Raw genomic sequence first — 57671 nt, 5'->3', positions numbered from 1 at the left:
ACATCGAAACGCGCACCTGTCAGTCAGGTTGACGTAACAAGTTACAGTCTGTATCGCTCGACGGACTGGGGACGGTCTCCACCGACCAGCCCCAGAGGATTGGTTCACCAGTTGGGTAATTGTTTCTGGAGCTTGAGCGGAGTAATCAATCCGATTGAGGGCCAGATTGACATGCTGGGCGAGGCATCATTTGGATTGAACGCGGCATTTATCAAGATAATGGGTTGGCAGTCGTGTGCCTGTCATCCACAACCGACTGTCGCGCAAGAGTTGTTCAGGAATTCTGCGACAACGCCTCCCTGGGACATTGCTTACTCTTCTTCAGACCCCACGATCAGGGCTGCCGAGTTTCAGGCCGATATCGCTAAACTCTTCAATGAGTTCGTACCGCTGAATATTCAGATGGGCGTGTTCCTCAGAAACGTATCTGAGCGTGCGAGAGGCTTGGGCACTGCCCTCACACAAACCGAAAATATGACCACCATGGGGCTGCTGAATTTCAAGATCGAATCGGCTCTGGAGGGCGCTGATGAGATTTTGCAGATGTTGACGCACTTCGAAAACTGGCTGAAAAAATAAAAAAGGCCCATTCAATGGGCCTTTTTTACTCTGAGGTGTCGGTTACACGTAGAACGATTTCAGCGGCGGGAAGCCATTGAATTCGACGGCGCTGTAGCTGGTGGTGTACGCACCGGTCGACAGCCAGTACAGGCGATCACCGATGGCCAGGTTCAGCGGCAGACCGTACTTGTAGTTTTCGTACATGATGTCGGCGCTGTCGCAGGTTGGGCCGGCGATGACCACTTCTTCCATCTCGCCTTTCTTCTCGGTCCAGATCGGGAACTTGATCGCTTCATCCATGGTTTCGATAAGGCCGGAGAACTTGCCCACATCGGTATACACCCAGCGCTCGACGGCGGTGCGGGATTTACGCGCAACCAGTACCACTTCGCTGACCAGAATACCGGCGTTGGCAATCAGCGAACGGCCCGGTTCCAGAATGATTTCCGGCAGATCGTCACCGAAGTCTTCCTTGAGGAAGCGGATGATTTCTTCGGCGTAGGTTTCCAGGCTATTGGTGCGGGTGATGTAGTTGGCCGGGAAGCCGCCGCCCATGTTGATCAGCTTCAGATGAATGCCGTCTTCTTCTTTCAGGCGCTCGAAGATCACTTTGACCTTGGCGATGGCCGCGTCCCAGACGCTGATATCACGCTGCTGCGAGCCCACGTGGAACGAGATGCCGTAAGGCACCAGGCCCAGGTCACGGGCGAGGATCAGCAGGTCCATGGCCATGTCGGTCTGGCAGCCGAACTTGCGCGACAGTGGCCAGTCAGCGGTGGTCGAGCCTTCGGTGAGGATGCGCACATAGACTTTCGAACCCGGCGCGGCCTTGGCGATGTTGCGCAGGTCGGCTTCGGAGTCGGTGGCGTACAGGCGCACGCCCTTCTCGAAGAAGTAGCGGATGTCCTTGGATTTCTTGATGGTGTTGCCGTAGCTGATCTGGTCCGGGCTGACGCCACGGCTCAGCACTTTGTCCAGCTCATAGATGGAGGCGATGTCGAAGCTCGAGCCTTTCTCTTTGAGCAGGTCGATGATCTCGACGGCCGGGTTGGCCTTGACCGCGTAGTAGACCTTGGCGAATTCGAAACCGGCGCGCAGGTCATCGTAGGCCTGGCTGATCATCGCGGTGTCGATCACCACGAACGGGGTTTCCTGTTTGTCGGCGAACGCCTTCATTTTCTGAAAGGTTTCGCGCGCGAAATAGTCTTCGACCTGGATCGACATGCTGGAAGCTCCTACTGGCAAACGTTAGTAATCAATGGGTGCAAATGAACGCCCTCCGTATCCCCACTTTGGTTCGCCTACTTCCCAAGGCATGTCGCCGAAAGCAAAAAGGCCACGGGCGTAACTGCCCTTGGCCTTGCTGTCTCGTCGTCAGTACTTGAGCCGGATGGATCGTTTCCAGCATGGACGTTCGGCGCGAACTTTAGGGCGTGAGGGGCCTGAGATCAACTAAAAATGTCGCGTTTTTGCACGCTTCTGACGTACGTCGCGGATATCACTCTTTGTAGCCGACCGAGATGACGGACAGATGTTCCCCGAGAATTTTCATGTGTTAAAAATACCTGCACGTTCGCCGCTTTTGTCGGCTAAGTCGTGGGTAAGTGCGATAGGCGCAACATCGGCGACGTTGGCGGCGAGAGGGCGGGTTGAGAGGGATTTTGATCGGTGTGACGGAAGGTTTTGCAGTACCAGAACCCACCTCGGTGTTGATATTTTTTTCCAGCCTTTGCAAACACAGAAAAACCTGTGGCGAGGGAGCTTGCTCCCGCTGGACTGCGAAGCAGTCCCCGCTTTATTTAAAAGAGGGGCCGCTGCGCGACCCAGCGGGAGCAAGCTCCCTCGCCACAGGTTAGATGTGCGACCTTTTAATCGATCAGGCGACCACGGCCTCAGCCGGCGAGACGATATTGGTCTTCATCCCGCGGGAACGCCCCGAGCTCAGGTAAGCCGCAATCGACTCCTGCGTCACCTCTCCCAGGAACACCCGCTCGGCATCCATCACCGGCAGCCACGAACGGTTGAACTCGTACATGCGCGACAGCAGGATGCGCAGATGCTCGTCGTACGCCGCGGTGGCGTTGAACTCGCGCAGATACTGCGCGCAGGTGCCGGTCTGGCGGTGCAGGTCGCGACGACGGACGTAACCCAGCGCCTTGTTCTCGGCACAGGTGACCACCACGTAGCGGCGGTCATGCTCGTCCATCAATTCCAGCGCATCGGCCACCGGGGTTTCCGGACTGACCGATGGCGCGTTGTCGGCTGCGTCTTCAGCCTTCACCAGCAGCAGACGCTTGAGGGTGCTGTCCTGGCCAACGAAGTTGCTGACAAAGTCGTCCGCCGGGTGCGCCAGCAGGGTGTCCGGGTGATCGATCTGCAGCAGTTTGCCGGCGCGGAAAATCGCGATCTTGTCGCCGAGTTTGATCGCTTCGTCGATGTCGTGGCTGACCATGATCACGGTCTTGTTCAGTGCCCGCTGCATCTCGAAAAACTCGTTCTGGATCATCTCGCGGTTGATCGGGTCGACCGCACCGAACGGCTCGTCCATCAGCAACAGCGGCGCATCAGCGGCCAATGCGCGGATCACACCGATGCGCTGTTGCTGGCCACCGGACAGTTCACGCGGATAGCGGTGCAGATACTGTTTGGGTTCCAGTTTGATCATGCTCATCAGTTCGCGGGCGCGGTCGTGGCATTTCTGTTTGTCCCAGCCGAGCAGTTTCGGCACCACGACGATGTTCTCTTCGATGGTCATGTTGGGGAACAGGCCGATCTGCTGGATCACGTAGCCGATGTTGCGGCGCAGGGTCACTTCGTCGAGGTCGGTGGTGTCTTCACCGTTGATCAGGATCTTGCCCGAGGTCGGCTTGATCAGGCGGTTGATCATTTTTAGCGTGGTGCTTTTGCCGCAACCCGATGGCCCGAGGAACACACAGATTTCGCCTTCATTGACGGTCAGGCTCACCGAGTCCACGGCTTTGACATCTTTGCCGTTGCTCTGGAAGGTCTTGCTGAGGTTTTGAAGTTCGATCATTTGAGGAGTCCTTTTGGAGTCAGCGTACGTTGCAGCCACTGCAGGAGAAGGTCGGCGAAGATCGCCAGAAGACTGACCAGCAGCGCGCCGACGATCAGCATCGACATGTCGCTGCGGCTGATGGAGGCGAGGATCAGCACACCGAGGCCACCGGCGCCGATGGTCGCGGCGATGGTCATCACACCGATGTTCATCACCACCGCGGTGCGCACCCCGGCGAGGATCACTGGCACCGCAATCGGCAGCTCGACCATGCGCAGGCGCTGGCCGAAGGTCATGCCGATACCGCGTGCGGCTTCACGGATGCCCGGCTCGACGCCCGTCAGGGCGAGGTAGGTGTTGCGCATGATCGGCAGCAGTGAATAAAGGAACACCGCGGTGATCGCCGGCATCGGCCCAAGGCCCTGGCCGAACTTGGAGTAGAACGGCAGCAGCAGACCGAACAGCGCAATCGACGGCACGGTCAGCAGCACTGTGGCGCTGGCCTGCAAGGGACCGGCGAGGCTGGGGAAGCGCGTCATCAGAATGCCCAGCGGCACCCCGATGAGGATCGCCAGACTGACGGCGATGCCGACCAAGGTGATGTGCTGCCAGGTCAGGTGCATCACCTGCTGCCAGTCGAGGTGGGAAAAGGCGTTCAGAAATTCCATGACTTTTCCTCCTTAATTGAGTGGGTGCTGGCGCAGAAAGTCGGCGGCCACTTTCGATGGGCTTTCGTGATCGACGTCGACCCGCGCGTTGAGCTGGCGCATGGTTTCGTCATCGAACAGTTCTGCCAGCGGCTTGAGTTGCTCGGCCAGTTGCGGGTGCGCATCGAGGTAGGCCTGACGCACCACTGGCGCGGCGGTGTAGTCGGGGAAGTAGTGCTTGTCGTCTTCCAGCAACTTCAGGCCGAAGGCATTCAGGCGGCCGTCGGTGGTGTAGACCAGACCGGCAAACACCTGGCCGTTGCGCAGCGCGGTGTAGACCAGTCCCGCGTCCATCTGGCGGATGTTGTTGCGGGTGAGGTTCATGTCGTAGAGCTTGACCATGCCGTCGAGACCGTCGGAGCGGTTGGCGAACTCGGTGTCCAGCGCCACCAGATGATTAGTCTTGGCTTCATCGCGCAGTACCTTGTTCAGGTCACTGATGGTGTTGATCTGCGGATATTGCTCGGCGACTTTTTTCGGCAAGGCGAGGGCGTAGGTGTTGCTGAATTTCGACGGGGTCAGCCAGACCAGGCCTTTTTTCGCGTCGAGTTCTTTGACCCGGGCGTAGGACTGTTCGCTGTCGAGTTTTTCGGTGACATGGTTGTAGGCCACCAGCGACACGCCGGTGTATTCCCAGAGCATGTCCAGTTGCCCGCTTTCGTGAGCGCTGCGGGCGAGGTTGCTGCCCAGACCGCCGGTGATCTGCGCGTCGTAACCTTTGCTGCGCAGGTATTGCGCGGTGATTTCCGCGAGCAGGGTCTGCTCGGTGAACACCCGGGCGCCGAGGCGAATCACCGGTTTTTCGGCGGCTTGGGCCAATCCTGCAAGCAGCAGGAGGCAGCTCAAGATCAAGCTAAATCGTTTCATAAATATTCCTTCGCAAGAGCCTTAAGACGGGCGCAAACCGCGTTCCAGCCAGAGACGGCTGGCGAGGGTGACCACGCCATCGAGCAGCAGGGCCAGCAGCGCGGTGCACGCGGCGCCGAGCAGCAGTTGCGGCTGATTGTTCAGGGCGATGCCGGGAAAGATCAGGCTGCCGAGGCTGTTGGCGCCGATCAGGAATGCCAGCGGCGCGGTGCCGACGTTGATCGCCAGTGCCACGCGCACGCCACCGATGATGATCGGCACGGCGTTGGGCAATTCAACTTTCCACAGCACCTGGCGCGGGGTCATGCCGATGCCGACGGCGGCTTCTTTCAGCGAACCCTGGACGTTTTTCAGGCCTTCGTAGGTGTTGCGCACAATCGGCAACAGAGAGGCGAGGAACAAAGCGAAGATTGCCGGGCCACTGCCGATGCCGAGAATCCCCAAGGCAATCGCCAGTACGGCCAGCGGTGGCACGGTGTTGCCGATATTGAAGATCTGCATGAAACGTTCAGCGCGGCCGACCATGGTCGGGCGACTGAGGAAGATACCGGCGGGGATGCCCACGACAAGGGCGGCCAGCATTGAAGCGAGGACGAGAATCAGATGAGCTTGCAGGTAAAACAACAAATCGTCGCGGTAATGTTCGATCGTGTTGATGCCGATCCAGTGGACCAGCAGGGCCAGGAGCGCGATAACCACCGCACCTCCCATCAGCCCTTTGCCATAGCGGATAGCCACAGGCGGACTCCTTTTCTTGTAGTCGGCGAACGCCGTCCCGAGTGGCATGCCATGCCTGGCTGCCGGGAAATAAACGTTCGCGAGAAGCAGCTCCCTCAGCACCGGCAACAAGCGGTCTGAAAGCGAGCCATGAGCGCAGCCTCGTCAGGCTAACTTGCTGATTTTTCAGCCCCTGACGAAATGTCGTAACAGGGGATGGACGTCTCCGTGCTTTAAAAGGTTCCCATCCGGGGCAGCATTTGGCCACCCTTAATGTGCTCAACGGTTCGGTTATTGCATCGAGTTGGGCTATAATCGCGGCCCTTTTTTGAATCACCGCCAGGCGATTTCCCATGACCAACCAGGCCGCCGAAGTCGCGAAACGCCGCACTTTCGCCATTATTTCCCACCCCGATGCCGGTAAAACCACGATCACCGAAAAGCTCCTGTTGATGGGCAAGGCGATTGCAGTGGCCGGCACGGTGAAATCCCGTAAATCCGATCGCCATGCGACATCCGACTGGATGGAGATGGAGAAGCAACGGGGTATTTCCATTACCACGTCGGTCATGCAGTTCCCGTATCGCGAACACATGATCAACCTGCTCGACACCCCGGGCCACGAAGACTTCTCCGAAGACACCTACCGCACCCTGACGGCGGTCGACTCGGCGCTGATGGTGCTCGACGGTGGTAAAGGCGTTGAGCCACGGACCATCGCGCTGATGGACGTCTGCCGTCTGCGTGACACGCCGATCGTCAGCTTCATCAACAAACTCGACCGCGACATCCGCGACCCGATCGAACTGCTCGACGAGATTGAAGCCGTTCTGAAGATCAAGGCTGCGCCGATCACCTGGCCGATCGGTTGCTACCGCGACTTCAAGGGCGTTTATCACCTGGCCGACGACTACATCATTGTCTACACCGCCGGTCACGGTCACGAACGCACCGAAACCAAGATCATCGAGAAACTCGACTCCGACGAGGCGCGCGCGCACTTGGGCGACGAGTACGATCGCTTCCTCGAACAACTGGAATTGGTGCAGGGCGCTTGCCACGAGTTCAACCAGCAGGAGTTCCTCGACGGTCAACTGACCCCGGTGTTCTTCGGTACTGCATTGGGCAACTTCGGGGTCGACCACGTGCTCGACGCCGTCGTTGACTGGGCCCCGCGTCCGCTGGCCCGTGTCGCCAACGAACGTACCGTGGAGCCGGTGGAAGAGAAGTTCTCGGGCTTCATCTTCAAGATCCAGGCGAACATGGACCCGAAGCACCGCGACCGTATCGCCTTCATGCGTATCTGCTCCGGCAAGTACGAGAAAGGCATGAAGATGCGCCACGTGCGTACCGGCAAGGACGTGCGCATCGGCGACGCCCTGACGTTCTTCTCCTCCGAGCGTGAACAGCTGGAAGAGGCGTACGCCGGCGACATCATCGGTCTGCATAACCACGGCACCATCCAGATCGGCGACACCTTCAGCGAAGGCGAAGTCCTCGGTTTCACCGGCATCCCGCACTTCGCCCCGGAACTGTTCCGTCGTGTGCGTTTGCGTGATCCGTTGAAGTCCAAGCAGTTGCGTCAGGGCCTTCAACAGCTGGCTGAAGAGGGCGCGACTCAGGTGTTCTTCCCGGAGCGCAGCAACGACATCATTCTTGGCGCCGTCGGTGTGCTGCAGTTTGATGTGGTAGCGAGCCGCTTGAAGGAGGAATACAAGGTTGAGTGCTCTTATGAGCCGATCACCGTTTACTCCGCGCGCTGGATTGAATGCAGTGACAAGAAGAAGCTTGAGGAGTTTTCCAACAAGGCTGTGGAGAACCTGGCATTGGATGGCGGTGGGCACCTGACCTATCTGGCGCCGACGCGGGTTAACCTGGCGTTGATGGAAGAGCGGTGGCCGGATGTGAAATTCCGTGCGACGCGTGAGCATCATTAAGCGTTGAGCTGAGTTGTCTGGAGCCCCTGAGGTGTAGGCCTTGGGGGCTTTTTTTGGGCTTTGGTCTTGGCGGCCTTTGGGCCGACCAGGCTTCGGGTGGTTTGGGTGTATATCCGTTTTTTCGGTGATGGCGGATTAGGGTTCCGCCCTTACGGCGGGTCACTTTTTCCAGACGCCGAAAAAGTAACCAAAAAGGCTTGCTCCTGCGTTCGGCCCGCTCGCTGGGGCTCGGGGTTCCTTCGCTCCGGGATCGATCCGGGGGCAGCGCCTACGGTTTGCTTCGCTGCACCTCCTCTCGCTGTGTTTGGCTGCGCCAAACGGTCGCTACGCTCCCACCCCCGGATCAATCCCTCCGCTCAGCCTTCCGATGTCGCCCGTGGATCAAGATCAAGATCAAGAGCTTTCGGCGAGCTGACACTCGGCCATTTGAGTGGTGAAGAGCATGCGCTGGGCTTTTGCTTTCCTGTAGGAGCCAGCCTGCTGGCGATGGCGGCCTGACAGCCGACCAATCTCCAACAGACCACACCCATCCCAATGTGGGAGCTGGCTTGCCAGCGATGGCGGCCTCCGAGCCGACCAATCTCCAACAGACCACACCCAATCCCACTGTAGGAGCCAGCCTGCTGGCGATGGCGGCCTGACAGCCGACCAATCTCCAAAAGACCACACCCAATCTCACTGTGGGAGCGGGCTTGCTCGCGAAGGCGGTTTCACAGCCGACCATTCTCCAACTGCCTGCAGCCAATCCCACTGTAGGAGCCAGCCTGCTGGCGATGGCGGCCTGACAGCCGACCAATCTCCAACAGACCATACCCAATCCTACTGTGGGAGCGGGCTTGCTCGCGAAGGCGGTTTCACAGCCGACCATTCTCCAACTGCCTGCACCCAATCCCACTGTAGGAGCCAGCCTGCTGGCGATGGCGGCCTGACAGCCGACCAATCTCCAACAGACCACACCCAATCCCACTGTGGGAGCGGACTTGCTCGCGAAGGCGGTTTCACAACCGACCATTTTCTAATCGAACTGAGCGCCCGAAGGTTGCGATCTTTTGGACTTAAAAAGCGAAGTCAAAAGATCGCAGCCTACGGCAGCTCCTGCAGGGACTGTAGGGCGACTCCGTATTTTGAGATCTCGATGTTTTTGAGCGCGACAAGCGGCGTGCTGACCGTTGGTGTTTCTGTCGACGGTGATCTGGACATTGGGTGAAGCTTTTTTCATGCCGCCGATGAATGTGCTGGTCATGCGGCACGCGCAGGGTGGCAAAAGCGGTCAGTATTTTGGTCTGTTTTTCATGGGCTGGAGCGCCAGTGCATTGCTGTCGCCGGTACTCAGTGGGCAGTTGTATGGTCGCTTCGGCGGCCACAGCGTATGGCTTTCGAGTGCGACGCTGGCGCTTCTGACCCTGCCGTTGATCTGCCTTGCAACACGCTCATTGACCCAGGCCAAGGCGCTGGTCGCCACCAGGCATGCCGCCTCGCTTAGCTGATTCGGTTATAGAAGTTATTCAGAAGTGATCTGCCAAACCGGGGCATTTCCGAGGTCTCGTTAGCGTCCTATCTGGTGAACCGGACTGATCGGAACTAGATTTCATTCAGCGCCGGATTGGCACCCCAGGCTTCAACCACGAAAGGATGGAAATGGCTATGAGCATTTTTCAACGCGTTGTGCTGTTGCTTAAGGTTTTGGTGATGTTGACGCTTGGCACCACGGCAGCGTGGGCGAGTTCCGCCACGCCACAACAAGGTTTTAATGCAGCCCACGGACAAGCCGGTGTGGTCATGCTGGCCAAGTCGGAATCCGAACCGGGTGATCAGGACCAGGGCGGCAGCAAGGACGATGACGACTCGACCACTGACGAGCCGGACACTGACGATGATGACGGCGACAGCCAGTCGTAAATCGCCGGCAAAAGAAAACCCCTTCTTCCCCGACTGATGCGCAATCGGAGGAGAAGGGGTTTGGGTAACACGTTACCTCCGGATAAACACGATCCCTGTAGGAGCTGCGGCACGCTGCGATCTTTTGATCTTGATGCTGAAAATCAACAGATCGCAGCCTCGTTTCACTCGACAGCTCCTACAGGTTTTGTGTCGGTCTTCGGTTTTGCTTACGCGGCGCCGTCGAGGAACTGCTCGGCGTAGTGGCATGCCACCTGCCGATTGTCGAGCTGGCGCAAGGCCGGCTCTTCGCTGCTGCAACGTTCGGTCGCGTAAGGGCAGCGCTTGTGGAACGCGCAGCCCGGTGGCGGGTTCAGCGGGTTGGGCAGTTCGCCGACGATCTTGATTTTCGGCTTGTCCGGATCCGGGTGGATCGTTGGCGTCGCCGACAACAAGGCTTGGGTGTACGGGTGCAGAGGACGGGTGTAGATGTCCTCTTTCGGGCCCATTTCCACCGGCCGGCCGAGGTACATCACCAGCACCGAATCAGCGACGTGACGCACCACTGCCAGGTTGTGCGAGATGAACACGTAGGCGGTGTTGAATTCCTGCTGCAGATCCATGAACAGGTTCAGCACCTGCGCCTGAATCGACACGTCCAGCGCCGAGGTCGGTTCATCCGCCACCAGCACTTTCGGTTGCAGCATCATCGCCCGCGCCAGGGCGATCCGCTGGCGCTGACCGCCGGAGAACATGTGCGGATAGCGCTGGTAGTGCTCGGGACGCAAGCCGACCTGCTTCATCATCGCCTGGACTTTCTCGCGACGTTCGGTGGCCGACAGGTTGGTGTTGATCAGCAGCGGCTCGGCCAGTTGATCACCGATTTTCTGCCGTGGGTTCAACGACGCGTACGGGCTCTGGAACACCATCTGCACGTCTTTGCGCAGTTGCTTGCGCTGGGCCTTGTCGGCACCGGCGACTTCCTGACCGGCGATTTTCAGCGAGCCGGACGACGGCTCTTCAATCAGGGTCAGGGCACGGGCCAGGGTGGATTTGCCGCAGCCCGATTCGCCCACCACGGCGAGGGTCTTGCCGGCTTCCAGTTCGAACGACACACCGTTGAGGGCGCGCACGGTCGCATGGCCCTTGAACAGGCCACGGGAGACTTCGTAGTGACGGGTCAAGTCGCGGGCGGTAAGTACGACGGCCATTACGCCACCTCCTGGTTCAGCGGGAAGAAGCAGCGCGCGAGGCTGTTGCTTTTCGGATCAAGGGCTGGACGCTGCGCGCGGCAGCTGTCCTGCACGTACGGGCAGCGCGGCGACAGCAGGCAACCTTGCGGACGGTCGTAACGCCCCGGAACGATACCCGGCAGAGTCGACAGGCGTGAGGCGCCCAGACTGTGCTCGGGAATCGCCTTGAGCAGCGCTTCGCTGTACGGGTGCGCCGGGATGTCGAACAGTTGCGGCACCTGACCGACTTCCACCGCTTGGCCGGCGTACATCACGCACACGCGCTGGGCGGTTTCAGCCACGACCGCGAGGTCGTGGGTGATCAGCACCAGACCCATGTTCTGTTCTTTCTGCAACGCCAGCAGCAGATCCATGATCTGTGCCTGAATCGTTACGTCCAGCGCCGTGGTCGGTTCGTCGGCGATCAGCAGTTTTGGCTCGCCGGCAATCGCCATGGCAATCGCGACACGCTGGCTCATACCGCCGGACAGTTGGTGCGGGTAGGCGTCCATACGGCTGGCGGCGCCCGGGATTTCAACTTTTTCCAGCAGTTCGATGGCACGTTTGCGCGCTTGCTTGCCGGACATTTTCAGGTGCAGGCGCAGCACTTCTTCGATCTGGAAACCGACGGTGTAGCTCGGGTTGAGCGCGGTCATCGGGTCCTGGAACACCATCGCCAGGTCTTTGCCGACGATCTGCCGACGCTGGCGGTTGCTCAGCTTGAGCATGTTCTTGCCGTCGAAGCTCAGGGAGTCGGCAGTGACGATCCCCGGGTGCTCGATCAGGCCCATCAGCGCCATCATGGTCACGGACTTGCCCGAACCGGACTCGCCAACGATCGCCAGGACTTCGCCCTTGTCGACTTTCAGGTCGAGGCCGTCGACTACTGGAACGGCGTTCTTGTCGCCGAAGCGAACGTTGAGATTCTTGATTTCTAGCAGTGACATGGGAATCTCCTCAGGCGGCGTTCTTGAGTTTCGGGTCCAGCGCATCGCGCAGACCGTCGCCCATCAAGTTGATTGCCAGCACGCTGAGCAAAATGGTCAAACCAGGCAGACTGACGACCCACCAGGCGCGTTCGATGTAGTCGCGGGCCGAGGCCAGCATGGTGCCCCACTCAGGGGTTGGCGGTTGTACGCCAAGGCCGAGGAAGCCCAGCGCCGCAGCATCGAGAATCGCCGAAGAGAAACTCAGGGTCGCCTGCACGATCAGTGGCGCCATGCAGTTGGGCAGCACGGTGATGAACATCAGGCGTGGCAGACCGGCACCGGCCAGGCGCGCGGCGGTCACGTAGTCGCGGTTCAGTTCGCCCATCACCGCAGCACGGGTCAGACGCACGTAGGACGGCAAGGACACCACAGCGATAGCGATCACGGTGTTGATCAGGCCTGGGCCGAGGATGGCGACAATCGCCACAGCCAGCAGCAGCGACGGCAGGGCCAGCATGATGTCCATCAGACGCATGATGGTCGGGCCGATCATTTTCGGGAAGAAGCCGGCGAACAGACCCAGCAGGATCCCCGGGATCAGCGACATCACCACCGACGACAGACCGATCAGCAGCGACAGGCGCGAACCCTGGATCAGGCGCGACAGCAGGTCACGCCCCAGTTCATCGGTGCCGAGCAGGAACTGCATCTGCCCGCCTTCGAGCCACGCCGGTGGCGTCAGCAGGAAGTCACGGTATTGCTCGCTCGGGTTATGCGGGGCAACCCACGGCGCGAAGATTGCGCAGAAAATCACCAGCAGCATGAACAGCAGACCGGCAACTGCGCCCTTGTTCTTGGAGAAGGCTTGCCAGAATTCTTTGTACGGCGACGGGTACAGCAGACTTTGATCCGCGCTTGGGGCGGCATTGGCTACTGAGGATGTTGGAGTGCTCATGGGTATGGACCTCAGCGCTGATGACGGATGCGTGGGTTGGCAAAGCCGTAGAGGATGTCCACCACGAAGTTGACCAGAATCACCAGGCAGGCGATTAACAGGATGCCGTTTTGCACAACCGGGTAGTCCCGGGCGCCGATGGCTTCGATCAGCCATTTACCGATGCCGGGCCAGGAGAAGATGGTTTCGGTCAGGACTGCACCGGCCAGCAGGGTGCCGACTTGCAGACCGACCACGGTCAGAACCGGAATCAGCGCGTTGCGCAGGCCGTGCACGAACACCACGCGCGCCGGCGACAGGCCTTTGGCCCGGGCGGTACGGATGTAGTCTTCACGCAGCACTTCGAGCATCGACGAACGGGTCATCCGCGCGATCACCGCCAGCGGAATGGTGCCGAGCACGATGGCCGGCAGGATCAGGTGATGCAGCGCATCGAGGAACGCGCCCATGTCATCGGCCAGCAGCGTGTCGATCAGCATGAAACCGGTGCGCGGCTCGATGTCGTAGAGCAGGTCGATCCGTCCGGAGACCGGGGTCCAGCCCAGGCTCACCGAGAAGAACATGATCAGGATCAGGCCCCACCAGAAGATCGGCATCGAATACCCCGCCAGGGAGATGCCCATCACCCCGTGGTCGAACAGGGATCCTCGCTTGAGGGCCGCAATCACCCCGGCCAGCAGGCCCAGGATGCCGGCGAACAGCAGGGCGGCCATGGACAGTTCCAGGGTCGCCGGGAAGAGAGAGGTGAACTCGGTCCATACGCTTTCACGCGTACGCAGGGATTCGCCGAGATCGCCGTGGGCCAGTTTGCCGATGTAGTCCAGATACTGGGCATACAGCGGTTTGTTCAGACCTAGGCGTTCCATTGCCTGAGCGTGCATTTCGGGGTCGACCCGACGTTCGCCCATCATCACTTCCACGGGGTCGCCAGGGATCATGCGAATCAACGCGAAAGTCAGCAGGGTGATGCCGAAAAACGTGGGGATCAACAACCCCAGTCGGCGGGCAATAAAACTAAACATCTTGTGTGGTACCTCATCAGCCGGTTAGGCGTGCCCGGCGACCCTGGGGTCAGGGAGGCCGGGAGTTTCTTATCTACTTCACCTGGGTGGTGGCGAAGTTATTAGTGGTGAGAGGGCTGATGTGATAACCCTCTACGTTGTTGCGCATTGCGGTAAACATACGGGTGTGGGCCATGCTGATCCACGGTTGGTCCTGATTAAACAGCACTTGGGCCTGTTCGTAGAGCTTGGCGCGTTCGGCCGGATCTACTTTAGCCCGTGCTTCGTCCAGCAGTGCCTGGAATTTCTCGTTGCACCAGCGCGCGTAGTTTTCGCCGTTCTTGGCCGCTTCGCAACTGAGCATAGGCGTCAGGAAGTTATCCGGGTCGCCGTTGTCGCCCGCCCATCCGGCCGACACCATGTCGTGCTCGCCGGCCTTGGCGCGTTTGAGCATCTCGCCCCATTCCATCACGCGGATGTCGATCTTGATCCCGACTTTCGCCAGGTCAGCCTGCATCATCTGCGCGCCGAGCATCGGATTCGGGTTGGTCGGGCCACCACCGTTACGGGTAAACAGGGTAAACACGGTGCCTTCCGGAACCCCGGCCTCCTTGAGCAGGGCGCGCGCCTTGTCGAGGTCACGTGGCGGGTTCTTCAGGTCGTGGTTGTAGCCCAGCAGCGTCGGCGGGTACGGGTTGACCGCGACCGAGGCGTTGCCTTTGCCGAACAGCGCGTTGACGTAGGCTTCCTTGTCGAAGGCGATATCAATCGCTTTGCGCACTCGCACGTCGCTGATGTATTTGTGCTGGGTGTTCATGGCGATGTACGAGACGGTCATCGCGTCCATCTCGTCGACCTTCAAGTTGCTGTCTTTCTTGATGCTCGGGATGTCATCCGGCTTCGGATACAGCGCGATCTGGCACTCGTTGGCCTTGAGTTTCTGCAGACGCACGTTGTTGTCGGTGGCGATCGCCAGAATCAGCGCGTCGGCCGGGGCCTTGCCACGGAAGTAGTCCGGGTTGGCCTTGAAGCGTACCTGGGCGTCCTTGGCGTAACGCTGGAAGATGAACGGGCCGGTGCCCACAGGCTTGTTGTTGAGGTCGCCGGTCTTGCCGGACTTGAGCAACTGGTCGGCGTATTCGGCCGGGTAGATCGAGGAGAACGCCATGGCGATGTCGGCCAGGAACGGCGCTTCGCGGCGGGTCAGGGTGAACTTGACCGTGTTGTCGTCGACTTTCTCTACGCTTTTGAGCAGTTCCTTGAAGCCCATGCTTTCAAAGTACGGGAAGCCCACGCTCGACAGTTTGTGCCACGGGTGATTCGGGTCCAGCTGGCGCTGGAAGCTCCAGACCACGTCGTCGGCGTTCATGTCGCGGGTCGGCTTGAAATATTCGGTGGTGTGAAACTTGACGCCTTTGCGCAGGTGGAACGTGTAGGTCAGGCCGTCGTCACTGATGTCCCAGGACTCGGCGAGCGCCGGGATCACTTCGGTGGTGCCGGGCTTGAAGTCGGCCAGACGGTTGAAGATCGTTTCGGCCACCGCATCGGCAGTGACTGCAGTTGTGTACTGGACCATATCGAAGCCTTCCGGGCTGGCTTCGGTGCAGACCACCAAGGGTTTGGCCGAGACGCCGATGGCGGCGCTCAACAACGCGGCAGCGACGGCCGCACGTAGGGGAAGCATTTTCATCGATAACCCTCTGCAATCGGTTGAAGACAAAAAACCGAACGGCCGACTCGTCATGAGTCAGCCGTCGGTCAGCGGTTTTTACAGGATGTTGAATGGAATCGTAGTCACGAGACGGAACTCGTTGATGTTGCCGTCAGCCTGGTGCTCGCTCGCGCGGTGAGTGGTGTAAGTCGCGCGAATCGCGGTGGCCTTCAGAGGACCACTCTGTACGGCGTAAGAGGCGCCGATGCCGTATTCGTAGTGGCTTTCGCCGTCCATCAGGCTCAGGTCGCCGCGCTTGTCACCTGGAACGGTGTAGGCAGTGCCGGTGTAGTGAGTCCCGTCGATGCCCCAGCCGCGAGCCTGGTAGATGTTGAACTTCAGGCCTGGCACGCCGTATTCGGCCATGTTGATGCCGTAGGCGATCTGGAAGGATTTCTCGTTCGGGCCGTTGAAGTCCGACAGCAGGGAGTTGGCCAGGTAGATGCCGTTGGTTTCGTGCAGGTAGTCGAAGTACTCGTCACCGTTCACTTGCTGGTACGAGAAGGTCAGGCTATGCGCCTGGTGGGTCAGGCCGAACGACAGCGAGTAGGTGTCGTTGTCGATGTTGCCCATCAACTTTTTGCCTTCGTCGACGGTTTTGTAGTAGTTCAGGCCGGTGGTCAGGCTAAGTACCTGGCTATCACCCAGTTCGTGGGTGGCGCCGAAGTAGTACTGGTTCCAGAAGTCTTCGACATTGGCTACGTAAAGGCTGGTTTTCAGGCTTTTGAGCGGCTGATAGTTGACGCCGGCGGTGTAGACCTTGTCGGTTTCCGCGCCGTTGGCACCGTATTCGCTGCGGAACTTCGACAGGCTTTGCTCGGTACGAGGCGAGACGCGGTCGAAACCGGCCAGGTCGAACGACAGGTTGTTGAATTCTTCGCTGTGCAGGCTGATACCTTCGAAGCTCGAAGGCAGCGGACGGTTGCCGATGACGTCGACGATCGGGGTGCTGAAATTCTGGCGGCCTGCGGTCAGCGTAGTGTTGGAAACACGGAACTTGACGTTGGCCAGACCCAGTTTGCTCCACTGGTCGACAGCGTCACCGTCGGAGTGCGCCAGGGTACGGTTGGAACCGCCGGCGATGTCCTTGCGGTCACGGTCGAGAGCGATGGCGTTGTAGGCCGCGACTTCGGTGCTGACGCCAACGGTGCCTTGGGTGAAGCCCGAGGTGTAGTTGACGATTGTGCCTTGAACCCAGTTGATACGACGTGCGGTCGGTGTTTTGACCACGGGCGAAGTGTTCTTGTCACTGTTTTTCACGTAGCTGAAGGTGTCATCGCGACGCTTCAGTTCGTTGGCATACCAGTTACGCGTGGTGCCGCCCAGACTTTGTCCATCGACAAAGCCTTTGGCCTCGCTTTGGGCGCTGCTGCCGGCCAGAGTGGTCGGTACGAATTCCTGACTAACAGGTTCCGCATACGCCGTAGCGGTGATGCTGCTGATGGCCAAAGCCAGTATCGCAGTGCTGCTCAGTTTCATGGGTGAAGCTCCTTTACTTTCTTTTTATGCCGGCTTTTTTGGGTTGGCCGGTTATTGGTTTAGAACTCATTCACACATCGCAAACGTTTGCAAAAGGCCTGATTGGCGAATTTCGGCAAAGCGCTTGCGTGAGGGGGATAGACAGCCCCCTCAGCGTTGCGGCTAATCGGTTGGGTTAATCGATACTGACGCCCGAGAACACATTGCGACCGAAGGGGCTGACCTTGAAGCCTTCAACCCTGGCGCTTAACGGCTGGTTGACCGTCGAGTGGGCGACAGGCGTGATCGGCACTTGCTGCTTGAGCAACTGCTGCGCCTGTTTGTAGAGCACGGTGCGCTGGTCGCGGTCGGTGACGACCTTGGCCTCTTTGATCAGCTTGTCGTAAGCCGGGTCGCACCACATGGAGTAGTTGTTGCCGCCAATCGCGTCGCAGCTGTACAGGGTGCCCAGCCAGTTGTCCGGATCACCGTTGTCGCCGGTCCAGCCGATCAGGCTGATATCGTGCTCGCCATTCTTGGTGCGCTTGATGTACTCGCCCCATTCGTAGCTGACGATCTTCACTTTCAGACCGATCTTGGCCCAGTCAGCCTGGAGCATTTCGGCCATCAATTTGGCATTCGGGTTGTACGGACGCTGTACCGGCATCGCCCACAGGGTGATCTCGGTGCCTTCCTTGACGCCGGCAGCCTTGAGCAGCTCGCGGGCTTTTTCCGGGTTGTAGGCGGCGTCTTTGATGCTGTCGTCGTAGGACCACTGGGTCGGCGGCATGGCGTTGACCGCCAGCTGTCCGGCGCCTTGATAAACGGCGTTGAGAATCCCTTGTTTATTCACCGCCATGTCCAGCGCCTGACGCACTTCGAGCTGGTCGAACGGCTTGTGACGGACGTTGTAGGCGATGTAGCCGAGGTTGAAACCGGGCTTGGAAATCAGCTGCAGTTTCGGATCGTTCTTCAGCGCTTCAACATCAGCCGGGCGCGGATGCAGGGTGATCTGGCATTCGCCGGCCTTGAGTTTCTGCACGCGTACCGAGGCGTCGGTGTTGATCGCGAAAATAAGGTTCTTCAGCTTGACCCGGCTCGGGTCCCAGTAATGCTCGTTGCCGGTGTAACGGATGTTCGAGTCTTTCTGATAGCTCTTGAACACGAACGGCCCGGTGCCGACCGGCTTCTGGTTGATGTCGCTCGGCTTGCCTTCGGCCAGCAGCTTGTCGGCGTATTCGGCGGACAGGATGGCAGCGAAGCTCATGGCGATGTTCTGGATGAACGCGGCGTCGACGCTGTTGAGCGTGAACTCCACGGTCAGCGGCCCGGTCTTTTCGACCTTGGCGATGTTCTTGTTCAGGCTCATCCCGTTGAAGTACGGGAATTCGGTCGGATAAGCCTTACGGAATGGCTGCGCGGGATCGAGCATGCGGTTAAACGTGAACAGCACGTCGTCGGCGTTGAAATCGCGCGTCGGTTTGAAGTACGGCGTTGTATGAAACTTCACACCTTCACGCAGGTGAAAGGTGTACTTGAGACCATCCTCGGAAATATCCCACTTGGTTGCCAGACCCGGTACGACGTTGGTCGCGCCTTTTTCGAACTCGACCAGACGGTTGTACAGCGGCTCGGCGGCGTCGTTATCGGTTGCCGTCGTGTATTGCGCGGTATCGAAACCCGCCGGGCTGCCCTCGGAGCAGAACACCAGACTGTCGCTGGCGGCGTAACTGACCGAGGTGGCGGCCAACAGGCCGGCGCCCAGCAATGCGGAAAAAACCAAGGTATGGCGCATGACGCTCCCTCTTTTTTTAGTGTTGTTCAATGCACCGCGATCCCGTCCAGGGAAGTTGAGGTTGCATTGAGCTCAATCCAGTACGTACAGCAAGCCGGTGGCCCACGCAGAAACTGGTCAGAGCCCGACGGTAGGGGCCGTGGGTCTGGCAGTAAATGCGTAATTGCCTGAAAACTCGTAGGAAAAGTCGACGCGTCCTCTGCCGCTGCAGTCATCCGCAGCGGAATTGGCTGTAGGCAAATTCCTGACTTCCCGGCAGCGAAAGCAACGGCGACGTCATGAACGCCGCCGTTGCAATGGCTTAATTGCTGACGCTGACGCCGTAGAAGGAATTCAAGCCGAATGGGCTGATCTTGAAGTCCTGCACGTTGGCGCGCATGGGTTGGAACACCGTCGAGTGAGCGATAGGTGTGTATGGAACAGCATCTTTAAGGACGTGTTGCGCCTGTTTGTACAGTTCGGTGCGCTTGGCCTGGTCGGTGGTGCGTTTGGCATCCTTGACGAGACCGTCGTACTTCTTGTCGCACCACTTGGAGAAGTTGTTGCCGTTGAGCGAGTCGCAGCCGAACAGTACGTTCAGCCAGTTGTCCGGATCACCATTGTCACCGCTCCAGCCAATCAGCATGGCCTGGTTCTCGCCACCTTTGGAACGCTTGATGTACTCGCCCCACTCGTAGCTGGTGATCTTCACGTTCAGGCCGATCTTCTTCCAGTCGGACTGGAGCATTTCAGCCATCAGCTTGGCGTTCGGGTTGTACGGACGCTGAACCGGCATCGCCCACAGAACGATCTCGGTACCTTCCTTGACGCCAGCTTCCTTGAGCAGTTGCTTGGCTTTTTCAGGATCGTACTTGGCGTCCTTGATGGTGGTGTCGTAGGACCACTGGGTCGGCGGCATGGCGTTCACGGCCAGTTGGCCGGCGCCCTGGTAAACCGAATCGATGATCTGCGGTTTGTTCACCGCCATGTCCAGCGCCTGACGTACGCGCAGGTCAGCCAGCGGGTTAGGCTCGTTGCTGCCCTTGACCTTGTCCATCACGTTGTAGGCGATGTAGCCCAGGTTGAAACCGGCCTGGTCAGGCATCTTCAGGGTCTTGTCGGCCTTGAGCGCCGCGAGATCCGCCGGACGCGGGAACAGGGTGACCTGGCACTCGTTCTTTTTCAGCTTCTGGATACGTACCGACGGGTCGGTGGTGATGGCGAAGATCAGGTTGTCGATCTTCACGTCTTCAGGCTTCCAGTAGTCCTTGTTCCCGGTGTAGCGGATGTTGGAGTCTTTCTGGTAGCTCTTGAACACGAACGGGCCGGTGCCGATCGGCTTCTGGTTGATGTCGGCAGCCTTGCCTTCCTTGAGCAGCTGGGCAGCGTACTCGGCGGACTGGATCGAGGCGAAGCTCATGGCCATGTTCTGGATGAACGCGGCGTCGACTTCTTTCAGGGTGAACTTGACGGTGTGGTCGTCGACTTTATCGATCTTGGTGATGTTGGTATCCATCCCCATGTCGGTGAAGTACGGGAATTCGGTCGGGTACGCCTTACGGAACGGATCATCCTTGTTAATCATGCGATTGAAGGTGAACAGCACGTCGTCGGCGTTGAACTCACGAGTCGGCTTGAAATACGGGGTGGTGTGGAACTTGACGCCTTCACGCAGGTGGAAGGTGTAGGTCAGGCCGTCCGGGGAAATGTCCCAGCTGGTGGCCAGGCCAGGAACAACAGCGGTACCGCCGCGCTCGAACTGGCTCAGACGGTTGAACATGGTTTCTGCTGAGGCGTCGAAGTCGGTTCCGGTGGTGTACTGGCCCGGGTCGAAACCGGCCGGGCTCCCTTCGGAGCAGAACACCAGGTTAGTCGCAGCGGATGCGAATGGTGCGGAGGCTAACAAGCCTGCGCCGACTAAAAACGGAATGACCGCGTGTTTAAGCATGTTGGCCTCATGATTTGTTGTCATTTTTTAATATTGAGGTACGACCTCGTGAGTCGTGCCTGCGGATACTTATGCAGGGGCCATACCCAATGCAAGATCCAGAGCGACTGCCGGCCTCAAAGCGTGGCACGAACGTACCTTAATGTCGCATTTGTATAAGAGTTGACGCATTTGACCGTTTGCGGGCGTTTTTTACGGTGCAAACGAAGCCCCAAAACGGTGCGCTGGTCACGTTGTGTGCGCCGCTCTGGGGCTCGGTGTTACTTATTTATACCCACGCCGTAGAAGGGCGTCAGGCCGAACGGGCTGATCTTGAAGTCGGTCACTTCTTTGCGCAGCGGCTGGAACACGGTCGAGTTGGCAATCGGGGTGATCGGCACCTGCTGTTTAAGGATCAGTTGCGCCTGTTGATACAGTTTTACCCGTTGCGCCTTGTCGGTGGTCACCTTGGCCTGCTGCACCAGTTTGTCGTAGGCCGGGTCGCACCACTTGGCGTAGTTACTGCCCTTGACCGCCGCGCAGCTGTAGAGCACGCCGAGCCAGTTGTCCGGGTCACCGTTGTCACCTGTCCAACCATAGATCATGGCGTCGTGTTCGCCATTTTTCGCGCGCTTGATGTACTCGCCCCATTCATAGCTGACGATGTTGGCCTTGATCCCGATCTTCTCCCAATCCTGCTGGATCATCTGCGCCGACATCCGCGCATTCGGGTTGGAGGCGCGCTGCACGGTCATCGCCCACAGGTTGATGGTGGTACCTGGCGCCACTCCCGCTTCCTTGAGTAATGCCTTGGCTTTCACCGGGTCGTACGGCGCGTCCTTGATGTTCGGGTCATACGACCACTGCGCCGGCGGCAAGGCGTTCTGCGCCAGTTGGCCGGCACTCTGGTAGACGGCTTTGATGATCGCCGGTTTGTCGATGGCCATGTCCAGCGCCTGCCGCACCTTGAGCTGATCCAGTGGCGGGTGAGTGGTGTTGTAGGCGAGGAAGCCGAGGTTGAAACCGGCCTGCTTCAATACGCGCAGGTTCGGGTCTTGTTCCATCACTTCGATGTCCGCCGGGCGCGGGTAGCCGCTGACCTGGCATTCGCCGGTCTTGAGTTTTTGCAGGCGTACGGCGGCGTCGGGGGTGATCGAGAAGATCAGGTTGTCGATCTTCACGTCTTCGGGTTTCCAGTAGGCCTTGTTCGCGGCGTAGCGGATTTGTGAGTCTTTCTGGTAGCGCTTGAACACGAACGGGCCGGTGCCCACCGGTTTCTGGTTGAGGTCGGCGGCTTTGCCTTCCTTTAATAGCTGGGCAGCGTATTCGGCCGATTGCACCGAGGCGAAGCTCATGGCGAGGTTTTGCACGAACGCGGCGTCGACGTTGTTGAGGTTGAAGCGCACGGTCTGCTCGTCGAGTTTTTCCACCGATTTGATCGTGGTGTTCAGGCCCATGTCGGTGAAGTACGGGGATTCGGCGGGGTAGGCCTTGCGGAAGGCGTTGTCCGGGTCGAGCAGGCGCTGGAAGGTGAACAGCACGTCGTCGGCGTTGAAATCGCGGGTGGGTTTGAAGTAGTCGGTGGTGTGGAATTTTACGTTTTGGCGCAGGTGGAAGGTGTACTGGAGGCCGTCCGAGCTTACGTCCCAGTTGGTTGCCAGGCCGGGTTCGACTTCGGTGCCGCCGCGTTTGAATTGGGTGAGGCGGTTGAAGATGGTTTCGGCGGAGGCGTCGAAGTCGGTGCCGCTGGTGTATTGGCTGGGGTCGAAGCCTGCGGGGCTGGCTTCGGAGCAGTAGACCAGGGTGGTGGCTGCGTTGGCTATGGGGGCTATGGCTGTCAGTGCGAGGGTGATTAGTAGTGGTTTTAGGGTGAATCTTTCCATGGAGTCCCCGGGATTTGGAGGTGGTTGTTTTTTCAGGTTAGCGGGGATTTGGGTGTGTTCGGAAATATCGTTTTTTCTGTTGAGATGTCTATCTCGGTATATGTGGCGGCTTTCGTCGAGTACATATCCGTTGCTGCGGTAACGGCTGCTTAGGGTTCCGCCCTGACGGCGGGTCACTTTGGCAAAAGCCCCAAAGTAACCAAAGGGCTTTACCCTGACGTTCGGCCCTCGCCTAGGCTCGGGTTCCTTCGCTCCGGGATTCATCCTGGGGCAGCGCCTACGGTTTGCTTCGCTGCACCTCCTCTCGCTGTGTTTGGCTGCGCCAAACGGTCGCTGCGCTCCCACCCCCGGATAAACCCCTCCACTCAGCCTGCCGACGGGCCCTCAGATCAAAAGCGGTACTCGAGCTAACGCTCATCGTGTGAGTGGTGAAAAGCGGGTGCGGCGACTGGCTAAGTGATGACGGCCTGACAGCCGACCAATCTCTAACTGCCTGCACGCCATCCACTGTGGGAGCGGGCTTGCTCGCGAAGAGGCCCGTCCAGTCACCCAATAACCTTGGCCTGTTTAAAGTCGTTTCAAATAACCAGAACCTTCCCACAAGGTTTTCAGGTTGTCCCTCGGACGCCAGCTCTCTAGCCTTGAGCTGTCGCTGAAGATTCAGCGATCGGGCGTGAGAACCCGGCAGTTCATAGTCATTCAGTGCCCATACCCGCATAATTGCCGCCAGCCAATACGCTGTATGCAATTACGTTATGGCGGCTCTGTGCGGGCAGACTTTTGTCTGGCCGGGTGCCTATGACCGGTTTCTCACCCCGCACACAGCTGCCACCTCTTCGTCGTGTGAGAAACGGCTTGAGGTGGTCCAACGTCATAGGTGAAATGCATGTCCAAGCCTGTCCCCGATCCACCCCCAGAAACAACGCCACTCTCCGAAGCCCTCCACGCCGAAGACCTCGCGAAAAACCGCGAAGCCATCAAACGTGCCCTCGATTTCTACCTCAGCCCCGAAGCCACAAAACCGCGTCTGCCCAGTTCGATGTTCCTCGTCCACCCGGGCATCGACACGGAAAGCCTGCTGGCGCATGCCTGTGAATCCCTGGCCTCGGCCAATACCATGGCCAGTGATTTCGCCGATCAGCTCAGTCGCCCGCAGCGCAATACGGCGCTGGCGATTCAGCAGATCATCATGCTGGCTGAACTGGCGGTGAACCGGGCGCTGGATCGGGTGGATCCGCAAGGCTGACGACCGCGTTATCGTTCTTCGCGAGCAAGCCCGCTCCCACAGGGGGAATGCATTTCAAACTGTGGGAGCGGGCTTGCTCGCGAAGGCGGCAGATCAAACAACACAAATTTCAGGCACAAAAAAACCGGCGATCATTCACTGATCGCCGGTTTCTCATTCATCGCACATCAACTCACTGCATCAGCACTTCAATCGAGCCATCGGCGGTCAGGCTGACCTGGCTGGTGCCGGCTTCAACTTCTGGTGTCACCGGTGCCGAATCCGCCATGCCGGCGGCTTTCATCATCATCGGGGCGCGCATGTACGGTTGCGGGAAGCCATTGCTGTTGAGGTTCAGGTTGACGATTTTGTAGCCCTTGCCGCCCAGTGCATCGGTGGCCAGTTGCGCGCGGGCCTTGAAGGCGCTGACGGCTTCTTTCAGCAACTTGTCTTCGCTGGCCTTGCGGGTCGGCTCGGCGATGGCGAAGTCCATGCCGCCCATTTTCAAGTCGGTCAGCAGTTCGCCGGTGAGTTTGGACAGGGCGGCGAAGTCGGCGCTTTCCAGGCGCAGTTCGGCGCGCTCACGCCAGCCAGTGATTTTCTGGCCCTTGGTGTCGTAGATCGGGTAGCTGTTGCGGCTGCCCTGGCGCAGGGTGATGTCCTTGACTTGCTTGGCCTGGGCCAGTGCCTTGTTCATGGTGGTGCTGACGTCGGCGGCGAGTTTGGCCGGGTCGGTGTTTTGCGCTTCGGTGTAGAGCGTCACGATCATCAGGTCGCGGGCCACTTCCAGGCTGACTTCGGCGCGCAGGGAAATCTGGTTGTAGTGCAGCTCATCGGCGGCCAGCGCCGGAAGGCTGGCGACGCTGCCGACGGTCAGGGCGAGAAGGGCGGCGCTGCGGCGAAATGTGTGCATGAAAGCTCCTTGATGAGGGCGCAGGTGCTGGATCGGGGGGCCTGCGTGAAACCATCAGACTCTAGCTTTTATGCTCCGGTTCGCCCAGTTACAACTTCTATACAGATGGCCGGGATCACCGCAGATCCTGAGTCGAGTGCGCTCTTGTGGCGAGGGAGCTTGCTCCCGCTGGACTGCGAAGCAGTCCCAAACCCGGCAACCGTGATCTGCCAGAAATACCGGAGATACCGGATTTACGACTGCTTCGCAGCCGAGCGGGAGCAAGCTCCCTCGCCACAGGTGATCTCGGGCAGCCATGCGGGGTAGACCAATTTTTCGGCAACGCCATGTGGTCATTTGCCGCACTTTCGCCTCTCAAAGCCGTGGCTTGGTTATACTCCGTGCGATTCGCCTGGAGCGCTCATCAGGAGAGCTCATGCTCGCCCCCGTACAACTGACTTCCGCCACTCGCCAGAACCTCTGGCGGCTGACTTTTATCCGCACCCTGGTGCTCGCCGCGCAGGCCGGCTCCGTAGGCCTGGCCTACTGGCTGCAACTGCTGCCGTTGCCGTGGGTGCAACTGGCGATGACCCTTGGCTGCTCGATTCTGCTGTGTGTGTTCACCGCCGTGCGCCTGCGTACTTCATGGCCGGTGACTGAACTCGAATACGCCCTGCAACTGGCCTGCGATCTGGTGATCCACAGTGCGTTGCTGTATTTCTCCGGCGGTTCGACCAACCCGTTCGTTTCCTATTATCTGGTGCCGCTGACCATCGCGGCGGTGACGCTGCCGTGGCGTTATTCGGTGATTCTGTCGGGTATCGCGCTGGCGCTGTACACCGTGATGCTCACGCGTTTCTACCCGCTGGAAACCCTGCCGGTGGCCCGCGAGAACCTGCAGATCTACGGCATGTGGCTGAGCTTCGCGCTGGCCGCTGCGGTGATCACCTTCTTCGCTGCGCGCATGGCTGAAGAGCTGCGTCGTCAGGAAGAGTTGCGGGCGATTCGCCGCGAAGAAGGCCTGCGCGATCAGCAGTTGCTGGCCGTCGCCACCCAAGCGGCCGGCGCCGCACATGAGCTCGGCACGCCGCTGGCGACCATGAGCGTGTTGCTCAAGGAGATGCAGCAGGATCATCCCGACGCGATGTTGCAGGACGATCTGAAAGTGCTGCAGGATCAGGTCAAACTGTGCAAAGAGACCCTGCAACAATTGGTGCGCGCCGCCGAAGCCAACCGCCGTATGGCCGTGGAGATGCAGGACGTCACCCAATGGCTCGACGAAGCGCTGAACCGCTGGCACCTGATGCGTCCGGAAGCCAGTTACCGTTTCCAGCGTCTCGGCCAGGGCAGCGTGCCGCGCATGGCGCCGCCGCCGGATCTGACCCAGGCGCTGCTCAACCTGCTGAACAATGCCGCCGACGCCTGCCCGGAAAATCTCCAGGTAACGCTGGACTGGGACGCGGAAACCGTGACCATCAGTATTCGTGACCACGGCGCCGGTGTGCCGCTGGCCATCGCCGAGCAGATCGGCAAACCGTTTTTTACCACCAAGGGCAAAGGTTTCGGCCTGGGCCTGTTTTTGAGCAAGGCCAGCGTGACACGCGCCGGCGGCTCAGTGAAACTCTATAGTCATGAGGAAGGCGGCACGCTCACCGAGCTGCGCCTGCCCCACGGCGCCCGAGGAGACCAACATGAGTGACGAAATCCAAGTCGAAGGCGAAGAACTGCCGCATTTGCTGCTGGTCGACGACGACGCGACCTTCACCCGAGTGATGGCCCGTGCCATGGCCCGCCGTGGCTTTCGCGTCAGCACCGCCGGTTCCGCCGAGGAAGGCCTGACCATCGCCCAGGCCGACCTGCCGGACTACGCCGCGCTCGACCTGAAAATGGACGGCGACTCCGGCCTGGTGCTGCTGCCCAAGCTGCTGGAGCTGGACCCGGAAATGCGCGTGGTGATCCTCACCGGTTATTCGAGCATTGCCACCGCGGTCGAAGCGATCAAGCGCGGCGCCTGCAACTACCTGTGCAAACCGGCCGACGCCGACGACGTACTGGCCGCGCTGCTCTCCGAGCACGCCGACCTCGACAGCCTGGTGCCGGAAAACCCGATGTCGGTTGACCGTCTGCAGTGGGAGCACATCCAGCGTGTGCTGACCGAGCACGAAGGAAACATCTCCGCCACTGCCCGCGCCCTGGGCATGCACCGCCGCACCCTGCAGCGCAAACTGCAGAAGCGTCCGGTTCGTCGCTGAACCTGCGCTGAACGGCCATCGCCAGCTTTCGCGATAACGCGCACCGATCAACTATGATCGGTGCGTGTCTGTTCTTTTCTTTATCGAGCCTTTTCCATGAATCAGAACGCTGAATATTCCGCGGTCAACGATGCTGTGCGCGGGCAGTTTTTTCGCAAGGTGTGGGCGATCATCACGCCTTACTGGCGCAGTGAAGAGAAGGGCAAGGCCTGGACGCTGCTGATTGCGGTGATCGCGCTCTCGTTGCTGAGCGTGGGCATCTCGGTGTGGTTCAACACTTGGTACAAGGACTTCTACAACGCCCTGCAAAAGAAGGATGAAGCGGCGTTCTGGCGCTTGATTCTGTACTTTTGCGGCATTGCGGCCGTGGCGATTATCGGCGCCGTGTACAGGCTCTATCTGACCCAGATGCTGACGATTCGCTGGCGGGCCTGGCTTACCGAAAAACATTTCTCCCGTTGGCTCGCCGACAAGAATTACTACCAGCTGGAGCAGGGCGGTTACACCGACAACCCGGACCAGCGGATTTCCGAAGACCTCAACAACTTCACCTCCAATACCCTTGAACTGGGGATCGGCCTGCTGCGCAATATCGTCAGCCTGGTGTCGTTCTCGATCATTCTGTGGGGCGTTTCGGGCAGCATCGAAGTCTATGGCATCACCATTCCCGGCTACATGTTCTGGTGCGTGCTGGTCTACGCCGTGGTGGGCAGTTGGCTGACGCACTTGATCGGTCGTCGCTTGATCGGCCTGAACAACCAACAACAACGCTTTGAAGCCGACCTGCGTTTTTCCATGGTGCGGATTCGCGAGAATGCCGAGAGCATCGCGTTGTATAACGGCGAGCCGAACGAAAATCGTCGCTTGAGCGGCCGTTTTGGCAATGTCTGGCATAACTTCTGGGACATCATGAAAGTGTCCAAGCGCCTGACGTTCTTCACTGCCGGTTACAGCCAGGCGGCGATCATCTTCCCGTTTATCGTTGCGTCGCCGCGTTACCTCGCCGGCAAGATCGAACTTGGCGAGTTGATGCAGATCAGCTCGGCATTCGGCAACGTTCAGGAGAGCTTCAGCTGGTTCATCAGCGCTTACCAGAGCCTCGCGTCCTGGCGCGCCACCTGTGATCGTCTGCTGAGTTTCCGGCAGGCCATGACCGATAACGAAGAGCGCATCCCGGCCATCGACGTGCAGAATCAGGGCCGTGAGTTGAAAGTGCACAACCTCGGTCTGGATCTGGCAGACGGTCGCCACCTGCTGACCAATGCCGACATGACGGTGGAGCCGGGTGACCGGGTGATGCTCAGCGGCCGCTCTGGCAGCGGCAAGTCGACCCTGCTGCGGGCGATGGGGCACTTGTGGCCGGCGGGGCACGGCAACATCCGCCTGCCGGCGGCGCGTTATCTGTTCCTGCCGCAGAAGCCGTATCTGCCGATCGGCACCCTGCGCGAGGCGTTGAGTTATCCACAACCGGGCGACACCTACGCGCCGGAGCGCTACGTCGAGGTGCTGGAAATCTGCCGTCTGCCGCATCTGGTCGGCCGACTGGACGAAGCCAATCACTGGCAGCGCATGCTCTCGCCGGGTGAACAGCAACGTCTGGCCTTCGCCCGCGCCATGCTTTACGCACCGCAATGGCTGTATATGGACGAAGCGACGTCGGCGATGGATGAAGAGGATGAAGCGACGCTGTATCAGGCGCTGATCGATCAATTGCCGGGGCTGAGCATCGTCAGTGTCGGCCACCGCAGCAGCCTCAAACGCTTCCATCCACGCCATGTGCGCATCGACAGCGGGCATCTGGTGGAGCAGGCCGTGACCGCCTGATCACCACCATTACCCAGTGGGAGCGGGCTTGCTCGCGAAGGCGTCCATTCAGTCGACAAATCGGTTGCCTGACACACCGCCTTCGCGAGCAAGCCCGCTCCCACAGGGGGTTACGCGTGGTAAGTGATCGTACAACCCGCCTGCGCTATGATGCCCACCAAGCCGAATTTCGAGACAAGACGTAGACCATGGAAAACCCGATCGACACCCCACGCCTCCCGCGCAAGCGCCGCAGCCTCGCCCAGGAGCTGGTGACGGTGCTGACCGAGCAGATCCGCGACGGTCTGCTCAAGCGCGGCGACAAGCTGCCCACCGAGTCGGCGATCATGCAGGAACATGGCGTCAGCCGCACCGTGGTGCGTGAGGCGATTTCCCGCTTGCAGGCCGCTGGCCAGGTGGAAACCCGCCATGGCATCGGCACGTTTGTGCTGGACACCCCGAGCCCCAGCGGTTTTCGCATCGACCCGGCGACGGTTGTCACCTTGCGTGATGTGCTGGCGATTCTCGAATTGCGCATCAGCCTGGAAGTGGAGTCCGCCGGCCTCGCCGCGCAACGCCGCAGCCCGGAGCAACTGGCGACCATGCGAGCGGCCCTCGATGCGCTGAACGACAGCGTGGCCCACGCCAGCGACGCGGTGGCCTCGGACTTCGCCTTCCATCTGGAAATCGCCCTGTCCACCGGCAACCGCTATTTCACCGACATCATGACCCACCTGGGCACCAGCATCATTCCGCGTACGCGGCTGAATTCTGCGCGCCTTGCGCATGACGATCAGCAGCACTACATGAACCGCCTGAGCCGGGAACACGAGGAAATCTACGAAGCGATTGCCCGTCAGGATGCAGATGCGGCGCGGGCGGCGATGCGTCTGCACTTGACCAACAGCCGCGAGAGACTGCGCCAGGCCCATGAAGAGGCGCAGGCGCAGGGGTGAAAGGTTACAGCTCCAGTTTAATGCTCAGAGGCGGTGATTGCTCAGGCGCCTGATTGAGACGTTTAGTGATGTAGTGGAGATCGGCAGTCGCTTCGGGAGTCAGTTTCTTTTCAAAAACATCTTTGGGGATTGAGAAAGTGATTGGCTTTCCTAACTCGGGCGCAGTCAGTACGTGATGGTCTTGCCACGTGTTACCGGAGGTGGTCACTACATAAAAAGTAATTCGGTCACCGACAGATGCATGAGGGGATGGCGGCACTTCTCCGTGGGCGGCTCCCGTCAGTTTGCCAACATAAAGTTTTCCGTCTTCTGCTTCCCTGAGACTTGGCGCAGCCAAAGCTTTAGCTTGTGCAGTCATGATCAAACTCCGTTTCAATATCCATCAAACCGTTTGAAGGCAAGCTGATTACGGCGTTACCTGGCGGAGCCGGTTCGTTAACTCCTTGAACATTGAAGCCGGAAGCGGATTACGCCGGCACCTGTAAGAAATACCAGTTTCGACGAACGGTAAGCCGCTGATTCATGCAACGACACAGCGCTTTCGCGAGCAAGCCCGCGCCCACTCTGGAATGCATTTCAACTGTGGGAGCGGGCTTGCTCGCGAAGGGGTCCGTGAATTCAGCGCGGCAATATCGAACGATCCACCCTCACCGCCAGTTTCGCTTTACCCGGCTTGGCAGCAAACGCCACTTCGCCTGATTGATCCACAACCCCCCGCGCAATCGGCTTGCCATCGGCCAGCAACTCCAGCGGCGCCCCTTGCAGCGATTGCCCCGACGCCAGTTCCAGTTTCAATTTGATCGTCATGCCCATTCTCCTTAATTGACGTTGCCGCTCGGGTGATAGTCCTTGAGCAGCAGGTAGGTGCTCCAGCCCCACCAGTTGTCGACGGTGGCGGTGTCGTTGAGGTTGTTCACATCTTTGCGGCGCAAGACTTTGCCGCCCTCGACGCGGAACAGCGGCGCGAAGTTATTGGAAATATTCAGCACCGCCGTCAGGTCGGGCACGCGTTGCAGTGCGGCGAATGTGGACGGGGCGGGCAGCGTGCCGCTCAAGTAAGCGGCAAACACCTCATCCGCCGAGGCCTGCACCGCCAGATTGACCTGGGTGCGGTTGTCCGCGTCGCTGGTTTCGAAGTAGCGCTTGTCGCCGTAGGCGCGCCATTGATCGCCATGGGCGTTGCGCACCTTGAGGCCGAATTTGCTGTCCTCGTCGTGCATGAAACGGGTGATCAGTGAACCCAGATCGCTCGGGGTCACCACTGCGGCAAGCTCCTTGCGCGGTACTCGCAAGTGGCCGGATGAGAACAGGTCGGTGAGGAAGTGGTCGGCAAACGCGTTCATCGCGTAGGCGCGCTCCAGTTGCTGTTTATCCTGACTGGCGCGGGCGGCGATGGCGGTTTGCAGGGCGGCGGTGTGACCGGCGATATAAGCCAGTCTTGCCCATTCGCCGAAGTGGTCGGCGTTGTTCGCCGCCAGTTTCAGATAACGCCCGAGCGGGATCAGCGCGGAGACGAAACTGCCGCCACCGGTAATCTTGTTCCACTCTTCGGACAACGTATCTCCCAGTGCATCGTAAGCTTCGTGAGCCGGTTTACCGTCCTGGATCGCTTTTTTAACCGCGTCGATCTCTTTTTGCATGACCGCGAGAATCTGCGTGGCCTCGGCGCGCGAGGCCGGCAGTACTGCGAGGGAGTCGAAGGCGGCATTGAACCGGTTCAGGCGATCGGCCGGGGTCGCACCTTCGTTGATCGGTCGATCAACCACGCCGTAGAAATCACCGCCCAGCGCCAGCACCTGACCATAGGTGAGCGCGAGGCCGTTGGGCAGGTGCAACGGCACGTTTTGCGCGCGGATCGGTTCAGCGTTTTCAGCAAGGCGCAGCAGGGTGTTGTCGCCGATGGCCGTGTGTTCGCCACCTTCGAAGCGCAGTTTGGGCTTGCCTTTGAGGGGGTTGCCGGGCAGGGCGCTTAGCGGTTCGACATCGCTGTGGGCGTCGGCGATGTGCAACACCAGATGCGGATTGTCGGCGCTGAAGTGGATGCCGTTTTCCGTGAAAAGATCATCGAAACGAGCGATCAGCGGTTTGGGTCTTTCCTGAGGTTTTGGGTGCGGTCCGGACATTTCTTGCTCCTTGATATGCCGTCTGTGGATTTATTTTTAGCTGTATGTATATACAGCTTAATCGAGCCTAGACCAGATTTTTCCTACGTCAAGAAGGGATTTTGTCCGACAAAAAGCGTGGGGCAACGATGAAATGCAGTTGACGGTTATCTTTTAAGTTGTACGATGACCTACAACTTCAGCGCTGGCTGAATCATAAAACTCACAAAAAATGTTGCTACCCAGGGTGTTCGAAAAATGAATCCACAAGAACTGAAGTCCATCCTCTCCGCCGGTCTGTTGTCGTTCCCGGTCACCGATTTCAACGCCCAGGGCGATTTCAACCGCGCCGGCTATATTAAGCGTCTGGAATGGCTGGCCCCGTATGGCGCTTCGGCACTGTTCGCCGCCGGTGGCACCGGTGAGTTCTTCTCCCTGGCAGCCAGCGAATACTCGGAAATCATCAAGACCGCGGTCGACACCTGCGCCACCAGCGTGCCAATTCTGGCCGGTGTCGGCGGTTCGACCCGTCAAGCCATCGAGTACGCTCAGGAAGCCGAGCGTCTGGGCGCCAAAGGCCTGTTGCTGCTGCCGCACTACCTGACCGAAGCCAGCCAGGACGGCGTTGCCGCCCACGTTGAAGCGGTGTGCAAATCGGTGAACATCGGCGTGGTGGTCTACAACCGCAACGTCTGCCGCCTGACCGCGCCACTGCTGGAACGTCTGGCCGAGCGCTGCCCGAACCTGATCGGCTACAAGGACGGTCTGGGTGATATCGAGTTGATGGTGTCGATCCGTCGCCGCCTCGGTGATCGCTTCAGCTACCTCGGCGGCCTGCCGACCGCTGAAGTCTATGCCGCTGCCTACAAGGCACTGGGCGTCCCGGTCTACTCCTCGGCGGTGTTCAACTTCATCCCGAAAACCGCGATGGATTTCTACCACGCGATTGCCCGCGACGATCACGCCACCGTCGGCAAGATCATCGACGACTTCTTCCTGCCGTACCTCGACATCCGCAACCGCAAAGCCGGTTACGCCGTGAGCATCGTCAAGGCCGGGGCCAAGATTGCCGGCTATGACGCAGGCCCGGTGCGGGCGCCGCTGACCGACCTGACCGGCGAAGAATTCGAAATGCTCGCCGCGCTGATCGACAAGCAAGGCGCGCAATAAACACCGACCCACAAGGCCGCTGAGCAATCAGCGGCTTTTGCGTAGAGAGGAGAATTTTCTGTGGCTGATTCCAAGCGTTACGACAACTACATCAACGGTGAATGGGTCGCCGGTGCCGATTACTCGGCGAACATCAATCCGTCCGAGTTGAGCGACACCATCGGCGACTACGCCAAGGCTGACCTGACTCAGGTTCACGCCGCCATCGATGCCGCCCGTGCCGCGTTCCCGGCGTGGTCGACGTCCGGTATTCAGGCCCGTCACGATGCGCTGGATAAAGTCGGCACGGAAATCCTCGCCCGTCGCGAAGAACTCGGCACCCTGCTGGCCCGGGAGGAGGGCAAGACCCTGCCCGAAGCCATCGGCGAAGTGACCCGCGCCGGCAACATCTTCAAATTTTTCGCCGGTGAATGCCTGCGGCTGTCCGGCGACTACGTGCCGTCGGTGCGCCCGGGCGTCAACGTTGAAGTCACCCGCGAAGCCCTCGGAGTGGTCGGTCTGATCACCCCGTGGAACTTCCCGATTGCCATCCCGGCATGGAAGATCGCCCCGGCCCTGGCCTACGGCAACTGCGTGGTCTTGAAACCGGCGGATCTGGTGCCGGGCTGCGCCTGGGCGCTGGCGGAAATCATCTCCCGCGCAGGTTTCCCCGCCGGCGTGTTCAACCTGGTGATGGGCAGCGGCCGGGTAGTCGGCGAAGCGCTGGTCAACAGCCCGAAAGTCGATGGCATCAGCTTCACCGGCTCGGTCGGTGTGGGTCGGCAGATCGCCGTTAATTGCGTGTCGCGCCAGGCCAAAGTGCAGCTGGAAATGGGTGGCAAGAACCCGCAGATCATTCTCGACGACGCCGACCTCAAACAAGCGGTCGAGCTGTCGGTGCAGAGCGCGTTTTACTCCACCGGCCAGCGTTGCACGGCGTCGAGCCGCCTGATCGTCACCGCCGGGATTCACGACAAGTTCGTCGAAGCCATGGCCGAGCGCATGCAGTCGATCAAGGTTGGCCATGCGCTGAAATCCGGCACCGACATCGGCCCGGTGGTTTCCCAGGCGCAACTGGAACAGGACCTGAAGTACATCGACATCGGTCAGAGCGAAGGTGCACGTCTGGTCAGCGGCGGTGGTCTGGTGACCTGCGACACCGAAGGCTACTTCCTCGCGCCAACGCTGTTTGCCGACAGCGAAGCGTCGATGCGCATCAGCCGTGAAGAGATTTTCGGCCCGGTGGCCAACGTCGTTCGCGTGGCCGATTACGAGGCGGCGCTGGCGATGGCCAACGACACTGAGTTCGGCTTGTCCGCCGGTATCGCCACCACCTCGCTGAAGTACGCCAACCACTTCAAGCGCCATTCGCAGGCCGGGATGGTCATGGTCAACCTGCCGACCGCCGGTGTCGATTACCACGTTCCGTTCGGCGGCCGTAAGGGTTCATCCTATGGCTCACGTGAGCAAGGCCGCTATGCACAAGAGTTCTACACGGTCGTGAAGACCAGCTACATCGGTTCCTGAATGAACATGCGGTGTCGACCCTGGCACCGCACCCCTGTAGGAGCTGCCGAAGGCTGCGATCTTTTGATCCTGATCTTCAAAGCAAGATCAAAAGATCGCAGCCTGCGGCAGCTCCTACAGGGAATACATGCAGCACAACAGATTCACCCGCGCATAAAAATAATCAGTGGGAGTACATCTACATGCAACCGTCCAAGCCGACTCACGTCCGCTATTTGATCCTGCTCATGTTGTTCCTGGTGACCACGATCAACTACGCCGACCGCGCGACCATCGCCATCGCCGGTTCCAGCCTGCAAAAAGACCTCGGCATCGACGCGGTCACCCTCGGTTATATCTTTTCCGCCTTCGGTTGGGCCTACGTGGCCGGGCAGATCCCCGGTGGCTGGCTGCTCGATCGCTTCGGCTCGAAAAAAGTCTATGCCCTGAGCATTTTCTGCTGGTCGCTGTTCACCGTGCTGCAGGGCTTTGTCGGTGAGTTCGGCATGTCCACGGCGATTGTTGCGCTGTTCATGCTGCGCTTTCTGGTGGGCCTGGCCGAAGCGCCGTCGTTCCCCGGCAACGCTCGAATTGTCGCAGCGTGGTTCCCGACTGCTGAACGTGGCACCGCTTCGGCGATTTTCAACTCGGCGCAATACTTCGCCACGGTGCTGTTCGCGCCGCTGATGGGCTGGATTGTCTATACCTTTGGCTGGGAACACGTGTTCATCGTCATGGGCGGTTTCGGCATTGTCTTCTCGCTGATCTGGCTCAAGGTTATCCACAGCCCGCGCCAGCACCCGATGGCCAACGACGCCGAAGTGCAGTTCATCGCCGACAACGGCGGCATGGTCGACATGGATCAGAAGCAAGGCAAAAAGTCGGACGGGCCGAAGTGGGATTACATCCGCCAGTTGCTGACCAACCGCATGATGCTCGGCGTTTACCTGGGCCAGTACTGCATCAATGGCATCACTTATTTCTTCCTGACCTGGTTCCCGGTGTACCTGGTGCAGGAGCGCGGCATGACCATTCTCAAGGCGGGTTTCATCGCCTCGTTGCCGGCGATCTGCGGCTTCATCGGCGGCGTACTCGGCGGGGTGATTTCCGATTACCTGCTGCGCAAAGGGCACTCGCTGACCTTCGCCCGCAAGGCACCGATCATCGGCGGTCTGCTGGTGTCGAGCAGCATCGTCGCCTGCAATTACGTGGACATCGAATGGATGGTGGTCGGCTTCATGGCCCTGGCGTTCTTCGGCAAAGGCGTGGGTGCGCTGGGCTGGGCAGTGGTTTCCGACACTTCGCCGAAACAGATCGCCGGTCTCAGTGGTGGCTTGTTCAACATGTTCGGCAACATCGCATCGATCACCACACCGATCGTGATTGGCTACATCATCAGCTCCACCGGTTCGTTCAAGTGGGCACTGGTGTTCGTCGGCGCCAACGCACTGGTCGCGGTGTTCAGCTACCTGGTGATCGTCGGTCCGATCAAACGTGTGGTGCTCAAAGAGCCGCCAACCAACGGTGGTTCTGAAATCACCGGCAAATTGTCTCAAGCGCATTCCTGAGGAGCGGCGTCATGCAGTTGATTGAACATTCCGACTCGCCGCGCTACATCCGCCTGCACGAGCGGGACAACGTAGTGATTGTGGTCAACGACCAGGGCGTACCGGCCGGCACCGAATTCCCGGACGGTCTGGTGACCGTGGATTTTGTGCCGCAGAGCCACAAGGTCACCCTCGAAGACATTCCCGAGGGCGGTCAGGTGATTCGCTACGGTCAGACCATCGGCTACGCGTTGCAGCCGATTCCACGCGGCAGTTGGGTCAAGGAAGATCAACTGCGCATGCCGACCGCGCCGCCGCTGGACAGCCTGCCGCTGTCCACCGAAGTACCGGCCGCGCAGGCCCCGCTGGAAGGTTTCACCTTTGAGGGTTACCGCAACGCCGACGGCACCGTCGGTACGCGCAACATCCTCGGGATCACCACCACGGTGCAGTGCGTGACCGGGGTGCTCGATCACGCGGTGAAACGTATCAAGGACGAGTTGCTGCCGAAGTACCCGCACGTCGATGACGTGGTGGCGCTGACCCACAGTTACGATTGTGGCGTGGCGATCACCGCCACCGATGCGTACATCCCGATCCGCACCGTGCGCAATCTGGCGCGCAACCCGAACCTGGGTGGCGAAGCGTTGGTGATCAGCCTCGGCTGCGAGAAATTGCAGGCCGGACAGGTGATGCACGAGGACGATGCCTCGGTGGATCTCAGCGAGCCGTGGCTCTATCGCTTGCAGGATTCCAGCCACGGTTTTACCGAGATGATCGAGCAGATCATGGCGCTGGCTGAAGTCCGTTTGAAGAAGCTCGACCAGCGCCGCCGCGAAACCGTGCCGGCGTCGGAGCTGATCCTCGGCATGCAGTGCGGCGGCAGCGATGCGTTCTCCGGAATCACCGCCAACCCGGCGCTGGGTTATGCCTCGGACTTGCTGCTGCGCGCAGGAGCTACGGTGATGTTTTCCGAAGTCACCGAAGTGCGCGATGCAATCTATCTGCTGACCTCCCGTGCCGAGACCAAGACCGTGGCGCAGGAACTGGTGCGCGAGATGGACTGGTACGACCGCTATCTGGCCAAGGGCGAAGCGGATCGCAGCGCCAACACCACGCCGGGTAACAAGAAGGGCGGGTTGTCGAACATTGTCGAGAAGTCCCTGGGTTCGATCGTCAAATCCGGCAGCAGCGCGATCAACGGCGTGCTCGGCCCGGGCGAGCGTTTCAAGCGCAAGGGCCTGATCTTCTGCGCAACACCGGCGAGTGATTTTGTCTGCGGCACCTTGCAGTTGGCAGCGGGGATGAACCTGCATGTGTTCACCACCGGGCGTGGCACGCCGTATGGCCTGGCGATGGCGCCGGTGGTCAAGGTCTCGACCCGGACCGAACTGGCGCAGCGCTGGCCGGATCTGATCGACATCGATGCCGGACGGATCGCCACCGGGCGCGCGACCATCGAGGAGTTGGGGTGGGAGTTGTTTCACTACTATCTGGATGTAGCGAGCGGCAAGCAGCAGACCTGGGCGGAGAAGCACAAGCTGCATAACGACATCACCTTGTTCAATCCGGCGCCGATTACTTGACCCTGTGGCGAGGGAGCTTGCTCCCGTTGGACTGCGTAGCAGTCCCCTCTATTTGGGGCCGCTTCGCGACCCAGCGGGAGCAAGCTCCCTCGCCACAGGTGTGACCGCTCCCACATTGGATCTGTGGCGTTTCTGTGGGAGCGGGCTTGCTCGCGAAGGCAATCTGACAGACGCCGGAGGACTCGCTGGCTTATCATTAGCCCCCTGACGACGCTCACCCAAAGGCTCCCCCCGGCATGCTGGCAATCTTCCTCGACACCCTGAATATCACCGCGCCGGTGTTCGCCATGCTGTTCCTCGGGGTGCTGCTCAAGCGTATCGAGTGGATCAACGACAACTTTATCCACACGGCCTCGGCGCTGGTGTTCAACGTGAGCATGCCGGCGCTGCTGTTTCTGGGGATTCTGCATGCGGATCTGCACGCCGCGCTGCAACCGGCGCTGCTGATCTATTTTGCGCTCGCCACGCTGGCGAGTTTTGCCCTGGCCTGGGGTTGGGCGATCATCAAGTGCCCGCGTGAAGATCGCGGCATCTACACCCAGGGTGCGTTTCGCGGCAACAACGGGGTGATTGGTCTGGCGCTGGCGGCGAGCATGTACGGCGACTACGGGATTTCCCTCGGGGCGATTCTCGCGGCGCTGGTGATCCTGTTCTACAACACCCTATCGACCATCGTGCTCGCGGTGTACAGCCCGGTGATCAAGTCCGATCCGTGGAGCATCTGCAAAAGCGTGTTCAGCAATCCGTTGATCATCAGCGTGATCGCGGCGGCGCCGTTTGCCTGGTTCAAGCTCAGCCTGCCGGGCTGGCTGGAAACTTCCGGGCAGTATCTGGCACAAACCACCTTGCCGTTGGCGCTGATCTGCATTGGCGGCACGTTGTCACTGGCGGCGCTGCGCAAGAGCGGCAGCATGGCGCTGAGTTCGAGCCTGGTGAAGATGATCGGCCTGCCGCTGCTGGCGACGCTCGGCGCATGGCTGTGGGGTTTTCGGGGGGCGGAACTGGGGATTCTGTTTCTGTACTTCGGCAGCCCGACGGCGGCAGCCAGTTTCGTCATGGCCCGCGCGGCGCAGGGCAATCATGAGCTGGCGGCGGCGATCATTGTCATGACCACGCTGATGGCGGCGGTGACCACCAATATCGGGATTTTTCTGTTGCAGTGGGGTGGGTGGATCTAGCCTGAGACTCGGGTTGCTCCTGCGGGCCTCTTCGCGAGCAAGCCCGCTCCCACAGGTTTTTGTGTTGTTAATCAGATTTCAACAACACCAAAGAACCCTGTGGGAGCGGGCTTGCTCGCGAAGGCGTCAGTCCTTTCACTCAGGTTTCTGGTAACTGTCGATCACTTCCTGCGCCGCGCGAAACGCATCAATCGCCGCCGGCACCCCGGCGTACACCGCGCAATGCAGCAACGCTTCACGAATCTCCTCGACCGTGCAGCCATTGTTCAGCGCACCCCGCACGTGGCCTTTCAATTCCTGCGGACACTTCAACGCGGTCAGCGCGGCGAGGGTGATCAGGCTGCGGGTTTTCAGTGGCAGACCTTCGCGATTCCACACGCCGCCCCAGGCGTGCTCATTGACGAAATCCTGCAACGGCTGAGTGAATTCGGTGGCGTTGCCCAGCGCGCGATCAACGAACGCATCGCCCATTACCTGACGGCGGATTTCAACCCCGGTTTTCTGCGAATCGGTCATGGCACATCCCTCTTGTGGTGTTGGCGGCGCCAGGCGCGTACGGACGTGAACAACAGGAACGCCAGCAGCGTCGGCAGCACGTAAAACAGCATCAGCTTTTCCAGTTTGCCGGCCAGCGGCATGCCGGTGGTGAACGACACCACGTGCAGCCCGTAAGCCAGGTACAAACCGAGCAGCAACAAACCTTCGGCGCGGGTCACGCGATAGCCGGAATAGAACACCGGCAGGCACAGCGCGGCGACGCCGAGCATCACCGGCAAGTCGAAATCCAGCGCGTTGGGCGAGACCGACAACGGCGTCGGCGCGATCAACGCAGTGATACCGAGCACTCCCAGCAGATTGAACAGGTTGGCGCCGATCACGTTGCCCACGGCGATATCGCGTTGCCCGCGCAGTGCCGCGATCAGTGAGGTGGCGAGTTCCGGCAGCGAGGTGCCGACCGCGACCACGGTCAGACCGATCACCCGCTCGGAGAAGCCCAGATCGGTCGCCACCGCCACCGCGGCGCGGAGCAGCAAATGCCCGGCGAACACCAGCAGCGCCAGCCCGACAGCGATCATCAGCAGACTGCTGAACCACGGCGCCTTCGGGGTTTGCGGCACTTCCGAATGCGGGCGCGCCGAGTGCCGCGACTGGCGCAGCAGCAAGCCCAGATACAACGCCAGCACGGCGAGCAGCAGGACGCCGTCGAAGCGGCTGATCTGTTCATTCCAGGCGAGGACGAACACCAGCAGACTGGCGCCGATCATCAGCGGAATATCCAGACGCACCAGTTGTCGCGAAACCCGTAACGGAATGATCAGTGCCGACAGGCCGAGGGTCACGAGGATGTTGAAGATGCTGCTGCCGATCACGCTGCCGACGGCGATGTCGGGGTTGTGCGCGAGGGTCGCTTGCAGGCTGACTGCCATCTGCGGGGCACTGCTGCCGAGGGCGACGATGGTCAGGCCGATGATCAGTGGTCGCACATGCAAGCGTGCGGCGAGACGCACGGCGGCGCGCACCATCAGTTCGGCGCCGAGGATCAGCAGTAGCAGGCCACTGAGCAGTTCGATCACGTTGATCAGCGGTAAATCGGCTAGCGCGAAAATGGCGGGTGCTCCATCAGTCGTCGAGGGCCTGCACGCGAACCCGTGCCGTACCGCTGCCGAGCATACCGAGTTGTTCGGCGGCTTCGCGTGAAACATCAATCAGACGGCCACGGGTATGCGGTCCGCGGTCGTTGATGCGCACCACGCAGGATTTGTCATTTTTCAGGTTGGTGACCTTCACCCGCGTACCGAATGGCAGTTGGCGATGGGCGGCGGTCAGGGAATGCTGGTTGAACGCTTCGCCGCTGGCGGTGCGTTTACCGTGGTGTTGGGCGCCGTAGTAGGAGGCGACCCCGGTCTGGTCGTAACCGTGCGGGTCGATGATGTCGTTGCTGGAGCAACCGGCGAGCAAGGAGAGCAGGGCGCACGCGCCGAGCAGGCGTTTCATTCGAAAGCTCCCAAAATAATTGTGGCGAGGGAGCTTGCTCCCGCTCGGCCGCGAAGCGGTCGCAAAACCGGCAACCACATTCTTTCTGGAAGAGTGCGGTTGCCGACTTGGGTCTGCTGCGCAGACCAGCGGGAGCAAGCTCCCTCGCCACAGGGGATCAGAGCCAGTAACAAATGCTGGCTCCATTTGTGGTCAGCCTTCGAGCTTGCTTTTCAGCAGTTCGTTCACTTGCTGCGGGTTGGCCTTGCCTTTCGAAGCCTTCATGGCCTGACCGACGAAGAAGCCGAACATCTTGCCGCGTTTGGCTTCGTCTGCCGCGCGGTATTGCTCGACCTGCTCGGCATTGGCCGCGAGCATTTCGTCCAGCACCGCCGAGATGGCGCCGGTGTCGGTCACTTGCTTGAGACCGCGCTTGTCGATGATCTCGTCCGCCGTGCCTTCGCCGTTGGCCATCGCTTCGAACACCACTTTGGCGATCTTGCCGGAGATGGTGTTGTCCTTGATGCGCTGCAGCATGCCGCCCAACAATTCAGCGGAAACCGGCGAATCCTCGATGTCCAGGCCTTGCTTGTTGAGCAGGCTGCCCAACTCGACCATCACCCAGTTCGCCGCCAGTTTGGCGTCGCCGCCGATGGCGGCGACTTTCTCGAAGTAGTCCGCTTGCTCACGGCTGGTGGCCAGCACGTTGGCGTCGTAGGCCGACAGACCGAACTGGCTCTGGAAGCGCTCGCGTTTTTGCGGTGGCAGTTCCGGCAGGGTGGCACGCACCTCGCCGAGGAACGACTCTTCGATGACCACTGGCAGCAGGTCCGGGTCGGGGAAGTAACGGTAGTCGTTGGCTTCCTCTTTGGAGCGCATCGGACGGGTCTCGTCCTTGTTCGGATCGTACAGACGGGTCTGCTGGATCACTTTGCCGCCGTCTTCGATCAGCTCGATCTGACGCTGGATCTCGGAGTTGATCGCCTTCTCGATGAAGCGGAACGAGTTGACGTTCTTGATCTCGCAGCGGGTGCCGAACTCGACCTGGCCTTTCGGACGTACCGACACGTTGCAGTCGCAACGCAGCGAACCTTCGGCCATGTTGCCGTCGCAGATGCCCAGGTAACGCACCAGCGCGTGGATCGCCTTGACGTAAGCCACGGCTTCCTTGGCACTGCGCATGTCAGGCTCGGAAACGATTTCCAGCAGCGGCGTGCCGGCACGGTTCAGGTCGATGCCGGTGGCGCCGTTGAATTCTTCGTGCAGGCTCTTGCCGGCGTCTTCTTCCAGGTGCGCGCGGGTGATGCCGACACGTTTGACGGTGCCGTCTTCCAGCGCGATGTCCAGGTGGCCCTTGCCGACGATCGGCAATTCCATCTGGCTGATCTGGTAGCCCTTCGGCAGATCCGGGTAGAAGTAGTTTTTGCGGGCGAACACGTTGTGCTGACCGATCTCGGCGTCAATCGCCAGACCGAACATCACCGCCATGCGCACCGCTTCCTGGTTCAGCACCGGCAATACGCCGGGCATGCCCAGGTCGATCAGGCTGGCCTGGGTGTTCGGCTCGGAGCCGAACTGGGTGGAACTACCGGAAAAGATTTTCGACCGGGTAGTGAGCTGAGTGTGAATCTCCAGCCCGATCACGACTTCCCATTGCATGTGTGTCTCCTCAGAAGCCGGTTGGGGTGCGGGTGTGCCAGTCAGTGTTCAACTGATACTGGTGCGCAACATTGAGCAAACGGCCTTCCTGGAAATACGGCGCGAGCAACTGCACGCCAACCGGCAGACCGTCGACAAAACCGGCCGGCATCGACAGGCCCGGCAGGCCCGCGAGGTTGGCGGTGATGGTGTAGACGTCTTCCAGATAGGCAGCGACCGGGTCGCTGTTCTTGGCGCCGAGTTTCCAGGCCGGGTTCGGCGTGGTTGGGCCGAGGATGATGTCGACTTCATTAAAGGCAGCCATGAAGTCGTTCTTCACCAGGCGACGGATCTTCTGCGCTTTCAGGTAGTAGGCGTCGTAGTAACCGGCGGACAGCGCGTAGGCACCGACCATGATCCGGCGCTGCACTTCCGGCCCGAAGCCTTCGCCACGCGAGCGCTTGTACAGGTCGATCAGGTTTTCCGGGTTCTCGCAGCGATGGCCGAAACGCACGCCGTCGAAACGCGACAGGTTCGAGGAGGCCTCGGCTGGCGCGATAACGTAGTACGCAGGAATCGCGTGCTGCATGTTCGGCAGGCTGATTTCCTTGATCACGGCACCGAGCTTCTGCAGCTCTTTGATGCTGTTCTGGATCAGGTCGGCGATGCGCGGGTCGAGACCGGCGCTGAAGTATTCCTTCGGCACGCCGATGCGCAGGCCCTGCAGCGAAGTGTTGAGGCTGGCGGAGTAATCCGGAACCGGCTCATCGATGCTGGTGGAGTCGTTCTGATCGAACCCGGCCATACCTTGCAACAAAATCGCGCAGTCTTCGGCAGTGCGCGCCAACGGGCCGCCCTGATCGAGGCTGGAGGCGTAAGCGATCATGCCCCAGCGCGAAACACGACCGTAGGTCGGTTTCAGGCCGGTGAGGTTGGTGAATGCAGCTGGCTGACGAATCGAACCACCGGTGTCGGTGGCGGTGGCCGCCGGCAACAGACGAGCGGCAACTGCCGCTGCCGAACCACCGGACGAACCGCCCGGCACGTGTTCCAGGTTCCACGGGTTTTTCACCGCGCCGTACCAGCTCGACTCGTTGGCCGAACCCATGGCGAATTCGTCCATGTTGGTCTTGCCCAGGGTCACGGCACCGGCAGCGGCCAGTTTCGCGACTACGGTGGCGTCGTACGGGGCCTTGAAGTTGTCGAGCATCTTCGAGCCGCAGCTGGTGCGGATGCCCTGGGTGCAGAACAGGTCCTTGTGGGCGATCGGCGCGCCGAGCAGGGCGCCGCTCTCACCGTTGGCCCGGCGCGCGTCGGCGGCTTTCGCCTGCTCGAGTGCCAGCTCCTCGGTGAGGCTGATGAAACTGTTGAGCTGCGGATCGAGCTGGGTAATACGCGCCAGCAGGACTTTGGTCAGCTCTTCGGAGGAAAACTTTTTATCGGCGAGACCGCGGGCGATCTCGGCCAGAGTCATTTGATGCATTGCAGGCTCTTTCCCTTTAGTCGATGACTTTCGGAACCAGATACAGGCCGTTTTCGACCGCTGGTGCGATGGACTGATAGGCCTCGCGGTGATTGGTCTCGGTCACGACGTCGGCGCGCAGGCGCTGACTGGCTTCCAGCGGGTGGGCCAAAGGCTCGATACCGTCGGTATCAACGGCCTGCATTTCGTCGACCAGCCCGAGAATGCTGTTGAGGGCGGAAGTAATGTGCGGAAGATCGGCATCATTCAGGCCAAGGCAGGCCAGATGTGCGATTTTTTCCACGTCGGAGCGTTCTAGCGCCATCGGGATTCTCCAGTGGAAAACAGAACGGACGGCGTCCGTGTGTTAGATTGTCGGAACACTACCGCACTTCTACGGTCATAAGGCCGCGATTGTGGGGCTTGGTGCACAGAAAAGCGGCCAATTTAACATATTGGCGCCTTGCCCAAAATCCCTGTCGTTGTTAGAGTTTGCCGCACTTTTTTACCCACGCGTTGCCTAGGGTCCCTTTCCCATGTTCAAGAAACTGCGTGGCATGTTTTCCAGCGATCTTTCCATTGACCTGGGCACTGCCAACACCCTTATTTACGTGCGCGAGCGCGGTATCGTCCTGAATGAGCCATCGGTTGTGGCCATTCGGACACACGGTAACCAGAAAAGTGTCGTAGCTGTCGGCACCGAAGCCAAGCGCATGCTCGGTCGTACGCCGGGCAACATTGCTGCCATTCGTCCGATGAAGGACGGCGTGATCGCCGACTTCAGCGTCTGCGAAAAGATGCTGCAATACTTTATCAACAAGGTTCACGAAAACAGCTTTCTGCAGCCCAGCCCTCGGGTGCTGATCTGCGTTCCATGCAAATCCACCCAGGTCGAGCGTCGTGCCATCCGTGAATCGGCCCTTGGTGCCGGTGCCCGTGAAGTGTTCCTGATCGAAGAGCCAATGGCTGCTGCGATCGGTGCCGGCCTGCCGGTTGAAGAAGCACGCGGTTCGATGGTCGTCGATATCGGTGGTGGTACCACTGAAATCGCGCTGATCTCCCTGAACGGTGTGGTCTATGCCGAATCCGTCCGCGTCGGCGGCGACCGCTTCGACGAAGCGATCATCACCTACGTGCGCCGCAACTACGGCAGCCTGATCGGTGAATCGACTGCCGAGCGCATCAAGCAGGAAATCGGTACGGCCTACCCGGGCGGCGAAGTGCGCGAAGTCGACGTTCGCGGTCGCAACCTGGCCGAAGGCGTTCCACGCGCATTCACCCTGAACTCCAACGAAGTGCTGGAAGCTCTGCAAGAGTCGCTGGCTACTATCGTTCAGGCGGTGAAAAGCGCGCTGGAGCAATCGCCGCCGGAACTGGCTTCCGACATCGCCGAGCGTGGCCTGGTGCTGACCGGTGGTGGCGCGCTGCTGCGTGACCTCGACAAGCTGCTGGCTCAGGAAACCGGTCTGCCGGTGATCGTTGCCGAAGATCCGCTGACCTGTGTTGCTCGCGGCGGTGGCCGTGCATTGGAAATGATGGACAAGCACACCATGGACCTGCTCTCCAGCGAATAATTCGCCGGTTTGCAATACGTGGGTGAGCGCACAGGCAGCACTTTGCAGTGCTGCCTGTTGGCGTTTATCTTCTGTCAGTCTTCATCCAGGCCGGTTTGATGCCGTATGAATAAACAGAACATTTGCCTGGGAGGAGCGGCTTATTAAACCGCTTTTCGCCAAAGGCCCTTCGTTGGGTGTGCGCCTGTTGGTGTTGGCCGTGCTGTCGGTCGCGCTGATGGTGGTCGATGCCCGCTTCGACCTGCTCAAACCCGCGCGCAAACAAGCGTCGCTGGTGTTGATGGACGCCTACTGGATCACCGACCTGCCCGGACGGCTGTGGGAAGGGGTCGCCAGTCAGTTCGGCAGTCGCACAGAGCTTGTCGCCGAAAACGAAAAACTCAAGACCGAAAACCTGCTGTTGCAGGGCCGCATGCAAAAGCTTGCCGCCCTCACCGAGCAGAACGTGCGGCTGCGCGAGTTGCTCAATTCCTCTGCACTGGTCAACGAAAAGGTCGAAGTGGCCGAGTTGATCGGCATGGACCCCAATCCCTTCACCCATCGCATCATCATCAATAAAGGTGAGCGCGACGGCGTGGTGCTCGGTCAGCCGGTGCTCGATGCACGCGGTCTGATGGGCCAGGTGGTCGAGTTGATGCCGTACACCTCCCGTGTGCTGCTGCTGACCGACACCACTCACAGCATTCCTGTACAGGTGAACCGTAACGGTCTGCGGGCGATTGCCAGCGGCACCGGCAATCCGGAACGCCTGGAACTGCGGCACGTTGCCGACACCGCCGACATCAAGGAAGGCGACCTGCTGGTCAGCTCCGGCCTCGGCCAGCGCTTCCCGGCCGGTTATCCGGTGGCGACGGTCAAGGAAGTCATCCACGATTCAGGCCAGCCTTTCGCGATTGTCCGCGCGGTGCCGACCGCTGCGTTGAACCGCAGCCGTTATCTGCTGCTGGTGTTCAGTGACAACCGCACCGCCGAAGAGCGCGCCAACGATGCGGCGCAGGCCCAGGAAAATCTTGATGCGCAGGGCGGTGGCCCGGTGCTTCCGGCCACAGTGCCGAAAATCGTCAACAGCCCGGCTGCCGCTGCAGCAACAACCGCCCCCGCAGCACCTGCCGCCGCGGCCAGCACTACGCCGGCCAAACCGGTAGCGAGCAAACCGCCTGCGACCAAGCCTGCGGCAGCGAGTAAACCGCCGGCGTCCCAGCCTGCTGCGCGTCCGGCGGCGAAACCGCCGGTCACCGCGCCGGCCAATACCGGGAGACAAGAATAATGGTTGGGGCTACTGCTTCCCGTAACGGCTGGATGGTCTGGCTGACATTTCTCATCGGTCTGCTGCTCAGCGTGTCGCCGATGCCGCAATTCATGGAAATCCTGCGTCCGCTCTGGCTGGCGCTGCTGCTGGCATTCTGGGCGTTGGCCTTGCCGCAAACCGTGGGCATGGTCACGGCGTTTTGCCTGGGGTTGGCCGAAGACGTGCTGTACGGCACGCTGCTTGGCCAGAACGCCTTGATCCTGACCCTGATCACCTTCCTGGTGCTGTCCTTGCAGCAACGCCTGCGGATGTTCCCGATGTGGCAGCAATGTCTGGTGATCCTGGTGATCTTCGGCCTCGCTCAGTTGGTTCAATTGTGGCTGAGTGCCCTGACCGGCAACCGCCAGCCAACTCTGGCGCTGGTGCTGCCAGCCTTGACCAGCGCCTTGCTCTGGCCTTGGGTCAGCTTTGCTTTGCGTGGATTGCGCCGCCGCTACAAAATCAACTGATTCGGTCAGGCATGTGCCCGCACCTCGACAAGGGAGATGTCTTGATGAAGCCGCTTTACCTCGCCTCTGGTTCGCCGCGTCGGCGTGAGTTGCTCACGCAGATCGGCGTGCCGTTCGCCGCCATCAGTGCGGACATCGATGAAACCCCGCTTCCCGAAGAATTGCCCTCGGCCTATGTCGAACGCCTCGCGCGTGGCAAGGCCGAGGCCGGTCGACGCACGCGGGTGTCCGACGCGGCGTTTTGCGTTCTGGGCGCGGACACCGCGGTGGTGCTCGACGGCAAAATTCTTGGCAAACCGGTGGACGAAGCCGACGCATGCGCCATGCTGATGATGTTGTCCGGCAAGGAGCATGAAGTGCTGACCGCCGTCGCGGTGCTGGAAGGCCAGCGTTGCGAGTCGCGAGTGGTGCGCAGTCTGGTGCGGTTCCGCCCGATCAGCTGTGAAGAAGCGGCGGCCTACTGGGCCAGCGGTGAACCTCGGGACAAGGCCGGCGGTTATGGCATTCAGGGCCTCGGCGCGGTGTTTGTCGCGGGGCTCAATGGCAGCTATTCGGCCGTGGTCGGGCTGCCGGTTTGCGAAACCGCAGAACTGTTAGGCCATTTCGGCATACCCTGTTGGCAAAACCTGAACGCGCAATGAGCGTCGTACGAATCAAGATGCGGCCATTATCGTGAACATGCCTGAACGAGACCCTGCCATGAGTGAAGAGATTCTGATCAACATCACGCCGATGGAATCGCGCGTGGCGGTGGTCGAAAACGGTGTGCTGCAAGAAGTCCACGTTGAGCGCACGCAAAAGCGCGGGATCGTCGGCAACATCTATAAAGGCAAGATTGTCCGGGTGCTGCCGGGTATGCAGGCGGCATTCGTCGACATCGGTCTGGATCGTGCGGCCTTCATTCACGCTTCGGAAATCTCCCTGCGCGAAGGCCCGGCGGTGGAAAGCATCAGTTCGCTGGTGCACGAAGGCCAGAGTCTGGTGGTGCAGGTGACCAAGGATCCGATCGGCTCGAAAGGTGCACGACTCACGACTCAGCTGTCGATTCCATCGCGTTATCTGGTGTACATGCCGCGCACCGCCCACGTCGGCATTTCTCTGAAAATCGAAGACGAAGCCGAGCGCGAACGCCTCAAGCAGGTGGTCAGCGATTGTGTGGCCAAGGAAGGGATCAAAGAGGCCGGTGGCTTCATCCTGCGTACCGCCGCCGAGGGGGCCGGGGCCGATGAAATCCTCATGGATATCCGCTACCTGCGCCGTCTGTGGGATCAGATCAGCGAGCAGATCAAGACCATTGGCGCGCCGAGCGTGATCTACGAAGACCTCGGTCTGGCCCTGCGCACCCTGCGCGACCTGGTCAGCCCGAAGATCGAGAAGATCCGTATCGACTCCCGGGAAACTTTCCAGAAAACCACGCAGTTCGTCGCCGAACTGATGCCGGAAATCGCCGATCGTCTGGAACACTATCCGGGCGAGCGGCCGATTTTCGACCTGTATGGCGTCGAAGACGAAATCCAGAAAGCCCTCGAGCGCAAAGTGCCGCTCAAGTCCGGCGGTTATCTGGTGGTCGATCCGGCGGAAGCCATGACCACCATCGACGTCAACACCGGCGCGTTCGTTGGCCATCGCAATCTCGAAGAAACCATCTTCAAGACCAACCTCGAAGCGGCCACCGCGATTGCCCGGCAGATGCGCCTGCGCAATCTGGGCGGGATCATCATCATCGACTTCATCGACATGGAAGATGAAGAGCATCAGCGTCAGGTGCTGCGCACCCTGGAAAAACAGCTCGAACGTGATCACGCCAAGACCAACATCATCGGCATCACCGAGTTGGGCCTGGTGCAGATGACCCGCAAGCGCACCCGCGAAAGTCTTGAACAAGTGCTGTGCGAGCCGTGCAGCAGTTGCCAGGGGCGTGGCAAGTTGAAGACTCCGGAAACCATCTGTTACGAGATTTTCCGCGAGATTCTGCGTGAAGCCCGGGCCTATCAGGCTGAGGGTTATCGGGTATTGGCGAACCAGAAAGTGGTGGATCGGCTGCTCGACGAAGAATCCGGTAACGTCGCCGAGCTTGAAGGGTTCATCGGCCGCACCATACGCTTTCAGGTCGAAACCATGTATTCCCAGGAACAATATGACGTGGTGCTGCTCTGAACCCCTGCAGCACATTTAATCCACAACGGCTGGCCTCAGCTTTTAGTAGTTTTATTGCCATGGGAGCCAACTGACATGGAGCGTCTGACACGCATTTTGGCCGCACTGACCCGCTGGGGGCTGGGCCTGTGCGCGTTGGTTCTGGTGCTGATGGCGTTGTACGTCAGCCTCGGTCGGGAACTGACGCCGCTGGTGGCGGAATACCGCACCGATATCGAAGACAAGGCCACGGCCGTGCTCGGCATGCCATTGCAGATCGGCGAACTGGAGGGCAACTGGAGCGGATTCGCGCCGATTCTGCTGGCCCACGATGTGATGGTCGGTGACGGCGCCAATGCCTTGCGTCTGGACCGGGTGCGCGTGGTGCCTGATCTCTGGGCCAGTGTGCTGGCGCGCGAAGTACGCATCGCCCATCTGGAACTGAACGGCCTGAAGATCAGCGTCAAACAAGCGCAGGACGGCACCTGGGCACTGGAAGGCCTGCCAGTGCAGAACGACCAGCCGCTTGATCCCGAACAATTGTTCAATCGCTCACAGATTATTCAGCAACTGTCGGTGCTCGACAGTCAGGTGACCGTGCAGCCGCTGGATCAGGCGCCGATGACCTTTACCTACGTCGGCCTCAATCTGAAAACCGGCAGCAGCCGTCAGCGTCTCGACGCCCGTCTGACCTTGCCCGACGGGCAGCCGGTGGCGATGAGCCTGCGTACACGGATTCGCCCCTCTCAATTGCCCGACAGTTCGCTGGAGGGTTATGTCAGCCTGCCGCAAAGCGATTGGTCAAAGTGGCTGCCCGAGCGTTTGACCCAGCAGTGGAATTTTTCCCAGATCAAGGCCGGCGGCGAGCTGTGGGTGAACTGGAACGACGGCGCCCTGCAAAGCGCCGCCGTGCGTTTGAATGCGCCGCAGGTGACCGGCGCTTATGCCGAGCGTAAACCGATCAAGATCAGCAATCTGGCGCTCAACGGTTATTACCAGCGGGATGACGAGGGCGCGATCGTTACCCTCGATTCGTTGGCGATGAATGTCGGCGAGACCCGCTGGGAATCCCATGTTCAGCTCAAGCAGACGGTGGCCACCGATAAAACCGATGAGCTGTGGCACTTGCAGGCCGACCGCCTTGATCTGACACCGCTCACGCCGTTGCTCAATGCGCTGGGGCCGTTGCCCGAAAGCGTCGCCACGGTCGTCGACCATCTGAAGGTGACGGGCGGACTGCGCAACGTGCTGCTGGATTTTCGTCCGAACGCCACCGACGGCTCGAAATTCGGCTTCGCTGCCAACCTCGATAATGTCGGTTTCGATGCCTATCACGGTGCCCCGGCGGCGCGAAACGTCAGTGGCAGCCTCAGCGGCAACCTCGACGGCGGTGAACTGCGCATGGACAGCAAGGATTTCGTCCTGCACCTCGACCCGATCTTCGCCAAGCCATGGCAATACATTCAGGCCAACGCCCGCTTGACCTGGAAACTCGACAAAGACGGTTTCACCCTGATCGCGCCTTACCTGAAAGTGCTGGGCGAAGAGGGCAAGATTGCCGGCGACTTCCTGATCCGCCTGCACTTCGACCATAGCCAGGAAGACTACATGGACCTGCGCGTCGGACTGGTCGATGGCGACGGTCGTTACACCGCCAAGTACCTGCCCGAAGTCTTGAGCCCGGCCCTCGACGAGTGGTTGCGCACGGCGATCCTCAAAGGCGCCGTGGACCAGGGGTTCTTCCAGTACCAGGGTTCGTTGAACAAGAACGCCAAGGATGTCGATCGCAGTATCAGCCTGTTCTTCAAGGTGCATGACGCCGAACTGGCGTTCCAGCCGGGCTGGCCGCATGTGAGCAAGGTCAGCGGCGACGTGTTCATCGAGGACAGCGGCGTGCGCATCGTGGCCGACAAGGGCCAGTTGCTCGACACGCAGGTCAGTGACGTCTTCGTCAACATTCCCCATGTGCAGGCCGGACAACATACCCATCTGTTCCTCGACGGCGGTTTTTCCGGTGGGCTGGGCGACGGACTGAAAATACTGCAGACCGCGCCGATCGGCACCGGCGAAACCTTTGCCGGCTGGGAAGGCGAGGGCGATCTGCAGGGCAAGGTCAAACTCGATATTCCGCTGGTAAAGGGTGATCAGCCGAAGATTGTCGTCGACTTCAAGACTGCCAATGCGCGCCTGAAACTGGCGGAGCCGAAGCTTGAACTGAGCCAGCTCAAAGGCGATTTCCGTTTCGATAGCGCCAAGGGTCTGAGCGGCCAGAACATTGCAGCGCAGGCGTTTGACAAGCCAGTGACCGCGCAGATTTTTGCCGATGGCAGCGCCAACAAGATCAAGACCCGGGTCGCCGCCTCTGGGCAGGTCGAGGTGAAAAAACTCACTGACTGGCTGGGCGTGACTAAGCCGTTGCCGGTGTCCGGGACCATTCCCTATCAGTTGCAGGTCAACCTCGACGGCAGCGACAGCCAGCTGACGGTCAGCTCCAACATGAAAGGTGTGGCGGTGGATCTGCCGGCACCGTTCGGCATGTCGGCCCAGCAGGGCCGGGACACGGTATTCCGCATGACCCTGCAAGGTCCGGAGCGGCGCTACTGGGTCAGCTACGATCAGCTGGCCAGTTTCACTTTCGCGGCGCCACCGAGCAATTTTGCCGATGGCCGCGGCGAGCTGTTCCTCGGTACGGGCGATGCGGTTCTGCCGGAGGCCAAGGGTTTGCGCATTCGTGGTGTGCTGTCGGAGCTGGACGTCGCACCGTGGCAGGATCTGGTCAGCAAATACGCCGGCAACGACCCGGGTGGCAGCGCCAAGCAACTGCTCAACAGTGCCGACTTCAAGGTGGGCAAGCTCACCGCTTTCGGCACCACGCTCGATCAGGCTGCAGTGCAGGTCAACCGCAAACCGTGGGCCTGGAATCTGTCGCTCGACAGCCAGCAGGCCAAGGGCTCGGCCAGCCTGCCTGATGCCAAGGGCGCACCGATTGGGGTCAATCTGCAATACGTGCGCCTGCCGGCGCCGGATCCGACGGTGCAGGCTGACGAGAACTCGCCCGACCCGCTGGTTTCGGTCGACCCGACGAAGATTCCTGCGCTGGATATCACCATCAATCAGTTGTACCTCGGCCCGGATCTGGTGGGCGGCTGGTCGCTCAAGGTGCGGCCAACGGCCAAAGGCATTGCCCTGAACAATATGGACATGGGCCTCAAGGGCATCCTGTTGCAGGGTAATGGCGGCTGGGAAGGTACACCGGGGTCGACCAACAGTTGGTTCAAGGGCCGGATCAGCGGCAAGAACCTCGCCGATGTGCTCAAGGGCTGGGGCTTTGCACCGAGCGTGACCAGTGAAGAGTTTCACATGGACGTCGATGGCCGCTGGCCCGGCTCGCCGGCATGGCTGGCGACCAAGCGTTTCTCGGGCACGCTGGATGCCTCGCTCAATAAAGGTCAGTTCGTTGAAGTGGAGGGCGGCGCGCAGGCGTTGCGGGTGTTCGGTCTGCTCAACTTCAACTCCATCGGCCGCCGCCTGCGTCTGGATTTCTCCGACTTGTTCGGCAAGGGCCTGAGCTACGACCGGGTCAAGGGCCTGCTGGTGGCCAACGCCGGTGTCTATGACACTCGCGAGCCGATTCGCCTGACCGGGCCGTCGAGCAATCTGGAACTCAACGGTACGCTGGATCTGGTGCGTGAGCAGGTCGATGCGAAATTGCTGGTGACCTTGCCGGTGACCAACAACCTGCCGATTGCCGCGTTGATTGTCGGCGCGCCGGCGGTGGGCGGGGCGTTGTTCCTGATCGACAAGCTGATCGGTGACCGTGTGGCACGCTTCGCCAGCGTCAAATACACCGTCAAAGGCCCGTGGAAAGAACCGAAAATCACCTTCGACAAGCCTTTTTGAACAGCCATATCCCAAGCCTATGGAGTAGCATGGCCGCATACCTGTTGCGGAGCGCGCCATGTCTTTAGCGGTGATTCAAATGGTCAGCCAAAGTGATGTGCTCGCCAATCTGGCGCAGGCTCGACGCCTGCTCGAACAGGCCGCGGCCGGCGGCGCGAAGCTGGCGGTGCTGCCGGAAAACTTCGCCGCCATGGGCCGTCGCGATATCGCCGACATCGGCCGCGCCGAAGCGCTCGGCGAAGGGCCGATCCTGCCGTGGTTGAAACAGACCGCCCGTGACCTCAAGTTATGGATAGTGGCCGGTACCTTGCCGTTGCCGCCGCTCGGGCAACCGCAGGCCAAATCCCACGCCTGTTCGCTGCTGGTCAACGATCAGGGTGAAACCGTCGCGCGGTATGACAAGCTGCACCTGTTCGATGTCGATGTGGCGGACAATCGCGGGCGGTATCGCGAATCCGATGACTATGCTTATGGCAGTGGCGTGGTGGTGGCGGACACGCCGGTCGGCCGCGTCGGTCTGAGCGTGTGTTACGACTTGCGCTTCCCGGAGCTGTACAGTGAACTGCGCGCCGCCGGTGCCGAGTTGATCACCGCTCCATCGGCCTTTACCGCGGTGACCGGTGCGGCGCATTGGGACGTGCTGATTCGCGCCCGGGCCATCGAGACCCAGTGTTATGTGTTGGCGGCAGCGCAGGGCGGAACCCATCCGGGGCCGCGGGAAACCTTCGGTCATGCGGCGATTGTCGACCCGTGGGGCCGTGTGCTGGCGCATCAGGATCAAGGCGAAGCGGTGTTGTTGGCCGAACGCGACAGTGATGAACAAGCGTCCATCAGGGCGCGAATGCCGGTGACGAGTCATCGGCGGTTTTTCTCGCAGGGCGCACAGCGGCCTGCTTCAGAACATGAATTTAAGGCGTAAACCTATGAGCGAGTTGTTGTCCTCAGTCAGTGATCACCTGTTGGCGCCCGGCGGCGTGACGATCGAGAGCCTGCAAGGCGTGCTCGGCGATCTGGCAGGCCCGGGCATCGATGCTGCCGACCTGTATTTCCAGGGTCAGATCTCCGAGTCGTGGTCGCTGGAAGACGGCATCGTCAAGGAAGGCAGCTTCAACCTCGATCAGGGTGTTGGCGTTCGTGCGCAGTCCGGTGAGAAGACCGGTTTTGCCTACAGCAACGCGATCACCCTTGAAGCGCTGGGCGCTGCGGCTCGTGCCGCGCGTTCGATCTCCCGCGCCGGGCAGAACGGCACGGTGCAGGCGTTCAGCACTCAGGATGTCGCGCAGCTGTATGCGCCGGACAATCCGCTGGAAGTGTTGAGCCGCGCCGAGAAAGTCGAGCTGCTCAAGCGCATCGACGTCGCTACCCGCGCCCTCGACCCACGGATTCAGCAGGTCAGCGTGAGCATGGCCGGGGTCTGGGAGCGGATTCTGGTGGCGTCCACCGACGGAGGCCTGGCCGCTGATGTGCGACCGCTGGTGCGTTTCAACGTCAGCGTGATCGTCGAGCAGAATGGTCGTCGCGAGCGCGGCGGGCATGGCGGCGGCGGGCGTACCGACTACCGTTATTTCCTCGCCGAAGACCGTGCCATGGGTTATGCCCGTGAAGCGCTGCGTCAGGCCCTGGTGAACCTCGAAGCGATTCCGGCACCGGCCGGCACCTTGCCTGTCGTCCTCGGTTCGGGCTGGTCCGGTGTGCTCCTGCACGAAGCGGTCGGCCACGGTCTGGAAGGCGACTTCAATCGCAAGGGCAGTTCGGCCTACAGCGGGCGGATGGGCGAAATGGTCGCTTCCAAGCTCTGCACCATTGTCGATGACGGCACGTTGAGCGGTCGTCGCGGCTCGCTGAGCGTCGACGACGAAGGCACCCCGACCGAGTGCACCACGTTGATCGAAAACGGCGTGCTCAAGGGCTACATGCAGGACAAGCTCAATGCGCGCCTGATGGGCGTGGCCCGCACCGGTAACGGTCGTCGCGAGTCTTATGCACATTTACCGATGCCGCGCATGACCAACACCTACATGTTGGGCGGCGAGAGCGATCCGGCGGAAATCATCGCTTCGGTGAAGAAGGGCATCTACTGCGCCAACCTTGGCGGCGGTCAGGTCGACATCACCAGCGGCAAGTTCGTGTTCTCCACCAGCGAGGCGTACCTGATCGAGGACGGCAAGATCACTGCGCCGGTCAAGGGCGCGACGTTGATCGGCAACGGTCCCGAGGCGATGAGCCGGGTGTCGATGGTCGGTAACGATCTGGCGCTGGACAGCGGTGTGGGCACGTGCGGCAAGGACGGGCAGTCGGTGCCGGTGGGTGTCGGTCAGCCGACGCTGAAAATCGATGCGATCACCGTGGGTGGCACGGGCGCATAAGAAGAGGTGGAGCTTCGGGTGGCGCGCATTGCGGCCACCCGCTGACGACTATCAACGCAGGCCGCGTTGCGTATCGTCCAGCTCACGGATGTACTTGAAGATCTTGCGGCTGGAAGCAGGAGGTTTGTTTTGCGCAACCTCGTGCTGAGCCTGACGGATCAGGGAACGCAGTTGTTGGCGATCGGCGTCCGGGTACTCGACGACGAATTTCTCCAGCACGGCATCGTCACCGGCGATCAGGCGGTCACGCCAGCGTTCGAGGTTGTGGAAACGCTCGTTGTACTGACGGGTGGAGGCATCGAGTTGATCGAGCAGTACCAGAATCGCGTCAGTGTCCTGATCGCGCATCAGTTTGCCGATGAACTGCAGGTGCCGTTTACGCGCGATGTTCGCGGTGTGCTTGGGCGCATCGGCCAGGGCCCGGCGCAAAGCGTCGGTCAATGGCAGTTTTGCCTGCAAGTCGGGCTTGAGTGTTGTAAGGCGCTCGCCAAGGTCAACCAGAGCATGCAGCTCGCGTTTGACCTGAGATTTGCTTTTTTCTCCCGTATCGAGGGAGTCGTCGTAAGAATCAACCATGGTGGCAGTCCGCAAAGAAACGCCGCCATGATAACCAGTCGGGGGCCGCTTGTCCGGCCCGGTCGCTCGATGACCCCAGCCGAAAGCAGAATTTGAGTGGAGATGAGCATGAGTGCAGTTCAAAGCGTCGGCCCGCAGGCATTGCCGGCACTGCAGGAACAGGTCGAGCAGATCATCGCCGAAGCCAAGCGTCAGGGCTCCAGCGCCTGCGAAGTCGCGGTGTCGCTGGAGCAAGGTTTGTCGACTTCGGTGCGCCAGCGTGAGGTCGAGACGGTCGAGTTCAATCGCGATCAGGGTTTTGGCATCACCTTGTATGTTGGCCAGCGCAAAGGCTCGGCCAGCACTTCCGCCACCGGCCCTGATGCGATTCGCGAAACCGTTGCCGCTGCACTGGCCATCGCCAAACACACCTCTGAAGACGAAGCTTCGGGCCTCGCTGATGCGGCGCTGATGGCCAGGGATCAGCAGGATTTCGATCTGTTTCACGAGTGGGACATCACCCCCGAGCAGGCCATCGAGAAGGCGCTGATCTGTGAAGCGGCCGCGTTCGACGCCGATGCGCGGATCAAGAACGCCGACGGCACCACCCTCAGCACGCATCAGGGCTGCCGTGTGTATGGCAACAGCCACGGTTTCATCGGCGGTTACGCGTCGACCCGGCACAGCCTGAGCTGCGTGATGATCGCCGAAGCCGATGGCCAGATGCAGCGCGATTACTGGTATGACGTGAACCGTCAGGGCAGCTTGCTGGCGGATCCGGTGAGCATCGGCCAGCGTGCCGCGCAACGCGCCGCGAGCCGTCTGGGCGCGCGTCCGGTGCCGACCTGCGAAGTGCCGGTGCTGTTTTCCGCCGAGCTGGCGGGCGGGTTGTTCGGCAGTTTCCTGTCGGCGGTGTCCGGCGGCAGCCTGTATCGCAAATCGTCGTTTCTCGAAGGCACTTTGGGGCAGAAACTGTTTCCGGAATGGCTGACCATCGACGAGCGTCCGCACCTGATGCGCGCCATGGGCAGTGCGTCCTACGACGGCGATGGTCTGGCCACTTACGCCAAGCCGTTCGTCGAGAAGGGCGAACTGGTGTCGTACATCCTCGGCACTTACTCCGGGCGCAAACTCGGCATGCCGAGCACCGCCAACGCGGGTGGCGTGCACAACCTGTTCGTCACTCACGGTGACGAAGACCAGGCGGCGCTGTTGAAGCGCATGGGCCGTGGGCTGCTGGTCACCGAATTGATGGGCCATGGCTTGAACATGGTCACCGGCGATTATTCGCGCGGGGCGGCGGGGTTCTGGGTCGAGAACGGCGAAATCCAGTTCGCGGTGCAGGAAGTGACCATCGCCGGCAACATGCGCGACATGTTCAAGCAGATCGTCGCAGTCGGTAATGATCTGGAGCTGCGCAGCAATATTCGCACGGGCTCGGTGTTGATCGAGCGGATGACTGTCGCGGGTAGCTAAAACCCGGCGGCAACAAAAAAGGCGCGCCCACCCAAGCGGGGGGCCCGCCTTTTTTGTTGGCTCCCCACAAAAAACAGTTGGGG

Annotated in this window: 47 protein-coding genes and 1 pseudogene (1 of these 48 running past the window's edge); 23 read left to right on the top strand and 25 right to left on the bottom strand. The window is 60.4% G+C overall.

The features are described 5' to 3' along the window. Positions 1 to 579 carry the 3' portion of a hypothetical protein gene (locus tag NTD85_RS26975; protein WP_262143686.1) on the top strand. 336 nt of this gene lie to the left of the window's left edge, so 579 of the gene's 915 nt are visible here — the last part of the coding sequence; its start codon lies off the left edge, out of view; the stop codon is at positions 577 to 579. 42 nt (positions 580 to 621) lie between these two features. Here NTD85_RS26975 and NTD85_RS26970 read toward each other — a convergent pair whose 3' ends face one another. The 5 genes from NTD85_RS26970 to NTD85_RS26950 form a co-directional block, all read right to left on the bottom strand. Continuing rightward, positions 622 to 1785 (bottom strand): type III PLP-dependent enzyme, encoded by a 1164-nt coding sequence (locus NTD85_RS26970; RefSeq protein ID WP_003221589.1) that lies wholly within the window; start codon positions 1783 to 1785, stop codon positions 622 to 624. A gap of 652 nt (positions 1786 to 2437) precedes the next feature. After that, complete coding sequence (locus tag NTD85_RS26965) at positions 2438 to 3595, bottom strand: betaine/proline/choline family ABC transporter ATP-binding protein (RefSeq protein ID WP_003221591.1); 1158 nt, start codon at positions 3593 to 3595, stop codon at positions 2438 to 2440. After that, positions 3592 to 4245 (bottom strand): ABC transporter permease, encoded by a 654-nt coding sequence (locus NTD85_RS26960; protein ID WP_183784677.1) that lies wholly within the window; start codon positions 4243 to 4245, stop codon positions 3592 to 3594. The genes NTD85_RS26965 and NTD85_RS26960 overlap by 4 nt, the downstream gene beginning before the upstream one ends. A gap of 12 nt (positions 4246 to 4257) precedes the next feature. Then, the gene (locus NTD85_RS26955; RefSeq protein WP_262143685.1) at positions 4258 to 5151 is read right to left on the bottom strand and encodes a glycine betaine ABC transporter substrate-binding protein; all 894 of its coding nucleotides are present in this window, start codon (positions 5149 to 5151) and stop codon (positions 4258 to 4260) included. Between the two features lie 21 nt (positions 5152 to 5172). After that, on the bottom strand, positions 5173 to 5862 hold the full coding sequence (locus NTD85_RS26950; protein WP_177327464.1) for an ABC transporter permease: 690 nt from the start codon (positions 5860 to 5862) through the stop codon (positions 5173 to 5175). A gap of 359 nt (positions 5863 to 6221) precedes the next feature. On the opposite strand from NTD85_RS26950, the gene NTD85_RS26945 reads away from it, so the two are divergent. The 3 genes and pseudogenes from NTD85_RS26945 (at position 6222) to NTD85_RS26935 (ending at position 9704) form a co-directional block, all read left to right on the top strand. Further along, complete coding sequence (locus tag NTD85_RS26945) at positions 6222 to 7805, top strand: peptide chain release factor 3 (protein WP_027610807.1); 1584 nt, start codon at positions 6222 to 6224, stop codon at positions 7803 to 7805. Between the two features lie 1178 nt (positions 7806 to 8983). Then, positions 8984 to 9292, top strand: a pseudogene (locus tag NTD85_RS26940) (MFS transporter); the annotation flags it as partial. A 157-nt stretch (positions 9293 to 9449) separates the two neighbouring features. Continuing rightward, positions 9450 to 9704 (top strand): hypothetical protein, encoded by a 255-nt coding sequence (locus NTD85_RS26935; RefSeq protein WP_045122291.1) that lies wholly within the window; start codon positions 9450 to 9452, stop codon positions 9702 to 9704. Between the two features lie 209 nt (positions 9705 to 9913). Here NTD85_RS26935 and NTD85_RS26930 read toward each other — a convergent pair whose 3' ends face one another. The 9 genes from NTD85_RS26930 to NTD85_RS26890 all read right to left on the bottom strand — a co-directional run bounded on the left by NTD85_RS26930 (position 9914) and on the right by NTD85_RS26890 (position 22553). Continuing rightward, positions 9914 to 10894: a peptide ABC transporter ATP-binding protein gene (locus tag NTD85_RS26930; RefSeq protein WP_103485765.1), complete on the bottom strand. Its 981-nt coding sequence runs from the start codon at positions 10892 to 10894 to the stop codon at positions 9914 to 9916. Continuing rightward, on the bottom strand, positions 10894 to 11862 hold the full coding sequence (locus NTD85_RS26925; RefSeq protein WP_262143684.1) for an ABC transporter ATP-binding protein: 969 nt from the start codon (positions 11860 to 11862) through the stop codon (positions 10894 to 10896). The genes NTD85_RS26930 and NTD85_RS26925 overlap by 1 nt, the downstream gene beginning before the upstream one ends. Positions 11863 to 11872: 10 nt before the next feature. Beyond that, entirely contained in the window at positions 11873 to 12799 is a 927-nt protein-coding gene (locus NTD85_RS26920) for an ABC transporter permease subunit (protein WP_064585947.1), read from the bottom strand. A gap of 11 nt (positions 12800 to 12810) precedes the next feature. Further along, on the bottom strand, positions 12811 to 13821 hold the full coding sequence (locus tag NTD85_RS26915; protein ID WP_003221609.1) for an ABC transporter permease subunit: 1011 nt from the start codon (positions 13819 to 13821) through the stop codon (positions 12811 to 12813). 73 nt (positions 13822 to 13894) lie between these two features. Then, a complete protein-coding gene (locus NTD85_RS26910) occupies positions 13895 to 15490 on the bottom strand; it encodes an ABC transporter substrate-binding protein (RefSeq protein ID WP_201135809.1) in 1596 nt (531 codons plus the stop codon). Between the two features lie 78 nt (positions 15491 to 15568). After that, positions 15569 to 16990, bottom strand: a complete 1422-nt coding sequence (locus NTD85_RS26905) for an OprD family porin (protein ID WP_262143683.1) — start codon at positions 16988 to 16990, stop codon at positions 15569 to 15571. A gap of 175 nt (positions 16991 to 17165) precedes the next feature. Then, positions 17166 to 18764, bottom strand: a complete 1599-nt coding sequence (locus NTD85_RS26900) for an ABC transporter substrate-binding protein (protein ID WP_262143682.1) — start codon at positions 18762 to 18764, stop codon at positions 17166 to 17168. A gap of 301 nt (positions 18765 to 19065) precedes the next feature. Continuing rightward, on the bottom strand, positions 19066 to 20691 hold the full coding sequence (locus NTD85_RS26895; protein ID WP_003221617.1) for an ABC transporter substrate-binding protein: 1626 nt from the start codon (positions 20689 to 20691) through the stop codon (positions 19066 to 19068). A gap of 260 nt (positions 20692 to 20951) precedes the next feature. Further along, a complete protein-coding gene (locus NTD85_RS26890) occupies positions 20952 to 22553 on the bottom strand; it encodes an ABC transporter substrate-binding protein (RefSeq protein ID WP_262143681.1) in 1602 nt (533 codons plus the stop codon). An 886-nt stretch (positions 22554 to 23439) separates the two neighbouring features. Between NTD85_RS26890 and NTD85_RS26885 the strand changes: the two genes are divergently transcribed. Next, the gene (locus NTD85_RS26885; RefSeq protein WP_262143680.1) at positions 23440 to 23799 is read left to right on the top strand and encodes a DUF6124 family protein; all 360 of its coding nucleotides are present in this window, start codon (positions 23440 to 23442) and stop codon (positions 23797 to 23799) included. A 172-nt stretch (positions 23800 to 23971) separates the two neighbouring features. Here the strand turns inward: NTD85_RS26885 and NTD85_RS26880 are convergent, their stop codons facing one another. Continuing rightward, the gene (locus NTD85_RS26880; protein WP_262143679.1) at positions 23972 to 24691 is read right to left on the bottom strand and encodes an SIMPL domain-containing protein; all 720 of its coding nucleotides are present in this window, start codon (positions 24689 to 24691) and stop codon (positions 23972 to 23974) included. Between the two features lie 415 nt (positions 24692 to 25106). Here NTD85_RS26880 and NTD85_RS26875 point away from each other — a divergent pair, with 415 nt between their 5' ends. The 4 genes from NTD85_RS26875 (at position 25107) to NTD85_RS26855 (ending at position 29681) form a co-directional block, all read left to right on the top strand. Further along, positions 25107 to 26369 (top strand): ATP-binding protein, encoded by a 1263-nt coding sequence (locus NTD85_RS26875; protein ID WP_003221626.1) that lies wholly within the window; start codon positions 25107 to 25109, stop codon positions 26367 to 26369. Then, positions 26362 to 26922, top strand: a complete 561-nt coding sequence (locus NTD85_RS26870) for a response regulator transcription factor (RefSeq protein WP_003221630.1) — start codon at positions 26362 to 26364, stop codon at positions 26920 to 26922. The genes NTD85_RS26875 and NTD85_RS26870 overlap by 8 nt, the downstream gene beginning before the upstream one ends. Positions 26923 to 27018: 96 nt before the next feature. Further along, positions 27019 to 28746, top strand: a complete 1728-nt coding sequence (locus NTD85_RS26865) for an ABC transporter ATP-binding protein/permease (RefSeq protein WP_262143678.1) — start codon at positions 27019 to 27021, stop codon at positions 28744 to 28746. A gap of 188 nt (positions 28747 to 28934) precedes the next feature. Beyond that, the gene (locus NTD85_RS26855) at positions 28935 to 29681 is read left to right on the top strand and encodes a FadR/GntR family transcriptional regulator (RefSeq protein ID WP_103485926.1); all 747 of its coding nucleotides are present in this window, start codon (positions 28935 to 28937) and stop codon (positions 29679 to 29681) included. 4 nt (positions 29682 to 29685) lie between these two features. On the opposite strand, the gene NTD85_RS26850 is transcribed toward NTD85_RS26855, so the two are convergent. From NTD85_RS26850 to NTD85_RS26840, 3 genes are all read right to left on the bottom strand, one after another. Beyond that, positions 29686 to 30039 (bottom strand): hypothetical protein, encoded by a 354-nt coding sequence (locus NTD85_RS26850; protein ID WP_262143677.1) that lies wholly within the window; start codon positions 30037 to 30039, stop codon positions 29686 to 29688. Positions 30040 to 30299: 260 nt separating this feature from the next. After that, positions 30300 to 30488, bottom strand: a complete 189-nt coding sequence (locus NTD85_RS26845) for a hypothetical protein (protein ID WP_103485928.1) — start codon at positions 30486 to 30488, stop codon at positions 30300 to 30302. An 11-nt stretch (positions 30489 to 30499) separates the two neighbouring features. Next, entirely contained in the window at positions 30500 to 31804 is a 1305-nt protein-coding gene (locus NTD85_RS26840; RefSeq protein ID WP_262143676.1) for a phospholipase, read from the bottom strand. Between the two features lie 237 nt (positions 31805 to 32041). On the opposite strand from NTD85_RS26840, the gene kdgD reads away from it, so the two are divergent. The 5 genes from kdgD to NTD85_RS26815 all read left to right on the top strand — a co-directional run bounded on the left by kdgD (position 32042) and on the right by NTD85_RS26815 (position 38749). Next, the gene (gene kdgD, locus NTD85_RS26835; protein WP_201135802.1) at positions 32042 to 32953 is read left to right on the top strand and encodes a 5-dehydro-4-deoxyglucarate dehydratase; all 912 of its coding nucleotides are present in this window, start codon (positions 32042 to 32044) and stop codon (positions 32951 to 32953) included. Positions 32954 to 33013: 60 nt separating this feature from the next. After that, on the top strand, positions 33014 to 34459 hold the full coding sequence (locus NTD85_RS26830) for an aldehyde dehydrogenase family protein (protein WP_262143675.1): 1446 nt from the start codon (positions 33014 to 33016) through the stop codon (positions 34457 to 34459). A 182-nt stretch (positions 34460 to 34641) separates the two neighbouring features. After that, positions 34642 to 36006: an MFS transporter gene (locus tag NTD85_RS26825; RefSeq protein ID WP_003221643.1), complete on the top strand. Its 1365-nt coding sequence runs from the start codon at positions 34642 to 34644 to the stop codon at positions 36004 to 36006. 11 nt (positions 36007 to 36017) lie between these two features. Continuing rightward, the gene (gene garD, locus NTD85_RS26820) at positions 36018 to 37571 is read left to right on the top strand and encodes a galactarate dehydratase (RefSeq protein ID WP_262143674.1); all 1554 of its coding nucleotides are present in this window, start codon (positions 36018 to 36020) and stop codon (positions 37569 to 37571) included. Between the two features lie 236 nt (positions 37572 to 37807). After that, positions 37808 to 38749 (top strand): AEC family transporter, encoded by a 942-nt coding sequence (locus NTD85_RS26815; RefSeq protein WP_103485933.1) that lies wholly within the window; start codon positions 37808 to 37810, stop codon positions 38747 to 38749. A 135-nt stretch (positions 38750 to 38884) separates the two neighbouring features. Here NTD85_RS26815 and NTD85_RS26810 read toward each other — a convergent pair whose 3' ends face one another. The 6 genes from NTD85_RS26810 to gatC form a co-directional block, all read right to left on the bottom strand. Then, positions 38885 to 39265, bottom strand: coding sequence for a carboxymuconolactone decarboxylase family protein (locus tag NTD85_RS26810; protein WP_003221648.1), 381 nt, complete (start codon positions 39263 to 39265; stop codon positions 38885 to 38887). Beyond that, positions 39262 to 40323: a calcium/sodium antiporter gene (locus NTD85_RS26805; RefSeq protein WP_262143673.1), complete on the bottom strand. Its 1062-nt coding sequence runs from the start codon at positions 40321 to 40323 to the stop codon at positions 39262 to 39264. The genes NTD85_RS26810 and NTD85_RS26805 overlap by 4 nt, the downstream gene beginning before the upstream one ends. A gap of 46 nt (positions 40324 to 40369) precedes the next feature. Further along, positions 40370 to 40744 carry a septal ring lytic transglycosylase RlpA family protein gene (locus NTD85_RS26800; RefSeq protein ID WP_262143672.1) on the bottom strand — a complete coding sequence of 125 codons (375 nt, stop codon included), beginning with the start codon at positions 40742 to 40744 and terminating at the stop codon, positions 40370 to 40372. 192 nt (positions 40745 to 40936) lie between these two features. Continuing rightward, positions 40937 to 42382 carry an Asp-tRNA(Asn)/Glu-tRNA(Gln) amidotransferase subunit GatB gene (gene gatB, locus NTD85_RS26795; protein WP_103521629.1) on the bottom strand — a complete coding sequence of 482 codons (1446 nt, stop codon included), beginning with the start codon at positions 42380 to 42382 and terminating at the stop codon, positions 40937 to 40939. A gap of 10 nt (positions 42383 to 42392) precedes the next feature. Beyond that, positions 42393 to 43844 (bottom strand): Asp-tRNA(Asn)/Glu-tRNA(Gln) amidotransferase subunit GatA, encoded by a 1452-nt coding sequence (gene gatA, locus NTD85_RS26790; protein WP_003221655.1) that lies wholly within the window; start codon positions 43842 to 43844, stop codon positions 42393 to 42395. A gap of 16 nt (positions 43845 to 43860) precedes the next feature. After that, positions 43861 to 44148, bottom strand: coding sequence for an Asp-tRNA(Asn)/Glu-tRNA(Gln) amidotransferase subunit GatC (gene gatC, locus NTD85_RS26785; protein WP_003221657.1), 288 nt, complete (start codon positions 44146 to 44148; stop codon positions 43861 to 43863). Between the two features lie 211 nt (positions 44149 to 44359). On the opposite strand from gatC, the gene mreB reads away from it, so the two are divergent. From mreB to tldD, 8 genes are all read left to right on the top strand, one after another. Beyond that, positions 44360 to 45397, top strand: a complete 1038-nt coding sequence (gene mreB / locus NTD85_RS26780; RefSeq protein ID WP_002555108.1) for a rod shape-determining protein MreB — start codon at positions 44360 to 44362, stop codon at positions 45395 to 45397. A gap of 142 nt (positions 45398 to 45539) precedes the next feature. After that, a complete protein-coding gene (gene mreC / locus NTD85_RS26775) occupies positions 45540 to 46664 on the top strand; it encodes a rod shape-determining protein MreC (protein WP_080593219.1) in 1125 nt (374 codons plus the stop codon). Beyond that, complete coding sequence (mreD, locus tag NTD85_RS26770; protein WP_003221660.1) at positions 46664 to 47155, top strand: rod shape-determining protein MreD; 492 nt, start codon at positions 46664 to 46666, stop codon at positions 47153 to 47155. Before mreC ends, mreD begins: the two co-directional genes overlap by 1 nt. Positions 47156 to 47199: 44 nt before the next feature. Further along, complete coding sequence (locus tag NTD85_RS26765; RefSeq protein WP_262143671.1) at positions 47200 to 47796, top strand: Maf family protein; 597 nt, start codon at positions 47200 to 47202, stop codon at positions 47794 to 47796. A 58-nt stretch (positions 47797 to 47854) separates the two neighbouring features. Next, complete coding sequence (gene rng / locus NTD85_RS26760) at positions 47855 to 49312, top strand: ribonuclease G (RefSeq protein WP_003221665.1); 1458 nt, start codon at positions 47855 to 47857, stop codon at positions 49310 to 49312. 75 nt (positions 49313 to 49387) lie between these two features. After that, positions 49388 to 53191, top strand: a complete 3804-nt coding sequence (locus NTD85_RS26755) for a YhdP family protein (protein ID WP_262143670.1) — start codon at positions 49388 to 49390, stop codon at positions 53189 to 53191. 58 nt (positions 53192 to 53249) lie between these two features. After that, a complete protein-coding gene (locus NTD85_RS26750) occupies positions 53250 to 54110 on the top strand; it encodes a carbon-nitrogen hydrolase family protein (protein WP_003221670.1) in 861 nt (286 codons plus the stop codon). 4 nt (positions 54111 to 54114) lie between these two features. Continuing rightward, positions 54115 to 55557, top strand: a complete 1443-nt coding sequence (gene tldD / locus NTD85_RS26745; RefSeq protein WP_007961588.1) for a metalloprotease TldD — start codon at positions 54115 to 54117, stop codon at positions 55555 to 55557. A 51-nt stretch (positions 55558 to 55608) separates the two neighbouring features. Here the strand turns inward: tldD and yjgA are convergent, their stop codons facing one another. Further along, positions 55609 to 56133, bottom strand: coding sequence for a ribosome biogenesis factor YjgA (gene yjgA / locus NTD85_RS26740; protein WP_003221672.1), 525 nt, complete (start codon positions 56131 to 56133; stop codon positions 55609 to 55611). A 108-nt stretch (positions 56134 to 56241) separates the two neighbouring features. On the opposite strand from yjgA, the gene pmbA reads away from it, so the two are divergent. Next, positions 56242 to 57588 carry a metalloprotease PmbA gene (gene pmbA / locus NTD85_RS26735; protein ID WP_410017553.1) on the top strand — a complete coding sequence of 449 codons (1347 nt, stop codon included), beginning with the start codon at positions 56242 to 56244 and terminating at the stop codon, positions 57586 to 57588. Positions 57589 to 57671: the final 83 nt, after the last annotated feature.

Origin of the sequence: Pseudomonas sp. 13B_3.2_Bac1, assembly GCF_025466205.1 — a bacterium.
GTDB lineage: Bacteria > Pseudomonadota > Gammaproteobacteria > Pseudomonadales > Pseudomonadaceae > Aquipseudomonas > Aquipseudomonas fluorescens_H.
The sequence above is the reverse complement of the archived record's forward strand: the minus strand, read 5'-3'. Positions and strand labels throughout refer to the sequence as shown.

What these genes read in the sequence shown, in the direction of transcription:
- NTD85_RS26970 (WP_003221589.1), bottom strand. Translation starts at nt 1,785, where the DNA reads ATGTCGATCCAGGTCGAAGACTATTTCGCGCGCGAAACCTTTCAGAAA.
- NTD85_RS26965 (WP_003221591.1), bottom strand. Translation starts at nt 3,595, where the DNA reads ATGATCGAACTTCAAAACCTCAGCAAGACCTTCCAGAGCAACGGCAAA.
- NTD85_RS26960 (WP_183784677.1), bottom strand. Translation starts at nt 4,245, where the DNA reads ATGGAATTTCTGAACGCCTTTTCCCACCTCGACTGGCAGCAGGTGATG.
- NTD85_RS26955 (WP_262143685.1), bottom strand. Translation starts at nt 5,151, where the DNA reads ATGAAACGATTTAGCTTGATCTTGAGCTGCCTCCTGCTGCTTGCAGGA.
- NTD85_RS26950 (WP_177327464.1), bottom strand. Translation starts at nt 5,862, where the DNA reads ATGGGAGGTGCGGTGGTTATCGCGCTCCTGGCCCTGCTGGTCCACTGG.
- NTD85_RS26945 (WP_027610807.1), top strand. Translation starts at nt 6,222, where the DNA reads ATGACCAACCAGGCCGCCGAAGTCGCGAAACGCCGCACTTTCGCCATT.
- NTD85_RS26935 (WP_045122291.1), top strand. Translation starts at nt 9,450, where the DNA reads ATGAGCATTTTTCAACGCGTTGTGCTGTTGCTTAAGGTTTTGGTGATG.
- NTD85_RS26930 (WP_103485765.1), bottom strand. Translation starts at nt 10,894, where the DNA reads ATGGCCGTCGTACTTACCGCCCGCGACTTGACCCGTCACTACGAAGTC.
- NTD85_RS26925 (WP_262143684.1), bottom strand. Translation starts at nt 11,862, where the DNA reads ATGTCACTGCTAGAAATCAAGAATCTCAACGTTCGCTTCGGCGACAAG.
- NTD85_RS26920 (WP_064585947.1), bottom strand. Translation starts at nt 12,799, where the DNA reads ATGAGCACTCCAACATCCTCAGTAGCCAATGCCGCCCCAAGCGCGGAT.
- NTD85_RS26915 (WP_003221609.1), bottom strand. Translation starts at nt 13,821, where the DNA reads ATGTTTAGTTTTATTGCCCGCCGACTGGGGTTGTTGATCCCCACGTTT.
- NTD85_RS26910 (WP_201135809.1), bottom strand. Translation starts at nt 15,490, where the DNA reads ATGAAAATGCTTCCCCTACGTGCGGCCGTCGCTGCCGCGTTGTTGAGC.
- NTD85_RS26905 (WP_262143683.1), bottom strand. Translation starts at nt 16,990, where the DNA reads ATGAAACTGAGCAGCACTGCGATACTGGCTTTGGCCATCAGCAGCATC.
- NTD85_RS26900 (WP_262143682.1), bottom strand. Translation starts at nt 18,764, where the DNA reads ATGCGCCATACCTTGGTTTTTTCCGCATTGCTGGGCGCCGGCCTGTTG.
- NTD85_RS26895 (WP_003221617.1), bottom strand. Translation starts at nt 20,691, where the DNA reads ATGCTTAAACACGCGGTCATTCCGTTTTTAGTCGGCGCAGGCTTGTTA.
- NTD85_RS26890 (WP_262143681.1), bottom strand. Translation starts at nt 22,553, where the DNA reads ATGGAAAGATTCACCCTAAAACCACTACTAATCACCCTCGCACTGACA.
- NTD85_RS26885 (WP_262143680.1), top strand. Translation starts at nt 23,440, where the DNA reads ATGTCCAAGCCTGTCCCCGATCCACCCCCAGAAACAACGCCACTCTCC.
- NTD85_RS26880 (WP_262143679.1), bottom strand. Translation starts at nt 24,691, where the DNA reads ATGCACACATTTCGCCGCAGCGCCGCCCTTCTCGCCCTGACCGTCGGC.
- NTD85_RS26875 (WP_003221626.1), top strand. Translation starts at nt 25,107, where the DNA reads ATGCTCGCCCCCGTACAACTGACTTCCGCCACTCGCCAGAACCTCTGG.
- NTD85_RS26870 (WP_003221630.1), top strand. Translation starts at nt 26,362, where the DNA reads ATGAGTGACGAAATCCAAGTCGAAGGCGAAGAACTGCCGCATTTGCTG.
- NTD85_RS26865 (WP_262143678.1), top strand. Translation starts at nt 27,019, where the DNA reads ATGAATCAGAACGCTGAATATTCCGCGGTCAACGATGCTGTGCGCGGG.
- NTD85_RS26855 (WP_103485926.1), top strand. Translation starts at nt 28,935, where the DNA reads ATGGAAAACCCGATCGACACCCCACGCCTCCCGCGCAAGCGCCGCAGC.
- NTD85_RS26850 (WP_262143677.1), bottom strand. Translation starts at nt 30,039, where the DNA reads ATGACTGCACAAGCTAAAGCTTTGGCTGCGCCAAGTCTCAGGGAAGCA.
- NTD85_RS26845 (WP_103485928.1), bottom strand. Translation starts at nt 30,488, where the DNA reads ATGACGATCAAATTGAAACTGGAACTGGCGTCGGGGCAATCGCTGCAA.
- NTD85_RS26840 (WP_262143676.1), bottom strand. Translation starts at nt 31,804, where the DNA reads ATGTCCGGACCGCACCCAAAACCTCAGGAAAGACCCAAACCGCTGATC.
- kdgD (WP_201135802.1), top strand. Translation starts at nt 32,042, where the DNA reads ATGAATCCACAAGAACTGAAGTCCATCCTCTCCGCCGGTCTGTTGTCG.
- NTD85_RS26825 (WP_003221643.1), top strand. Translation starts at nt 34,642, where the DNA reads ATGCAACCGTCCAAGCCGACTCACGTCCGCTATTTGATCCTGCTCATG.
- garD (WP_262143674.1), top strand. Translation starts at nt 36,018, where the DNA reads ATGCAGTTGATTGAACATTCCGACTCGCCGCGCTACATCCGCCTGCAC.
- NTD85_RS26815 (WP_103485933.1), top strand. Translation starts at nt 37,808, where the DNA reads ATGCTGGCAATCTTCCTCGACACCCTGAATATCACCGCGCCGGTGTTC.
- NTD85_RS26810 (WP_003221648.1), bottom strand. Translation starts at nt 39,265, where the DNA reads ATGACCGATTCGCAGAAAACCGGGGTTGAAATCCGCCGTCAGGTAATG.
- NTD85_RS26800 (WP_262143672.1), bottom strand. Translation starts at nt 40,744, where the DNA reads ATGAAACGCCTGCTCGGCGCGTGCGCCCTGCTCTCCTTGCTCGCCGGT.
- gatB (WP_103521629.1), bottom strand. Translation starts at nt 42,382, where the DNA reads ATGCAATGGGAAGTCGTGATCGGGCTGGAGATTCACACTCAGCTCACT.
- gatA (WP_003221655.1), bottom strand. Translation starts at nt 43,844, where the DNA reads ATGCATCAAATGACTCTGGCCGAGATCGCCCGCGGTCTCGCCGATAAA.
- gatC (WP_003221657.1), bottom strand. Translation starts at nt 44,148, where the DNA reads ATGGCGCTAGAACGCTCCGACGTGGAAAAAATCGCACATCTGGCCTGC.
- mreB (WP_002555108.1), top strand. Translation starts at nt 44,360, where the DNA reads ATGTTCAAGAAACTGCGTGGCATGTTTTCCAGCGATCTTTCCATTGAC.
- mreD (WP_003221660.1), top strand. Translation starts at nt 46,664, where the DNA reads ATGGTTGGGGCTACTGCTTCCCGTAACGGCTGGATGGTCTGGCTGACA.
- NTD85_RS26765 (WP_262143671.1), top strand. Translation starts at nt 47,200, where the DNA reads ATGAAGCCGCTTTACCTCGCCTCTGGTTCGCCGCGTCGGCGTGAGTTG.
- rng (WP_003221665.1), top strand. Translation starts at nt 47,855, where the DNA reads ATGAGTGAAGAGATTCTGATCAACATCACGCCGATGGAATCGCGCGTG.
- NTD85_RS26755 (WP_262143670.1), top strand. Translation starts at nt 49,388, where the DNA reads ATGGAGCGTCTGACACGCATTTTGGCCGCACTGACCCGCTGGGGGCTG.
- NTD85_RS26750 (WP_003221670.1), top strand. Translation starts at nt 53,250, where the DNA reads ATGTCTTTAGCGGTGATTCAAATGGTCAGCCAAAGTGATGTGCTCGCC.
- tldD (WP_007961588.1), top strand. Translation starts at nt 54,115, where the DNA reads ATGAGCGAGTTGTTGTCCTCAGTCAGTGATCACCTGTTGGCGCCCGGC.
- yjgA (WP_003221672.1), bottom strand. Translation starts at nt 56,133, where the DNA reads ATGGTTGATTCTTACGACGACTCCCTCGATACGGGAGAAAAAAGCAAA.
- pmbA (WP_410017553.1), top strand. Translation starts at nt 56,242, where the DNA reads ATGAGTGCAGTTCAAAGCGTCGGCCCGCAGGCATTGCCGGCACTGCAG.